Below are 57,671 nucleotides of genomic sequence, written 5' to 3'. Positions count from 1 at the left end.
GTAAGTTTTCTCTAGAAGTAGTTGTAGGTGCAAAGTGAAAATCACTTATTCTACCAGTGACCTGTCTATTTATTTCTTCTGGAAATGGCGACCACTTATCATTGGTACGTAATCCAGCCTCTATGTGACATACTTTAGACTGGTTGTAAAATGCAGCAATACTTGTTGCCATAGTCGTAGAAGTATCTCCGTGAACAAAAACAAAATCAGGATTAAAATCGTCCAGGACGGTTTTCATTCCCATGATTATATCTGCAGTTAAGGAATATAAATTCTGACCTGGTTTCATAAGGTCTAAATCGTAGTCGGGAACAATCTTGAAGAAGTCTAAAACTTGATCTAACATTTCTCTATGTTGTGCTGTTACACAAACTTTAGTATCAAAATGCTGCGCATTTTTGAGAAATTCTTGGACAAGTGGAGCCATTTTAATGGCTTCTGGCCTTGTTCCAAATACGATAAGAATTTTTTTCATGTCACTATTTTTACAGCGTGCAAAGATAAGCTAATCAATAAACAATGATTACTCTTAGACTAACTTATATTCTCAATTGTACTTTTAAATAAGCATGAAAAAAAACTATAATGTTTTATCAACTCTACCTTTATATTTTCCTTTAACATCATAGATCACTGAATTTTTAACGCATAATTGTTCTAAATCAATTCTTAAAAATTGCTCATGGGCCACTGCTATGATTACTGCACTATAATAATTTTCTTTAGGCTCATCTACGAGTTGTATTCCATATTCCTTGTTAACTTCAGTTGGACTTGCTATAGGATCATAAACATCAACCTGAATACCAAATTCTTCTAAATTACTAACAACATCTACAACTTTAGTGTTTCTCACGTCAGGACAATTTTCCTTAAAAGTTATTCCCAGCATTAATACTTTAGATTTATTGACAGATATATCTTTAGACAGCATAAGTTTTACGATCTCACTAGCAACGTAAGATCCCATACTATCATTCATGCGTCTACCAGCTAGAATAATCTCTGGGTGATAACCTACTTCCATAGCCTTCTGCGCTAGATAATAAGGATCTACTCCTATACAATGTCCTCCTACAAGACCTGGAGTGAATGGAAGGAAATTCCATTTAGTTCCAGCAGCCGCGAGAACGGCTTGAGTATCGATATCTAATAAATTAAATATCTTAGATAGTTCATTTACAAAGGCTATGTTTATATCTCTTTGAGAGTTTTCTATAACTTTCGCAGCCTCAGCAACCTTAATAGAAGGTGCAAGATGAGTACCTGCTGTGATGACACTAGCATATAAATCATCTACTTTTTTACCTGTTGCTGGAGTACTTCCTGATGTTACTTTAAGTATTTTTTCAACAGTATGCTTCTTATCTCCTGGATTAATGCGCTCGGGAGAATATCCTACATAAAAATCTGTATTGAATTTCAATCCACTATTTTTCTCAAGAATAGGAACACATTCCTCCTCAGTAGCTCCAGGATACACGGTAGACTCATAAATTACGACATCACCTTTTTTCAATACTCTACCTACAGTTTCACTGGCCTTATGTAATGGCACTAATACGGGCTTATTATTACTATCCACAGGTGTGGGAACGGTAATAATGTAAGTATTTGCGAGTTTTATCTCTTCAATACTTGTTGTACAATAGAGACCGTTTTCATCACTTGCATCAGATTTGAGAACATCTAGCAGGACATCTGTTTCCACTTCTTTAGTTGAATCAATACCATTATTTAATTCTTCTACTCTAGCAGTGTTAATATCAAATCCTATAACATTATACTTGGTTGCAAATAGCCTAGCAAGAGGTAATCCTACATAACCTAGCCCTATAATAGTAATTTTCGTTTTCATTTAATATTATTGTGATGTTACGCTTTCGCGAAAGCGAAATAAATAATCTATAAGTTAGACCAATACCATTCAATAGCCTCATCTATTCCTGTGGCCAGATCAAATCTAGGGTGATAATCTAATATTTTTTTTGCTTTATCAATAGAAGCCAAAGAATGAGGCACATCACCTACTCTTAAGGGACCATATTCAATAGGTATTTCTAATATTTCCTTATTGAATCTAGACAACGATTTTTTTAACAATTCTACTAAATGATTCAAATCAGTCCTATCACCGTAAGCAATATTAAAAACAGAATTTATTGCTTCTGGATGTACTGACAACATGGCTTTTTCGTTTGCTTGAATCACATTGTCTACATAAGTAAAATCTCTTGAATAAGTCCCATCTCCATTAATTCTAGGTGATTGATTATCCATGAGGCGTTTGATAAATAACGGAATTACCGCAGCATATGCACCATTTGGGTCTTGTTTACGACCAAAAACATTAAAATAACGCAGTCCAACCGTGTTTAAACCGTAGGTCTTATAAAACACGTCAGCATATAACTCGTTGACATACTTAGTAATCGCGTAAGGTGATAAGGGCTTACCTATAGCGTCCTCCACTTTAGGCAAGCTAGTAGAATCTCCATAAGTAGATGAACTTGCAGCATACACCATTTTCTTAACACCAGCATCTTTGCAAGCTACAAGCATGTTTAAAAAGCCGTTAACGTTCACCTCATTTGAAGTTATAGGGTCTATTATAGATCTGGGAACGCTACCTAACGCAGCCTGATGAAGCACGTAATCCACGTCAGTCACAGCTTTTCTGCAAGTTTCTAAATCTCTAATATCTCCATGGATAAAACTAAAATTAGAATTATCAGTAACATCATTTAAATTAGCAATGTGGCCTGTAGATAGATTATCGAGCCCTACGACATCATAACCTCTATCAACAAAATAATCACACAGATTACTTCCTATAAATCCAGCCGCACCAGTTATTAATATTTTTGACTTAATAATTTAAAGTTTAATACAATTAATATGTTTTATTTAAGGTTCAAATCAACCTTTACCGATGGTGTAGACGTTAAATCCTATTTCATTAAGTTTATTTTCATCTAATAGCATACGACCATCAAATAAAAATGCTGGTTTAAGCATATGGGAATAGATGGCTTTCCAATCCAATTCAATAAACTCATCCCATTCAGTTAAAACAGCAATCGCATGGGCATTTGCAGCAGCTTGTTGTGGAGATTTATCAACTTTTAATAATTTTCTGTTTTCACTATCAGTTCTAGTTCCTAAATAATTTAAATCACTATAAATCTGTTCTTCAGTAACTTTAGGATCGTAGACCGTAATCTCTGCTTGCTCACTTAATAAATAATCTGCCACATAAATCGCTGCAGATTCTCTAGTATCATTAGTATCTTTTTTAAACGCCCAACCTAATAAAGCGATTTTCTTACCCGAAACGGTATTGAATAAAGTTTTAACTATGTTTTTAGCAAACCTGCGCTTTTGATGGTCATTCATTATAATGACTTGTTCCCAGTAATCTGCTACTTCCTGTAATCCATAAGATTGTGCAATGTACACTAGGTTTAAAATATCTTTTTGAAAACATGAACCACCAAAACCGACTGAAGCTTTTAAAAACTTAGACCCTATACGCGAGTCTGTTCCTATTGCTCTTGCTACTTCATTAACGTCAGCCTCAGTCACTTCACACAACTCAGACATGGCGTTAATACTACTAACTCGTTGAGCGAGAAATGCATTTGCTGTCAACTTAGATAATTCTGACGACCATACGTTTGTGGTAAGAATTCGTTCTTTAGGAACCCAGTTTGCATATACATCCACTAGTGCTTGTTGCGCTTTTTTGCCACGTTCTGTTTGATCACCGCCTATGAGCACTCTATCCGGATTTAATAAATCACTAACTGCTGTACCTTCTGCAAGGAACTCAGGATTTGAAAGAATATCATAATTAACTCCATTACCAGTATTGTCCAGAATACTTCTCAATGCTTCTGCAGTTCTTACAGGTAGAGTTGATTTTTCTACTATAATTTTATCGGTAGTTGCAACCGCTGCTATTTGTCTAGCACATAACTCGATATACTTCAAGTCAGCGGCCATACCTTTACCTACACCATAGGTTTTAGTAGGTGTATTGACAGATATAAAAATCATGTCTGCGGCCTGAATGGCTTCTTCTACATTTGTAGAAAAATGAAGATTTTTTCCTCTAGTTTTACTAACTAAATCAGACAAGCCTGGTTCATATATAGGTATATTATCCACGTTTTCATCATTCCAAGCAGCGATACGCTTTTCATTAATATCAACAACATGAACTTGAATGTGCGGACATTTAGCTGCAATCATAGTCATGGTAGGTCCACCTACATATCCAGCACCTATACAGCATATATTTTTTATTCCCATTAAATTCTTATAAAAATTAAAAGTTGGAATAAATATTAAAATACTACCCTAACTCTTTATTAAAAGTTTTCAGCAAATATAAATTAATGATGTCAATCCATGTTAATAGTTCAAAAGGTACTTTAGAAAATATATTAGGATATCAAATAGACTTATTTAATAACTCAACCATATATCAAAGAACTGACGCAATTGATACAACTATTTCAATAAAAGTATATATTATAAGTATGTTAATATGATAAAATGTAAAAGGAAGTTTATTATCATCACCCTTTGAACAATACAATATCATTGCGGATAAAATAAAATGTAAAAAAAAACTTAAATAGTAAGTTGTTCTTATAATATTTATATCTTTGCCGATTGAAAGCAAGAATAATACTTATGAAAAAATTTATTACATTATCCATCGTATTGTGTAGCCTATTCGGTTTTGCACAAGATACTCAGGAAGAATTAACAACCGATTTTAAAAGATGGTCGATTGATTTAGGCGCTGGTGTGCACAAACCATCGCGTCCATTCTCAACTGGTTACACAGACACTCCAGATTTCTGGCAGGCTGATTTAGGATTAAGGTACAACTTTACTAGATCTTTTGGTTTAGGACTTGAAGTTGGTTATAATAATATCCAATCATCTAAAGATTTATCAACTGAATTTGAAAGCGATTACCTAAGAGTGAGTCTAGAAGGTATTGTTAATTTAGGAAACTTCGTAGGACTAAAAGATGCTTCAAGCAAATTTGGGATTTTAGGTCACGGTGGTTTAGGTGTAGGAATGTTATCCTCGGATTTGTATGATGATACTGATCTTCATTTAAACTTTATGGCTGGTATTACTCCACAATATAGAATCTCAAGTAATTTGGCTGTTTTCACAGACTTAACAGTTATTGGTACTATGCGTAACAACTATGGTTGGGATGGTGCAATTCTTCCAGGTGATGATGTTAGAGGTTTTGAAGGTATGTTAGTGAATGCATCAGTTGGTTTAACCTATTACTTCGGTAAAGGTGATCAACCAGCAGATTTCACTGAAGATCCAGTTGAAGCTAAAGTTGAAGAACTTGCAGCAAGCATGGATAAAATGGCTAAAGAATATGCAGATGACGATAAAGATGGTGTACCTAACTATATCGACAGAGATAACACAACTGAAAGTGGTGTACGTGTAGATAATAAAGGTAGAGCGATTGATGTAAACAAGAATGGTATTCCTGATGATATGGAAAGTGCTCTTGACGGACGCTACGCTTCTAAATCTGATCTTGCAAATGTAAATTCTGGTACTAATGGTGCTGATGGAATGAGCGATAAAGGAATCATCAAGAAATTAATCAATGAAGGTTATGTGAATGTATATTTCCAATTCAACAGTACAAAGCCAGCTCTTTATTCTTTAAGCGCTATTAATACTCTTGTAACTTACATGAAAGATAATCCAAGTGCAACTGCAACTCTAACAGGATATGCAGATGAATTAGGAAGTCCTGAATACAACAAAAACTTATCTGAGCGTCGTGCTAAGATGGTACATGATGTATTAGTTGCTTCTGGAGTTTCTGCTTCTAGATTATCTCATAATGGTAACGGAGAAGATGCATCAGTAGATAAGAATTCATCTGAAGCTAGACAATTAGTAAGAAGAGTTACTTTTAGAGTTAACTAATTCTCAACTACGTATTATATTAAAAAGGACCGCGTTTGCGGTCCTTTTTTTATACGCGCTATTTAGCTTAGGTAGTTAAAAAATTATCCTAGTTTTTTACGCTTTATATTTCATTAGTAAATATGCTGGATGGTTAAGTATTAAAACAAATGGTTAATCAGACAAGACAACTTTAGAAAATCAACTTAATCAATTACCAATAACCTATTTAGATTCAGAGATACGGTTATTATATAAAATACTTCATTATGAATGAATTCAATTATTTAATTGTTTTGAGATAAGATGTCCTGCAGCAAATAGAAGTATATTCAATTTAAATGATTCCATTTAGAGCCTATTTTATTTAGACAAATGCAATGAGCAATTAGATCTACTCTTTAAGGATTCTTTACTTTTATTATTCAGAATAGATAGAACGATTCAGAATCCAACCACTCAATTGTTCTGATCACTAACTATATTGAATTATTTACACTATTGAAAAACAATCTCTATGACGACTAAATAATGTTCTGATACACCTGACGTACTGATTATAGTTTAGATGGTTACAAGCAAAGAAGAATCCATTACTAGCTGATAGCTATAGATGAAGCAAATGACATTCATAACTACGCACATTTTAAAGAACAAATTGATCATAAAAAAAGCGGCCAATGGCCGCTTTTTTTTCCAAAATAGAAACTACTATTTATATTCTTCTACTCCATCATTCAGCCACTTCTCAAACTCTTCGGCATCTGGAGTGTAACCTACTGGCTTGATAAGATCTTTACCATCTGCTCCTATAAGTGCGTAGTAAGGTTGTGCATTAATTTGATAATTCTTAATCTGTAACTCCGACCATTTGTTACCCGTGGTACGTACCATCTTCTCAGTAACTTCACTCATATAGTGTTCTTCTATAGGCAGCTTCTTTTTCTCATCTACGTAAAGCGAAATCATAACCACTTCACCTTTAAGTATAGAAAGAACTCCTTGCTCACCCCAAACTAACTGTTCCATTCTTCTGCAATTTACACAGGCATGACCTGTAAAATCTACAAGAGCTGGTTTACCTATCTTTTTTGCATAAGCAAGACCTTCATCATAATCATGGAATGTTACAATGTCATATTCTCCTAACTCTGCTCCTTCTGGCAATTTAACTGCTTGATCATTACTTGTGAAACCTTGAGACTTAGTATATCCTACTCCATAAGGCGATTCACTATACTTCATCGGTGGCGGGAAACCGCTGATAATCTTAAGTGGTGCGCCCCATATTCCAGGTAATAAATAAATAGCAACACATAAAGAGAAAATCCCCATAAGCAATCTACCTACTGAGATATTTGCTTCTGGTCCATCATGAGGTAACTTAATCTTACCAAATAAGTATAAAGCCATCGTTCCAAAAATAGCTACCCATATTACTAAAAATACCTCTCTAGTAAGAAGTCCCCATTGCATCACTAAATCTGCATTTGAAAGGAATTTAAAAGCAAAAGCCAATTCTAAGAATCCTAAAAACACCTTTACTGTATTCAACCAGCCACCTGACTTAGGCAAACTATTCATCCATCCTGGGAATATTGCAAATAATGCAAACGGTAAAGCGATTGCCGATGAGAAACCTAGCATTCCTATAATAGGCGCTATTCCACCTTTACTGGATGATTCAAATAGTATAGAACCTACTATGGGTCCTGTACAGGAGAACGATATAATCGCTAGTGCAAGTGCCATAAAGAAGATCCCGATGATTCCACCGCGATTAGATTGCTTGTCTGCACTATTTGCCCACGATTGCGGTAAGGTAATTTCAAACGCTCCTAAAAATGATAAAGCAAACACGACTAGTATTACAAAAAAGGCAATGTTAAACGTTACACTTGTGGAAAGCTCATTAAGTGCTTCTATACCAAATATCGCAACTATCGCAGACCCTAGTAATACATATATAGCGATGATAAATACACCATATAGTATAGCATTACGTATTCCTTGAGCTCTGTTCTGACTTTGTTTAGTGAAGAAACTTACTGTTAACGGTATCATAGGGAACATACAAGGCGTCAATAATGCTGCAAATCCTCCTAAAAATGAAAGAAAAAATACAATCCATAAACTCTTGTCCTTTTCTTCATCGTCTTCATCTACGTCCTTCTTCTCGTGTTTATCACCTTTTTTTATGATCGTGCTAGATTCCGGAGCTTTAGCCTTAAGAGGTTCTGCTCCTTCATCATAAAACGCATTAATCACATCATCTGGAACGACGTTTACATTTTCATCAAGTTTAAAAATTAAAGATTCAGGTGATGGTGGTAAGCACTGTGTGTCATCACATACCATAAAGTACGACTCTACAGCAATGTATTGTACATCCGGATTTTTAAGTTTTACTTTTTGCTCAAAATGAGCATAGTTAGCAAAATGATACACATCCATTTCCCATACTTTTTCAAACTCAGCATAAGATCCTTTTTCCTCATTAATTCCTACTAACTCAAAATCATCAGTGCCAAAGAAATTAAACTCTGTAGGAACAGGTCCTTCATCCTTATCACCTTTTGCTTGTGAATAAAGATGCCATCCTGGCTCGATTGAAACATCAGTAACTAAGACATATTCTGTATCAGATAATTTTTTTACGCTTGTGGTCCAGTCTGTTGGATCTTGGACTTGTCCTGTGACATGTAGACTGATGAGGGCTGTTAAAGCTATAAGGAGCTTTCTCATAATGTATAAGATATTTTAATAATTGTTTTGGTTGATGAAGTCACTTTGCAATGATTACTGGCTCGTATTCCTACAATCCACAAAATTTCCTCATTTAATGTCAATACTACCATTTTTTCTTTATCTATGAAAGAAACTTTGCCATCAGTTAATACATCACTTACTAACTTACTACCACTCATCCCTAAAGGATTAATGCGATCGCCATGGTTCCAATTGCGCAATGTCAATGGTAGTCTTATCTGTGCTGCATCGAGATAATGAACATTTCTATGGCTATTATTTTTCACAAAAGAAAGAGGATCATCCACAATGAGATGTTCAATTTGTAAAATACTAGTATTAAACTTATAAATTCCAGGAATATTGTTGATTTCTATGTTTACAGGAAGAGTATCAAATTGTTTCTCAATAACCAGCCATTCTCTATTCTTCAACATTATATAATTCTCAGATTCGATTCTTTTTCCAGTGCTACCGTATAACAAATCCATGGCGCTTTCCATATTTTGAAAACCATATTCATATATAATTTCAAAGAGATAGGCTCTCGGATTACCACACTGAAGGAGTTGAGCACAATTGATTTGGATACCAGAGTTGGTCTTTTTAATTCCGCTTTCGCGAAAGCGTAATACAGCATCCCTAACAAGTTCTTGAGAACCTTTAAGATAATCTAGAGATTGTGCAAAATGAGCTCGTAATTGAGGTAAAGCGTTATGTAATAATGGTAAAATCTCATTACGCAATTGATTGCGCTGGTATTTATTACTGCTGTTGCTAGCGTCTTCTCTCCAGGTAACCTCATTATCCAGCGCGTAGCTATTAATTTGCTCTCTTGTGAAAACCAAAAGAGGTCTAATTATAAGTCCATTATCTTGTGGAATTCCTTGTAAACCATTGAGCCCAGCGCCACGATTAAGGTTTATCAAAAAGGTCTCTAGTTGATCATCTAGGTGATGTGCGGTGCACACATGATTATAACTATATTTTTCACAAATTTCATCAAAGAATTCATATCGCAATTCACGCGCTGCCATCTGTATGGAGATTCCTTTTTGCAATGCATATTGCTCAGTATCAAATTGTTCTATAAAGCATTGAATGTCAAATGACTGAGCTAGATTTTTCACAAATTGCTCGTCTTTATCACTGGCTGCAGCTCGTAATTTAAAATTACAATGCACAAACGCAATCTTATACTCTAGTTTGTGGAGTAAATGTGACAAAACCACACTATCCAGTCCACCACTTATGGCAACGAGGATTCTCTTTTCCTTTAAGTCTGGAAATTGAGTGGCAATGTGTTCTTGAAAAGCAGTCAGCATGTCACAAATTTAATCAAAAGTAATTCCTTGTTGTGCTAAAACTTGAATCATTGCATGAGCTTTTAAAAGACATTCCTCATATTCTTTCTCAGGTTGTGCAGCGGCTGTAATTGCACTACCTACGCTGAATGAGGCGTAACGATTATTTGCATTGTATAATAAGGTACGGATCACTACATTAAAGTCAAAATCACCGTCGGGTTTCACGTATCCTATCGCACCACTGTACAATCCACGTTTAAATGACTCGTTTTTTTCAATAATGTGCATCGCACTTATTTTAGGCGCGCCAGTCATGCTTCCCATAGGAAACGTGGCTTTTATAATATCAGTAAAAGATAAATCGGGCTGTACGGTTGCAGTTATGGTACTTATCATTTGGTGAACTTGCTTGAAACTATAAATCCCATAAAGTTCTTGAACTTGTACAGTTCCGCGAGTAGCAACTTTTGACAGGTCATTGCGCACTAGATCTACAATCATCACATTTTCTGATCGTTCTTTAGGATCATTAAAAAGTACTTTTTTTAAAGTCTCATCCTTAATTAAGTCTGTTGATCGCTTTGCAGTTCCTTTTATAGGTTGAGAAATTAACTGGTTGCCCGTTCTTTTAAGATAACGTTCTGGACTGGCACTCATCACTTGATAAGCATTCATTCTTGCATAAACCGCAAATGGCGGCTCACTAATCTCGTTAAGATCTTGAAATGCTTTTATACTGTCCAGCGCAACGTCTGTGGCATAAAATTCAGTACAAAAGTTTGCCTCATAAATATCTCCTCGATGGATATGATCCAGAAAGGTTTGGGCTTTATAAAGATAACTTTCCTTAGAATCTCTAGCTGTGATATGTGCTGGTTCATAAACCGTTTTGTCAAGGTTTACTTGATGCCTCAAGATTTTTTCTAGTAGTCTAAGAGCACTCTGCTCGCTAGCATGATAGCTATGAATTAATATTTGATTATTAGAAATTTCAAAAACTACTTCTGGAATAAAGAAATACATATCAGGAAATTGAACTCCATCTGGATTATTACTTTCTAGTTCTTCAAGGTCATTCTTTAAATCGTAACCTAAATAACCAAAGGTCCAATCTTTATATTCATTTTTAAACTTTTCTAACTGATCAAACGCACCTTCATAATTAGTACTTAAATGGTCGATACAGCCTACAGCAATGAGATTATCATAGGTATCATGGCCTGTGCCTCCATGATTACTTTCCAGCATCATGAAGTATTTCTCATTCTTATAAAAATCCTGAATTTGTTTTTTAAAAACAACCGAATCTTCTAGATCAAATGAATATGTTATTCTAGACTTTCTCACATGGTAAAAATAACTTGAAGTTACTTACCATTCCATATTTACTCTATGAAAGTATTAAAAAGAGTAAATCAATCTTCCTTTAATGAAAAATGGTGTTCCTGGTGTAAAGTGGATTTCTTCCACACTTGCTGCTTCATTTTGCAATCTTGATTCTGTTGCAAACTGAGTTTCATTCCATTCGACATTAAATAGATTTTCTATCGAAAAGCCTACATTCAGCTTTTTACTAAAGTCATAATTTAAATTGAGTTCATTCACAAAATAACCTTCGGCAATGATGCTGTTGTCTTCATTTGCAGCACGATCTGCGATATAGCGATATCTCATAGAAGCATTCCAGCCTTTATAATCTTTCAAGCTTATTCCACCTGTACTGGTCCATTCTGGAGCTAGTGGTATGTAATCTTCTCCACTTGGTTCATCTATGGCTCTAGCATGAGCATAATTAAGATTAGTATCTAGAAATAAGTAGTCCGTCAACTGATAATTAATTCCTAAGTCAAATCCATAGCGTTCTGTTTTACCACTAGGTTCTACAATTCCAGCGTCTCCTACATAAACAAACTCTTGTTCTAGAAAAAGATACCATAAAGCTCCATTTACTACTAAACGATTACTAGGTTTAAAAATAGTTCCTAGATCTGAACCGTAGGATTTAGGTAGAATCTCATCGGCTTCATTACGTATGACAACTCTAGTGTCGTTACTATGCAATCCTACTCCATTTTTAAAATACAGTTGCCAGTTTTTAGAAGCTTGATAAGCCACATTAAATTTAGGTAATAAAGCAGTTGCGTTTTGAGAAAGCGTATCAAAAGAATCATCTAACGCATCGCGATAAATAAATTTAAAATGCTCTAATCTCAACGCTGCTTCAAGATTCCATTTTCCTTTCTCTAAGGTGACACCAGTCCATAAGGAAGAATTAGTCTCATTAATATCTCCTAATTGGATTTGTTCTAGTGTCGTTCTTCTATTTAAAGTTCTTAATAATGAACTACCGTCTGTTCTATCATTTCTTAATCCTAAACCGCTGTACCAATTCAGTTCATTATCATTCCATTTATATTCTTTATTATAAACACCTTTCATTCCTACCATATCGCGACTTTCTTGTTGCTTGATTTGGTCGCCATTCACTGGGTCTTCTAAGAAAAACGTGAAATTTGAAAAAAGCGTAAAGTCATAATGTGTATAATATACTTGAGTCTTTAATTGCTCTGTATCGCTTAAATTAAAATCATAACTCAAGTTTAAGTTAGTTCTTGATGTAGTACCACCTTCAGTATCATCTATGGCTCCAAAACGCCCTATCAATCCACTTTCTACAGCACGCACTGGAATCTGACCACTAGCGTCCCATTCACTTGTAAAGTATGAAGCGGTTAAGTTCAATTCGTTGCCTTCATCAGTTTTGTGATTTAGTTTTGAAAAAATATTAAATCGATCAAAATTTTGTGGACTATCAAATGCTCCGTCAAATGTGATATACTCGCTCGCCACATAAGCACTTGTATTTGCATTATCTACTACATTAAACATAGTGAGTAACCGCTGGTAGTTAAAATCTCCTATTTCTGTCTGGATAATATTGCGCTGTAAAAATTCTTTAGTATTCAAGTTGACATGACCTGCGGTTGCAAAGTTCCCTACGTTTACATCATAGCTTCCTTTACCATAATCTATAGAATTGATTGTTTCTGGGATTAAAAAGTGCAAGTCTGCATAACCTTGACCATGTGCATGAGAAACCATATTTACCGGCATTCCATCTACTCCTATGGCAACATCAGTTCCATGATCTATGTCAAAACCTCTCAGGAATAATTGCTCTGCTTTTCCTCCACCGGCATGCTGACCGATGAATAATCCAGGCACTGTTTGTAAAATTTCTTGAGATGAGTTTACTGGATTAAGCTGTAAATCAAGTAACGCAAGCGTATTAAAAGTATCTGTTTGATTACTGATTACAATTGCATCTAAATCCACAGAAGTAGATGACATCATTATTTGTAATACTGTATCAACGTTTGTAATTATTACTTCTTGAGATTCATAGCCTACGTGTGTAAATTTTAAAACAGCATTTACATCTACGTTTTCTATGGTGAAAAAACCTTGACTGTTAGTATGTGTATGATTTTCAGTTCCTTTATGGAGAATATATAAGTCTTTGATAGGCCGACCATTCTCATCAGTCACGTAACCAGTTATAGAATGAGCAAAAACTGAAGTACTCAGTAATAGAAATAGAATCGCAAGGAGCGATTTAGGTAGGGAAATTAAATGCATTATAAAGTAAAATAGTTGTTAGTTATCTTATTTACGGATTTGTAGTCCTACACAGATTCAAAAATTATGTTAAAAAAATAACCGACTCTGCAAAAGAGTCGGTTATCAAAAAATTATATAAGTGAATTTTATTAAACGTGCATTGCTCGATCAGCAGTTGCAGCGAGAGCAGCTTCTTTAACAGCTTCAGCATAGGTAGGATGTGCGTGTGACATACGAGCTATATCCTCAGCACTTGCACGGAACTCCATAGCAGTAACAGCCTCAGCAATTAAGTCTGCTACACGAGCTCCTATCATGTGAACTCCTAGAACCTCATCAGTCTTCTCGTCTGCGATGATTTTTATTTGTCCGTCGATATCTCCACTAGCTCTTGCTCTACCCAAAGCTCTCATAGGGAACTGACCTACTTTAATCGCTACGCCAGCTTCTTTTAATTCTTCCTCAGTTTTACCTACACTGGCAACTTCTGGCCATGTGTAAATCACGTTAGGAATTAAGTTATAATTGATATGTGGTTTTTGACCAGCAATAGTCTCTGCTACAAAAACGCCTTCTTCCTCAGCTTTATGAGCAAGCATTGCGCCTTTTATCACATCACCTATCGCATAGATGTTTGAAACATTAGTTTGTAAATGATCGTTTGTCTCAACCTGACCACGCTCATTAATCTTAACTCCAGCAGCAGTCGCATTCAACTTATCAGTATAAGGTCTTCTACCTACAGATACTAGACAGTAATCTCCAGAAAAAGTAACTTCTTCTCCTTTTTTATTTTTGGCAGTAACGGTAACCTCATCACCATTGCGCTCTACTTTATTAACCGCATGAGAGAGATTGAATTTTACACCTTGCTTTTTAAGCACTTTCATTAATTCCTTAGAAAGCATTTTATCCATTAAAGGAGTAATGCGGTCCATATACTCAATTACAGTAACCTCAGCTCCTAGTCTGCGATAAACTTGACCTAGCTCAAGACCTATCACTCCACCACCTATCACAATCATGTGTTTAGGGATTTCTTTAAGTGATAAAGCCTCAGTAGAAGTAATCACTCTTTCTTTATCTAGTGTGATAAAAGGAAGACTACCAGGCTTAGAACCTGTGGCGATGATCGTGTTTTTTGCTTCTATAGTTTGAGTGCCATCTGCTCCGTCAATATTAATATGAGTAGCATCCTTAAAAGAACCCATTCCTGTAAATACATCAATGTTATTCTTCTTCATTAAGAACGATACACCATCACAAGTCATGTCAACAACTTGTTTCTTGCGAGCAATCATTTTTTCAAAGTTAACTTTGATCTCGCCAGGAATTTCTATTCCGTGCTCTTCAAAATGCCTCATCGCATCATCATAATGATGTGAAGAATCCAGCAACGCCTTTGAAGGGATACAACCTACGTTTAAACAAGTTCCACCTAGTGTATTATATTTTTCAATTATTGCAGTTTTCATACCTAGTTGTGCGCAACGTATCGCTGCTACATATCCACCAGGACCTGAACCTATTACTGCTACATCGTATGTACTCATAATGAGAATTTAATGGTTTTATTTAAGTTTCAAAGATAAGAAAGGCTGAATGGATAGACTTAAATTTTAGATAATATTTGGGTTGTTTTGAGTCCGCTTTCGCGAAAGCGTAATAACTATATCATATATTTTCAACTTAATCTGTAACAATAGTAATTTGCATACTACTTATACAGCAACCAAATCAAGAAAAGTGAGTCAACAACTCGAAGCAGAATTTGTTAAACAACTGGAGGAAAACCAGAATATAGTCCACAAAATATGTAGGCTATATACTAATGATAAAGACTCGCACAATGATCTTTTTCAAGAGGTGACTATACAATTGTGGAAGGCGTACCCTAAGTTTAGAGGTGATGCTAAGTTCTCGACATGGATGTATCGCGTGGCACTAAATACAGCCATTACTTTATATCGCAAGTCCACGAGACGCGTGAAAACGACAGACTATGAAAGTGTCCAGTTTAAGGTAACTGACTTACATGAAGATGACGAAAGTGCTGAGCAATTAACACTTTTATATGGTGCTGTAAAACAGCTTAATGATATTGAAAAGGCACTCGTTTTTCTATATCTAGAAGATAGAAACTATCGCGAAATCTCTGAAACACTAGGAATAAGCGAGGTAAATGCAAGAGTGAAAATGAACCGAGTGAAGACAAAATTAACTAACATTATAAATCCATAAAACGATGGATCAACTAGATAAACTTAAAGAGAACTGGAATGCTCAAGAAAAGGAGTATCCTAAAATAAACGCTGATAGCATCAAAAAAATGCTGGCGCAAAAATCAACGAGTATCGTAAAATGGTTGTTGATTATAGCGATACTAGAATTTAGCTTATTGATAGGTATAAATATTCTCTATTCTATTTTCGGTAGTCCAGACCCAGCAACCGAAGCTCTCATGCACACGAACTTTATGATAGGTTCTTATATCGTTCATTATGCTGTGGTGATTTATTTCATTTATCTTTTCTATAAAAATTACAAAAATATATCTGCAAGTCAACCTACTCGTAGTTTGATGAAAAATATTATCAAAACTAGAAAAACCATGAAATGGTACATATGGTACAATATCATAGGTGGATTTATATCTGGTATGGTAGGAACTATTTATATGCTTAATAATCACCCTATGATTATTGAGTTGATGGAAAGTGGTAAAATGGATGGTCATGAAACTAAGTTTTATGTACTTTCATTCTTATTTATGGTTCTGATTTACGCAGTTTTCTTAGGACTATTATACCTTATTTATATGCTTATATATGGAATTCTTTTAAAACGATTAAAAGGAAACTATGAAGAGTTGAAGCGTATGGAAGTTTAATTCAGTAGGCAGGTTTTAAGTAGGCAGTAAGCAGTCATTTTTAGTTGTGGATTTCAGTCGCAGTTCTCAGTCGCAGTGAACAGTATTTTTTGAATATCGAATATCGATTAAGGAATATTGAACCCTGAAAATTTGATTTTTCTAGCTATAAATATCTTCATAGAATTACCCTTTCATAAACTTCAGTGAAGATTGTTTCGTTGCTCTCGCAATGACGTTGTTAGAATTGCGATTTTTAGTCACAGTTTTCAGTAGCGATTTTCAGTCTCAGTTCTCGGTAGCAGTAAACAGTACTTTTTGAATATCAAATATCGTTTAAGGCATACTGAATGTTGAATGCTGAATGCTGGATACGGAAACTTTAAATTCTCAAAGTTCATTCTAATCATTCATCGTAAAACTTCAAACTTTGAGCTTTGCACTTAAAACTTTAAAAACAAAAAAAAGCCTGTTTCTTAGTTGAAACAGGCTTTTCAATATATTGTGATGAACTACTAGAACTTATAACCTAATGATAAGTGACCTGTTCTTGTACGCTCGTCATTTGAGAAATCTACGTTATCAAAAAGATCAGTGATTCCTAAATCAAAAGTTCCTTTGATAAACAATCCGTTTCCAAAATCATAACCCAATCCACCCGTAAGTGCAAATGAGCTATTTACTTTTCCTTCGATTTCTTCACGATCTCCATCTTCTACAAATGATTGCTTTGCATTTAATAAAAATCCTACTTGTGGTCCAGCGTGAACACTAAAACCTTCAGTAATATAATATTTGAAATGTACTGGAACATTGATGAATCTTAAATATACAGTTTGTTCTGCACCATCGCTCTCAAGTCGCTCACCTTCACCAGAATAAAATGCTGCTGCTTCAAATGACCATTTATCACCTTGTGGAAATTCTGCAATAAGTCCTACATGATAATTGATTTTATTATCAGAGAACTCGCCACCTAGTGCATTGTTAACTTTTGAAACGTTAAGTCCTCCCATAATACCATAAGAGAATTCTTGTGCTTGTACTGCTCCTGCAGTAAGAAAAAGTGCTATTAAAGAAATGTAAAATGATTTCATTTGTTAGTTTTTGGTTTGTTCAAAGATATAATAAATATGTAAAAATCACAGCTATCCTTAAAAAGTTAGCTTATGTATTTCCACAACCCTTTTTTAGACTGCAAAAAGTGGAGCACTTTTTTAATTCCGGCGTTTTCTGGTTGCGATAATGCGGCATCTTTTTGCAAGAGTTCTACTGCCGTATTTCTAGCTATAGCTAGTATATCATTATCCTTAACTATATCTGCTACTCGCAAGGTAAGAATACCGCTTTGACGTGTACCCATCATATCTCCTGGACCACGTAATTTTAAATCTACCTCAGCGATTTCAAAACCATCAGTAGTCGCGACCATAGTTTCGAGTCTAGTTTTTGCCTCTGCACTCAATTTATAACTGGTCATAAGGATACAAAAACTCTGGTCCGCGCCACGTCCTACTCTACCACGCAATTGATGCAACTGTGATAAACCAAAACGCTCTGCACTTTCTATGACCATTACACTAGCGTTAGGCACATTAACGCCTACTTCTATTACGGTAGTAGCGACCATGATTTGAGTTTCGCCGTTTACAAAACGATTCATTTCATAATCTTTATCGGCTGGTTTCATGCGACCATGAACTATACTTACCTGATACTGTGGTGCAGGAAAATCTCTTACCACACTTTCATAACCGTCCATTAAATCTTTATAATCCAGCGTTTCAGATTCTTCTATTAATGGATACACCATATATACTTGACGACCTTTTGCTATTTCTTCTTTTAAAAATGAAAAAACAGCAAGTCTATTCTTATCATATCTATGAACTGTTTTAATTTCTTTTCTTCCTGGTGGCAGTTCATCAATAACCGATATATCCAAATCGCCATACAAACTCATGGCAAGTGTGCGCGGTATAGGTGTTGCTGTCATAACGAGCACATGTGGTGGCAAATCATTTTTCTTCCACAACTTAGCTCTTTGTGCCACACCAAAACGATGTTGTTCATCTACAATCGCTACACCTAGATTTTTAAACTTTACTTTATCTTCTATAAGTGCGTGAGTACCTATTAATATATCCAGTGATCCATCTTCTAGCGCTGCATGAATGACACGACGTTCTTTTGTTTTTACAGATCCAGTAAGCAAGGCAACATTAAGTCCCGTTTTTTCAAGCAACTCTGTGACGCCTTGATAATGCTGTTGTGCCAGTATCTCAGTAGGTGCCATAATACAAGCTTGGAATCCATTATCTATCGCAAGTAAACAAGTGAGCACGGCAACAATAGTTTTACCAGATCCTACATCACCTTGCAATAATCTATTCATGTGTGCGCCAGTTCCCATGTCTGCACGTATTTCTTTAACGACTCGCTTTTGAGCACCTGTTAATTCAAATGGTAAATGATTAGCATAAAAATCATTAAACTGTTCTCCTACGACATCAAACACATATCCTTTTATTTTGCTTTTTCTGATTCTGTTTTGAAGCAACAACTCCATTTGAATAAAGAATAATTCTTCAAACTTTAATCTATAAATAGATTGTTGGAGCAAGGCAGCGCTTTTAGGAAAATGCGCATTATACATCGCAGTATTTTTATCTACTAGTTGATGTTGCGCTCTTATAGAATCTGATAGTGTTTCAGTAAATGAATTTTGAATCTCACTGAACAATTGCATCATCATGCGCACCACTAACTTATTTGTCACATTGCGTTTAGATAATTGCTCTGTGGAAGGATAAATAGGAGTCATCGCACTTTGCTGTCGGGATTTATGTTCCTTGAGCAATTCTACATCTGGATGGGCGATGTTGTACTTAGAGCCATATTTTGAAACCTTTCCATAAACCACATAAGGTTCATTGAGCTTTAAACTGTCCTTAAAATATTTTTGCCCTTTAAACCAGACCAGTTCCATGGATCCAGTACCGTCTATAAATGTTGCCACGAGCCTACTGCTGCGTCCTTCTCCCATGGTTTTGAGGTGCGTCACCTTTCCCACGATCTGAACATGAGCACTATCAGGAACAAGCTCGCTGATTTTATAATACTTAGTTTTATCAATATAACGATTAGGGAACAAGTTTGCGAGATCACCATAAGTGGAAATGCCCAGTTCAGCTTTGAGCAATTTTGCTCGCGCTGGTCCTACTCCATTTAGGAATTCTATAGGTGTATGTAGAAAATTAGTAGGCAATCACTTTTATTTTAACTGTGTTTTATTCTTTAAATAATCTTAGTTATTCAATGTCTTTTTCATTTTTTCCTTGATGAAAAAACGAAACAAAAAAATCAAGACTTAAGAGCATTTTACTAAAAATTTCAATCGCTACGGCGCAAAAAGAATGTTAGTCGGCATTCAAACACTTTATGGTATAATCGTGTAATAGCTACCAATTATCATACGTTACTAAACGATTTTTGCTCAACCCTACGCTCTTTTCATTTTTCACGTAAAACTCTCTTAGGTCACTTTAAAAACAAAATCCTTTTTTTAGACCTCTTTAAGTCTGTAATATTTGGATTCAATACAAATGTAAACTTCCTAAAGTAATGCTAAAAACCTTTTGGCATTCAATAAGCACCACAAGCCATCGTTCTTAACTAGAATTTATCAGTTGACAGCACAAAGCTTGGCGTGACTTTTGTAATTTGCTTGCCCTATGAAAACAACTATTATTTGGCTTTTTGCCAGTTTATTATCTGTAATCGTGACTGCTCAAGACAGTCCTTCACAAACGGAATTTGTTGATTTTAAAACTGCTACGGCAGACATTTACGTTAACGCAAATTCTGAAATCATATCTGGAACGATCGATTTTCAAGTTGATATTCTTAAAGATATTCCATCGTTATTTATAGATGCAAAGAACTTGACGCGTTACGATGTAAAACTGGACGGGAAACCTGTTCCAGCAGATTATAATGAGAAGCAGATTGTTGTGGAATCTCGCTTTCGCGAAAGCGGAACTCACACCATCACCGTAGAATTTTCAACGGAAACTAATAAAGCATTATACCACATAGACCGCGATAATGATGGGAAATGGGATCAAATATGGACACAAGGTCAAGGAAAATACACGAGTAACTGGCTGCCGAGTATCGATGATATGAATGAGAAAATGATCTGGGATATCGGTGTTACAGCGCCTTCTCAGTATCGTGCGATATCTAATGGTGTTCTCAAAGAAACTACTGAGATTGACACCAATAAAAAGTGGCAATTTGATATGGATTATCCTATGAGCAGCTACCTAGTTGCACTAGTCGTAGGCGATTATGATGTGCAGATTAAGAAAACCGCTACGCAAAAACCTATCGAATTATACTACTATCCTGAAGATGCTCAAAAGGTAGCCTCTACTTATAAATATACCGTTCAAATGTTTGATTTCCTTGAGCGCGAGATAGGAATCGAGTATCCATGGGAAGTTTATAAACAAATTCCCGTGAAGGACTTTTTATATTCTGGAATGGAAAATACGACGGCGACCATTTTCAATGACGAATTTGTCGTAGATGAAATCGCATTTAACGACGGGAACTATGTTACGGTAAATGCTCATGAGCTGGCACATCAGTGGTTTGGCGATTTAGTGACGGAGACCGAAGGAAAACATCACTGGTTACAAGAAGGTTTTGCGACTTATTATTCCATGCTCGCTGAGCGTGATATCTATGGAGATGATCATTATTACATGACTCTTTTTGAAAATGCAGAATCTTTACTTGCGCAGACTAAATCTGGCAAAGGAACGGCGCTGCTGGATGCTAGCGCGAGTAGCCTTACCTTCTATCAACATGGCGCATGGGCTTTACACGCATTACGAGCTCAAATAGGTGACGCCGATTTTAAACTAAGCGTGAGAGAATATCTTAAAAAATATGCTGGACGTAATGTTACGACTGACGATTTTCTTAATGTAGTTACTGAAATAAGCGGTGAAGATCTTACAGGTTTTAAAAATAGATGGCTCACCAACACGCAATTTCCAAGTGCTGAGGCATTGGTCCTATTGCGTAAAAGCAATTTTATGGAACAATACTTCCAACTGTCTGCTCGTAGTATTTCAACATTTGATGAAGCTTTTAATTCTTATAAAGAAACCTTGAGAGCACCTATCAATGAATTGCTCGTAGAGGAAATGATCAAGCAATTGAGTCTTCATAAAAAGAATGATAGAATCATAGAGCTTTATAAAGAAGCAGCGGCAACGGGCAATCTTAAAGTAAGACAAGCAATAGCTTTAAGTCTTCAAGAATATGACCCAGCACTGGATAAAATATTAAGAACTATGTTGAATGACGAGTCTTATCTTACACGCGAGAGTGCCCTATTCTTATTATGGCAAGGAAATCCTATGGAACGTCATGCCATATTACAAGAAACCAGAGAACTGTGGACGAGTATGAGTCCATCGCTTGAGATGGCTTGGAATGCACTCGCTCTCAACTCAGCCGATTATAAAAATAACGAGAAATATAAGTTCTTACAACGTCTATCTGGTTTTACAAGTCCTGTTTACAGTCCACAAACACGCACGGCGGCATTTGATTACCTCATCAATCTAGATGCAATGAGTGCTCAAAACTATCGAGATTTAATGGATGCTTGTGTGCATCACAGCTGGAGATTTTATAAAAATAGCCGTGATATTTTTGAAGCACTTTATAAAAAGAATGAATCAAGAGTCGTTATAGACCGAGTGATTGCCACTATGCCAGTAGAAGAACAGAAAAGGATAAGAGATTTGTTTAAGGTTTAGAATAAATCCTTTACCTCAGATCTTAAAAAGCTCAATGCAGCAGCGCTAGGCGCACGTTTGTCCATGAGTTCGTTAACGATAGCTTGTCTTAAATCTTCGCCAGAGTTTATCTTGCTACTCATAGCAACCTGACGTATTTGTTGGATGGTTGTGTTTTTTGCAGCACGTATAATGTTCCAGCATTCTTCACTTACATAAATTTGCTGAGCGATATTATGTTCAAATTCTTGATCTATCGCTGCGATCAGCGTTTGCTCATATTGCAACTTAGTCATAGAACCTGCCAATGTACGCACTACTAAGTTATTAGGTTTGATACGTTCTAAAAACAAGGTCATACGCTCATAAGAAGCCATTCTAGTAGGTAGTGTTTTACCTTGAGATTCTCTAACCGTTAAAAACCTACGGCGGCGTTCTTCATTTTTCATAAAAGAGGAAAGGAAATAGTAAACGACTACACCTACTACTATTGCTGGTAAAACAGCTATGAAACCTAAGAGAATTTTATCATTCATAGAATTGTATTTTTCTTATAACGTTAGAATTTCAAAAGTAATGTTTCAATAGAAAAGAATCTTGCGAAATTTCAAATTGTTAAGTTATAGCTTGAAGTTTAAAGTTCAAGGTTTAAATTCAAGTTCAACTTCAAGTTCGATTTCCTACTTTCCTCCTAGATGTAAACAATCTTTAAGACTTTGCATGCTTTCAAACGGCACTGGCGTTTTTTGATATTTATAGGTGTGTTCTAAGGTTTGAGTCATATTCATATCACCTATGCTTACGTCCACGTCACGCATATCAAACTGACATGGATGTTCATATCCAGCAGCATGAGTAATTTCAAGCAGTTCTTTATTGAACTTCTTAAAATAACTCGCTAATCGTCCCGCTTTTTCAGGAACCACAATACCACGTTGCAACCATTTATTTTGAGTAGCAATTCCTGTAGGACAGGTATTATTATGACATGCTTGTGCTTGAATACAACCTATAGAAATCATTGCTTCTCTAGCGACATTGATAACATCTGCTCCCATGGCAAATGCCATCGCAGCTTTTGCAGGAAAACCTAATTTTCCAGAAGCGATGAATACTAAATCCTCCGTCATTTTTCGGGTTTGAAAAACTTGATATAAATCTTTAAAACCATAAACCCATGGCAGGGAAACATGATCTGCAAAACTAGGTGGTGCTGCACCAGTTCCACCTTCTCCACCATCTACCGTTATAAAATCTGGTCCTTTCCCGGTAGCTTTCATAATATCAGCAAGTTCTTCCCATTGCTCTAGTTTTCCTATCGCGGCTTTAATTCCAGTAGGTAAGCCAGTCTGGTTTGCAATTTCTTCTACAAAATCTACTAAACCTTGAATTCCCTCAAATGCACTATGTGTAGGTGGCGACAGTACATCTTCACCCATCGGAACATTGCGTATCTCGCTTATTTCCTTAGTAATTTTTGAACCTGGTAAAACACCACCTTTCCCAGGTTTTGCTCCTTGAGATAATTTTACTTCTATAGCTCTAACCTGTGGATGATCTTTAACCAATTGTTTTAATTTTTCCATTGAAAAATTTCCTTCGTCATCGCGCACTCCAAAATATCCTGTTCCAAAATGAAAAACAACATCGGCTCCACGCTTGTGATAAGGCGATAATCCACCTTCACCAGTATTATGATAAGCATGTACTTGCTTTGCTCCAGTGTTCATAGCATCTATAGCCTTTGCAGACAGACTTCCATAACTCATCGCGCTTATGTTTATGATACTCGCTGGACGGAATGGTCTTTTTCTGCCTTTAGCGGCACCTATCACTTTTGCACATGGTAAAAAGGCAGGTTCTTTAAAAGATAAATGTTCTTTATCAACCTTGTAAGGCATCATCGCATTGTTGATGAAAATATACTGGTGAGAATAGATATCACGGTCTGTACCGAATCCTTCATAATTATTCTCATTTTTTGCACTCGCATAAATCCATCCTCGTTCTATACGATTGAATGGTAATTCCTCGCGATTGTTTGCCACAATATATTGACGTAATTCTGGCCCTATACTTTCTAGAAAGTAACGTATGTGGCCTACCACTGGAAAATTACGTAGTATAATATGTTTCTTATTGAAGATATCATAAATAGCAACAATTACTATAAATGCAACGAGATACCAGTACCAGGCAAGGTTGAGAATAAAATCTATCATTAGGGAAATTTAGAAAGGCAAAAATACGTAAATGTGGTTAGATTCCGCTTTCGCGAAAGCGAACTGAACACAAAAATAGAGCTTACTAATTATCATTTGTACTTTAATTATCATAAAGAAATCCGTGTATAAAAAGTCCACATAATCTACTAAAAAACGACCATCAACTCGTATCTTGTCTTCCCTACAAAAAGAAAAAAGTGCAAGAATATATTTCCCAATTAAACGACGCTCAAAAGGAACCTGTTTTACAAAAAGAAGGTCCTATGATTATCATTGCTGGTGCAGGATCTGGTAAGACTCGCGTGCTTACCATACGTATCGCTTACCTCATGCAACAAGGTGTCGATCCTTTTAATATCCTATCTCTTACGTTTACAAATAAAGCGGCCAAAGAGATGAAAAAACGTATAGGTGACATAGTAGGTGCTAGTGAGGCAAAAAACCTGTGGATGGGAACCTTTCACTCGGTTTTTGCTCGTATTCTACGTGTAGAGGCAGACAAGCTGGGCTATCCTTCAAATTTCACGATTTACGATTCTCAAGACTCGCAACGCCTTACCAGTGCGATTATTAAAGAAATGGGACTGGATAAAGATGTTTATAAATACAAGCAGATTTTCTCTCGCATTTCTTCTATGAAAAATAACCTCATTACAGTAAGAGCTTATTTTGCAAATCCAGATTTACAGGAAGATGATGCTATGGCGCGCAGACCACGTTTTGGAGATATTTATAAAGAATATGTAGAGCGCTGTTTCAAAGCTGGCGCGATGGATTTTGACGATTTATTATTGAAAACTAACGAGCTCATCAATCGTTTTCCAGATGTGCTTGCTAAGTATCAAAATCGTTTCCAATACATACTCGTAGATGAGTACCAAGATACCAACCATTCACAATACCTAATTGTAAAAGCACTCTCTGATAAATTCCAGAATATATGTGTGGTAGGTGATGATGCACAATCCATTTATGCATTCCGTGGTGCAAATATTAATAATATCTTGAATTTTCAGCGCGATTATGAAGGTGTAAAAGCTTACCGACTGGAACAAAATTATCGCTCTACTAAAAATATCGTAGAAGCGGCAAATTCCATTATAGAAAACAACAAAACTAAACTTGATAAAGTAGTATGGACGGCAAATGATGATGGCCCTAAAATTATCGTGCACCGCTTAATGAGTGATGCTGAGGAAGGTCGTTATGTAGCCGGATCCATATTTGAAAATAAAATGCAAAAACAACTGGGCAACGACCAGTTTGCGATTCTCTATAGAACAAATGCACAATCCAGAGCGATGGAAGACGCCTTGCGTAAACGTGATATTCCTTATCGTATTTATGGTGGCTTGAGTTTCTACCAGCGTAAAGAAGTTAAAGATGTCCTCGCCTACTTGCGTGTGGTCGTGAATCCTAAAGATGAAGAATCTCTTAAAAGAATTATCAATTATCCTGCTCGTGGAATAGGTTCTACGACTATGGATCGATTAATCGTAGCTGCAAAACATTATGACCGCAGCATCTTTGAAGTGATTGAAAACATAGATCGTATAGATGCTGGAATCAATAGCAGCACTAAGACTAAGTTGAAGAACTTTATCACAATGATCAAGAGTTTCCAAGCTCTTGAAGAAACACAAACCGTTTTTGAACTTACAGAATATGTGATAAAGAAAAGTTCGCTGATTGTGGAACTTAAAAAAGATGGTTCACAAGAAGGAATTTCTAAAGTGGAAAATATCGAGGAATTGCTCAACGGTATGCGCGACTTTGTAGAAGGACAAAAAGAAGTCGATGAAGCTCGTGGTTCTCTTGCAGAGTTCCTTGAAGATGTCGCTCTAGCAACAGATCTCGATAATGATAAAGATACTGACGATCGTGTTTCATTGATGACTATTCACCTAGCAAAAGGGCTCGAATTCCCATATGTCTATATCGTAGGAATGGAAGAAGATTTATTCCCTAGCGGTATGAGTATGAACACTCGTGAAGAGCTAGAAGAAGAACGCAGGTTATTTTATGTTGCGCTCACTAGAGCTGAGCATCAAGCTTATCTTACTTATACTCTCAGTAGATACCGATGGGGAAAATTAGTAGATGCAGAACCTAGCAGATTCATCACAGAAATTAAAGATGAATATCTAGAATACACTACTCCTATGGATGATTATAGGTATAAAAGCGCCTTAACCGATCATTTATGGGACGAGCCAGATAAATCTAAACTACGTCAGTCTAAACCAGTTAGTGGTAAGCCACCTAGCGTGAGCAGACCAAGCGAAGAACAAATAAGAAAACTGCGTAAAATAAGACCTAGCAGCGCGAGCAGTTCTAGTGCACCATCAGGTTTTGCAGGAACACTGGAACCTGGAATGATGGTGGAGCACGGTCGTTTTGGTCGTGGAACTGTAGTAAACATTGAAGGATCTGGTGGCGAGAAAAAAGCAGAAATCAATTTTCAAGTAGGCGGCTTGAAGAAGTTATTGCTGCGTTTTGCAAAGCTGGAAGTCATTGAATAGTTAAAAATCTAATTAAAAGAAAACAACATTTAATAGGCTTATATCATCAGTTATTATGAAAAAAACTATTTGGTTAATTATAATTGTATTTGTCTCAATTTCAAATTATGGGACTGCCCAGCAAGATGCAACCGAGCCAAAGGTTGATGACACCTATTTCTTCTCAACAAATTTAGTGTTGGGAAATTATATAGGAATCAACATGGACTTTAATTATGTTTTTAAGAATGGTTATTCTGTGTCCTTGGGAACAACTACAGCTGCTAAGGAAACTAAAAATAAACCCGAAAATTATTCAGAAGGTTTCTCAATCTTATATCTAAATACTGCTGCTGATAGATTTACAAACTATTACATTTCCGCCGGGAAGAATTTTAATATAAATCCAAAAAACACAATTCGATTTAGACCCAGTATTGGTCTAGGCTATACAGTTTTAAAATCACCAACAAACTTTCAACCCATTGAAGACCCAGCTTTTCTAAGGGAGAATTACACTTATGATTTTGATACTTATGGTACATTAGGATTGAATATTGAGCCAAAATTGGAGTTCTTAATAACAAGACACTTCGGAATGGCCATTGCTCCTACTGTACAATTTACTAAAGAACGTATACTCTATGGAGGAGGAATTAATTTCATGATAGGAAAGCTTAGATAATAATAGTGATATGTATAACTCGACTTGTGATAGAATTAGATTTGCTCAATAAGCTTTGCAAAGCTCGAAATAATTGAATCGTTGTTTAATTTCTTAAATATTTGAGCAATACGCTTTCGCGAAAGCAAATGAAATAAGCTTAAATTCACAACACAAAACCCAACCCAAATGAATAATTTAGATTACCCTATTAAGTTTAGTTTCAAGGTCACAACCTTGTCAAATGACTTTACTGCCAAAAACTCTCAAGGACAAACTATTGCGTACGTAAAGCAAAAAATGTTCAAGCTTAAAGAAGCTGTAAACGTGTATAGTGACGAGAGTAAAACCAGAGTACTTTTTACAATTGCTGCAAACAAATGGCTGGACTGGAGCGCTGCTTACAGTATGGTGGATGCAAACAATAATGAAATTGGTAAAATTGCTCGTAAAGGATGGCGTAGCATGTGGAAGGCTGAGTATAACATCATAGATCAGAACCAGGAGCTACAATATAATGTAAAGGAAGAAAGTGCTTTTACACGTTTCCTAGACAATCTATTAGGTGAGATTCCTATCTTAGGATTCTTTACAGGTTACTTATTCAATCCTACCTATAATGTAACTAACAATCAAGGACAAGTCGTAGTGAAACTTAAAAAAATGCCATCGTTTCTAGGTAAAGAATTTGAACTCACAAAAACTGCCGACATCGATGATGACGATAAGGAAAGAGTAATGCTAGGCTTGATGATGATGATTCTATTAGAACGTCGTCGTGGTTAAGATTTAAATATTCAACATACATAATAACGCATCAATTGCTTTTAAAAGTTATTGATGCGTTACTTTTGAAATTGTATTACCATAAATAACACTAGTGTACGAACACAACTTTCCACATAAACGATTTAACATCACGCTAGAGTTTCTAGAAAAGCATATTTCTAAAGACTTATCTATTCTCGATTTAGGAGTTGAGAATCCGTTTTCAAAGATTATGAAAGATGCTGGTTATACCGTACAAAATACTAGTGGTAAAGATCTTGATGATGATGTAAGAGAGATTGAAAATTTCAATGGTGATGTAGTTACGGCATTTGAGATTTTTGAACATTTAGTAAGTCCTTATTCTTCTCTTAAAGCAATTCCTTGTAACAAAGCAGTAATAAGCGTACCGTTGAAATTATGGTTTGCGAGTGCTTATCGTAATAAAAACGACATACGCGATCAACACTATCATGAGTTTGAACCGTGGCAGCTGGATTATGTTCTAGAAAAAGCAGGCTGGAAAGTAATGGATAGCGTTAGGTTTACTAATCCAGTAAAGAAGCTAGGTATCAGGCCTATATTGCGTTCTTTCACAGATCGTTATTATCTCGTGTATTGTGAAAAAACAGCTTCATAGAACTCTATGAAAATAGCTGTCATCATACCTACTTATAACGAAGAACGTTTTATTTCAAAAACGCTCGACAGCTTACTAGCCCAAACTTTTCCTATTTCTAACATCATCATAGTTAATGATAATTCTACCGATAAGACCTTAGAAATAGCCAACTCTTACCAAAATCAACACGAATCTATTACGGTTGTCAGTCATCAATCTAGTGATCAAAACATCCCAGGTTCTAAAGTGGTTAACGCTTTTAACTTTGGACTTGCCCAAATTGATATTACAGACTTTGACATCATTTGTAAATATGATGCCGATTTAATTTTCCCTGATAATTACGTGGAGTTGATGGTTTCACGTTTCCGCTTGAGCGATACAAATGGAATGGTGGCTGGACATTGTTCAATAGAAAAAGATGGTGAATGGAAACTTGAAAAAGGAACAAATCCAGATCATATACGTGGTGCTTTAAAAGCTTATCGCACTTCTTGTTTTCAACAAATCGGCGGACTTCAATCTTCTATAGGTTGGGATACGATTGATGAAATGCTGGCTCGTTATCATGGTTGGGAAGTAGTTACCATTCCTCAACTTCATATAAAACATCTCAAACCTACTGGAGCATCTTATAACGCCAAAGCAAAATACCTGCAAGGTGAGGCATTCTATAAAATGCGTTACGGTTGGTGGCTTACGTTTATCACAGCAGCAAAAATGGCGTGGAATAAAAAGAACTTCCAACTCATTCCTGACTATTTAAAAGGCTACAAACTGGCACAAAAAAAGAACCTTGAACCACTGGTGACAGTAGATCAAGGTCGTTTTATAAGATCATACCGATGGAACGGTATTAAATCTAAATTGGGTTTTTAAAGGCATTGTTCATTTTTGCCATTGCCGCAAAAACGAACCAAAAAAGTCTAGGCTGTGGGACACCTGTCTAAAAATTTTAATATAATCGCTAAAGAAAAACTAAGACTTTAACAACCAAAATTATTCAAGCTCAAAAAGGATTCTACCAAAATCAATCAATAGAATTTACTTTTCTTTTTAACGCTCTTGATATTCTCATTTTTTACGACAGACTTCCCAAGGCCATTGTAACAAGAATATTTTCTGCAAAAAAAACCTTGAACCACTGGTGACAGTAGATCAAGGTCGTTTTATAAGATCATACCGTTGGAACGGTATTAAGTCTAAATTGGGATTTTAAATGCTCTTAGAAATTAAAAGACATTCCAAAACTCACCACAAACTGATTGTACAATTCTTCTGCTGGAGTTAGGTTTTCTGTTTTATAAGATGCAAATGGTACTGCCATCTCTGTGTATAGACCAAAACCGTCTGTAAAGAAATAACGTGCTCCTAAGTGACCACCAAAGTTCTTAGTACTGAATCCTAAACCAGGATAGATATCAAGATTTTCATCAACATTGATAACGTTACCTATGTTTGCATTGAAACGTAAACGCAACATCGCTCTTTCATCAAAATTCACACTTACATCTTCATCAATCCCAAGTGCATAAGCTGCTGTAAGACCAAAAGAGATGTTCTCTCCTATTCCATAATCATAAGTCGCTTGAACTCCTGTTGAACCTGATTGAAAATCTGCTCCTACCTGAAATTTTTGATCTCCTTTACCTGTGTAAACTTGTGCAGTTGCTGCTGTAGTTACAATAAGTGCTAGAACTAGTAATATTTTTTTCATGTTGTATTTATTAATTGAAGGTGCAAATATAATTATTATGCCTTCTATATTTTAATTTACTTATTTTAATACTTCTACAATTGGGTTTCCAGTTGCTCCATTTGGAAAACTAATTCCTAGTAAACTAGAAACCGTTGGTGCGATATCTATAATATGAGTACGCTCGACTGTTTTCCCTTGATTGATTCCGGCTCCATAGAATAATAATGGCACATGAGTATCATAACTCTGTGAGCTACCGTGCGTGCTACCGGTTTTAGGATAATCTATAACTCCTGGCTCTAGTACAAAAACAACATCGCCACTACGTTTATGATGAAATCCATTCTGAATCAACGCTCCTACTCCAGTTGTAAAATTAGAATGAGTAAGCGCTTCACGAGTAAACACTTTATCGATTTGCCTATAATTAGTCAAGATTTGAGCTAGGTAGTTTTGCACATAAACAGCCTCTAACTTTGCCGCATCAAGCTTTTCATAATCTAAAAATATCTGACTGTTTGAAATGTTCTTGATGTACGTATCATTTCCTAAATCTTTCTTTAAACGTGCTTTTAAATAAGTCAATAGCTCGTTATCATCAAAGTATCCTGCGTTTATTCCCTGTGATTGTAAATAAGCAGGATTGTTTACCGCTCCATGATCTGCGGTTAGGAAAACAGTATAATTTCCATCACCTACTTGACTGTCCAGTGCAATTAACAATCGCTCGATTTCTAGATCTAGTCTTAAATAAGTGTCTTCTAATTCTACAGAGTTCACTCCATATTGATGACCTACATAGTCTGTACTGGAAAAACTCACGGCTAGAAAATCTGGAATTGCGTCCATTCCCATTTGCTCATTTTTCAAAGCTGCAATGGCAAAATCTGCGACAATGCTGTTACCATAAGGTGTTCCTTTCAATAAATTAAATCCACCATTTTTTTCCTGTAATGCTGGTAAATCATATGGAAAGGTAGCCGTTTGCTTACCACGTGGCGGTTTTTCATATTCATTTAAATCGCTACCACTTGCCGTATAGGAACTCAACGGATGTAATGTATTCCATTCCTTCATATATTTTTGAGATGGATTGCTTGCATTATAATCGCTCACCCATTGTGGCAATTGTTCCATGTAAAACGTAGAAGATATAAAAGTTCCTTCTTCACTACCTCTGTACCAGTATGCGGCGTCTGCAGCGTGACCTGCTGGTAATATGGCACCACGATCCTTTATAGAAACTCCTATCACTTTGGCACGTCCTTGAGTATGTAGTTCTAGCTCATCTGTTACGGTAGTGGTTAACATGCGTCTAGGTGACATTTTTCCATCCTTACTTAACGTTCCTACTGAGTTAACGTTATCATCTCCAGCATTATAAATGACTTTATTCTCATATTTATCAAACCAATTATTCCCTATAATTCCATTATTCATAGGTGATGTTCCTGTATAAATAGAGGCATGACCTGGCGCTGTATAAGTAGGCACATAGTCATAATGATTGTTTGAACAATTGAATCCATCGTTCATTAATCTTTTAAAACCACCTTCACTATAACGAGCGGCAAATCTTGTGAGGTAATCATATCGCATTTGATCCACCACTATTCCTACTACGAGTTTAGGCTTTTGTGCTTCACGTCCAGCCATTTGGGCAGCATGTCTATCGTGATTTCTATGCTCTTGGTGAGCTTGATGATTGTCGTGATCCTGCTTTCGCGAAAGCGTACCACAACTAGCCAACAGGATAAAACAAAGAAATATAGATATGATAGATTTCATAGATTCTAATTTTGTGCAAAAATAAGATATTCAAAAAGGCAAAACTTTAAGATTGCATTAAATCCCTTAATAGTTTTTTATCCTACTTTTACACTTCATGAGATTTTTAAGACATATAGGTAAGTACATGATTATGTTGATGGGCGTTTTTAGGCGACCTACTAAAACGTCTGTACTTAGAGGATTGATTCTTAAGGAAATAGATGATCTTATCATCGGTTCCATAGGAATCACTGCATTTATATCCCTTTTCATGGGTGCGGTTGTGGCGCTGCAAACGGCACTTAATCTAGACAATCCTTTGATTCCTAAAAGTTTGATAGGTTTTGCGACTAGACAATCTATTATCCTAGAATTTGCACCTACTTTTATATCGGTAATTATGGCTGGTAAGGTAGGATCTTACATTACATCGAGTATAGGAACCATGCGTGTTACTGAGCAAATTGATGCGCTGGAAGTAATGGGAATTAACTCCTTAAATTACTTGATTTATCCTAAAATTATTGCGCTCTTATTCTATCCGTTCTTGATTGCTATAATTATGTTCGTTGGGATTTTTGGAGGATTTCTAGCTAGTGTTTACGGTAATTTAGTAAGCATGGAAGACTTTATTGTAGGTCTGCAAGACGCTTTTATTCCGTGGCACGTTGCTTATGCCTTTATAAAAACGATGGTTTTTGGGATATTACTAGCGACTATTCCTAGTTATCATGGTTATTATATGGAAGGTGGCGCACTTGAAGTAGGTAAAGCCTCAACAACCTCATTTGTATGGACTTGTGTGGCAATTATAGTGTCTAACTATATCTTAACCCAAATATTACTTTCCGTATGATAGAGATAAAAGGTTTACGCAAAGGTTTCAGTGGTGAAGATGTTCTTAAAGGTATAGATGCCGTTTTTGAGCAAGGAAAGACTAACATGATTATAGGCGCCAGTGGTTCTGGTAAGTCAGTATTTTTAAAGAATATGCTGGGCTTGTTTGAACCAGACAGTGGTGATATCATCTACTCTGGTGAATCCATCGTTGATATGGACATAGAGCGCAAGAGTGATTTACGTAAGGAAATGGGAATGTTATTCCAGCACAGTGCATTATTTGACTCTATGACTGTAGAGGAAAATATCATGTTTCCGCTGCGCATGTTTTCTAGAATGAAACTAGCAGAACGTCGTGAACGAGCAAACGAAATCCTAAAACGTGTCAACCTGGTCAACCTCAATCATAAAATGCCTAGTGAAATATCTGGTGGACAGCAGAAGCGTGTCGCCCTAGGTCGTGCTATTGCAAATAATCCACAATACCTTTTTTGTGATGAGCCTAATAGTGGACTAGATCCTAAAACAGCCACCATCATCGATCAACTCATTCAGGAAATCACTCATGAGCGCAACATCACCACGGTGATTATTTCTCACGATATGAATTCTGTAATGGAAATAGGTGAAACGATTATCTTCCTTAAAGATGGTAAGATTGCCTGGAAAGGAAGCAACAAAGAGATTTTCAAGACCGATAATGAAGCTGTAACCGACTTTGTCTATAGCTCAGACTTATTCAAGAAAGTGCGCGTTGCGCAGAATCAAGGGTTGTAATCCTCAACTTTTTTCCACTCCATTATTATTAAAAACATAGTTAATATTTAATTAAGCTATCGTTTTAAATCTGACCAAATACTTATTTTTAAGTGTTTCTAAAACATTAAACATGATAAGTAATAAAATCAAATGGTCTATAGGTCTTGTGTTAATTATATTACTCATTCTAGCGACTAACTTTATAGATCGCAATAATTTTAAACGCATTCAGGATTCTGTTTCTACGATTTATGATGATCGTTTAATTGCTAAAGATTTAATCTATAACATGCAGTTAGAAATGCATAAAAAGCAATTATTGCTCGCTAAGCAACAAGATTCAACTCTGGTTTTAAATAGTAACGCTGCTCAAAAACAAATCAATGAATATATTGATTCGTTTTCAAATACGGCTCTTACCCGAGAAGAAGAGCAGGTTTTTACCAAATTACAACAACAGTTCAATCAATTATATACTATTGAAAACGACAACAATCCACTGGATTCTAACAACCTAGAAAACCAAATCGCCTCTATAAAAACCAGCCTAGATAAACTCTCTGACATTCAAATCGAGGAAGGAAACCGCCAAATGTTCATAGGTGAAAAAGCCATGGAGTCCATGGAACTTCTTACCCAAATGGAGATATGGATCGTAATCGTTCTAGGAATCATCGTTCAGTTTGTGATTCTTTATAGTCCTAGGAAAAGTGAGGAGTAGGGATTCGTTTTATGATTTATAAGTACCTCAATTTGATACTTATTGTATGTTGACTGCAATAAGTTAAGGCTGTAATATTGGAGAAATATTTAGATTATGAATCCAACTAGGAAAGGTCAAATAGCAAAATTTCACACACCATTTGAAGATGAAGATCCAGAACAACTTTATGTCATTCTGGAATACATAGAAGATGATTTAAAATCTAGGGTTAAAATACTCGCTTTAGAAACAGGATTGAGCTTTCCTCCTGTTAGTGTGGTTTGGGCAAAGGATTTGATTGTTGATGAGATTAGGAGTTTTGAGTTGGGTTGTTATCTTAAAAATGGAATTTATAATAGAGCATAAATAATTTCATCTAAAAAACAATCTAACACCTTGAGTGATTCCATATTTTTGGACTATTTTTGTCCTAAAATCATTATAAAATTATGACCGCTACATTTGGAGAATTCATAAAACAACGTAGAACTGAGCTTGGATTTCCTCTTAAAAAAGTTGCTGCACATTTAGACATAGATACATCAACGCTTGGTAAAATAGAACGAGAAGAAAGAAATCTATCAGAAAATTTATTATTTCCTCTAGCTGAAATTCTTGAAACTGAACAAAAAAACTTATTGAATCACTTTTATTCTTCAAAGATTACACAAGAAATTAAAGGATACTCAAATTATAAAGAAGTTCTAAATATTGTTGAAGAGCAAATGGAAATTTATTTTTCTGAAAAAGCTCGTAATCCTAATTGGACAGAGAAAGAATTTTCCAATCCTAAAGCAAAAATAAAAGTCGCTACAATGTTCTCAGGTATTGGAGCTATTGAATATTCTTTTAGAAGGCTTAAACTTGATTCAGAAATAATTTTCGCAAGTGATATTGATAAATATGCAAAGCAAAGTTATTTCTCAAATTATAAAATTGAAGAGGCAAATTGGTATGATGATGTTAAGAATATAAATGGAAAGAAATATCGAGGAAAGGTAGATTTATTAGTTGGTGGTAGTCCTTGTCAATCTTTTTCCATGGTAGGTAAAAGAAAAGGATTCAATGACACTAGAGGAACATTGTTTTATGAATTTGCAAGAGTAGTCAAAGAAAGCCAACCCAAAATTTTCATTTTTGAAAATGTGAAAGGTTTAATTAATCATGACAATGGTAATACTTTTGAAACGATTAAAGCGACTTTTGATGAGTTAGGATATAAATACTTTTATCAAGTAATGAATTCTAAAAACTATGGAGTTCCACAACATAGAGAAAGAATATTCGTAATTGGTTTTAAGGATAATACAGTTGAGTTTGAATTTCCAAAACCTATAAAATTAGAGTACAAGATGCAAGATTTTCTCGAAGACTACACGGAGAGTAAATACTATCTTAAAGAGAAAGGAGTAAAATTTGTTACAAGTTCTAAAAATCGCAAAAAACGTTATACTCAAATAAATGGTGATATTGCGATTTGCCAAAAAGCAAATCAGCAATTTAATTGGCATGGAGATTTCGTTTTTGAAAGTAAAGATATTCCTGATTTTAATGAATTAATTTTTGATGTAAACGAAGTAGAAGAAAAATATTATTTACTTGAGAAAACAAAGAAATACGTTCTAACAGAAGGGACAAAAAACTTTAAAACATCAATTAAAACAGATTTAGAGGTTGCACGACCTTTATTACAATCTATGCATAAAATGCATCGAGCAGGTGTTGACAATTACGTTACACATAACAAAGGTAGAATAAGAAAACTGACGCCTAAAGAATGTCTTCGATTAATGGGGTTCAGAGATGATTTCAAACAAAAAGTAAGTGATACACAGATGTATAGACAAGCTGGAAATAGTATAGTTGTAGATGTATTAATTGCTTTATTAAAACAAATGGATATAACAAAATTCGCAGCAAAATAAATTTTTATGGCTGATCCAATTTGCAGATGGCGTAATCCTTATCTAGATAATGTAATAGAGTTAATATCCTACTTGCCAAAAACAGAACTTCCCAAAGCTGTAGCAAGAGAATTTATTAATGAAAAATTTGGAGGTAATTTTTTCCACACTCCATACCAATTGGCTTGTCAATTAGGCTTATATCACGAAAATGATCATTCATTTTTTCCTAAATTCAGACATTCGCCTTCTAAAGAAGAAGTTAGTAATTATTTAATCAATTGGTTAAAACATTATTGCGTTCCTAATCCATATACTAAAAGAGGTTTTAAAAATGTAACACCATTTTCAATTCATGCTGAATTATGTAAAAAACTTCATACTTTACAACGAACTATAGAATGGGACGAAATTGAGATAGAACTTTTTGGAGAAATAATAGGTAATTTTGATATTTTAAAAAATTCAATCAATGAATATTCCAATGTCATTAAAATAGAACAGAAATTAATTTCATTAAAAGATGGTATAAAATATTCTGATATTAAATCACATATATTGGCAGACGTTAGTGATGAAAGAAATAATAAAGAATATTTTTTTGATTTATTCCCTATGCCAAATGAGATTGAAAATGAATCAGATAATTGGGAGGATTTACAAAATTTCGGAGTAAGTGAAGAAGAAATTAATCAATTAAAAGAAATTGATAATAATAATGATTTTACGCAAACAGAAAAAGTCCAATTGGTTAAATCAAGAATTGGACAAGGTATATTTAGAAGAAACTTAATTTCGGATTGTGGTTTTTGCGCAATTACAGGCATAAACGAAAGTCGGTTTTTAATAGCAAGTCATATTAAACCTTGGAGCAAATCAAACAATGACGATAGACTAAATCAAAAAAATGGTCTTTTACTAACTCCTACATATGATAAATTATTCGACCAAGGATTCATTTCATTTAACACAAATAAAACTTTAATAATTTCCAATCAAGTTTCACAAATTAATCGCGACCGATTCTACATATCAAATAATATGAATATACCACTTCTTCCAGTTGAAGGTCGTGAAAGATATTTAGAATATCATAGAGATGAATTGTTTAGAAGATAAAAAGAAATGGAAAATCTACAAAAAATAAAAATCGAAGGTCAAGAGTTTTTTATAATTGATTCTATACAGGACTTTAGAGCTGAAGATAGCTTTATTCATAGGAAAAACAAATTAGCTCAATTTAATGGGAACGGTGAGTCTAAAAAACATGTTGGCACATATAGCGGAGAAAAAGGAGAAAACATGTCTGCCTTTTTTAATTATTCTTCTTGGGGTTTAGAGCATTTAGACAAATTTAAAAAAAGAAAGACTTTTGATTCTGCCAAAGATACTGGAGCATTAATAAGTGAAAACAGATGTTTTTTTAGTAAAACAAATCTTCAAAAATACTTAAGAGACGCAAAAACTGAATATTATTCACAAGAACAGTTCTATCATAATAATATTCAAGAATACTATCAAGATAGATTAGATGAAGTAAATAATTTAAATTCTAATCAACTCTTCTTTAGCATATATGATGCTTCAGATAATATTTCTCAAAAGCAAAATAGAGGATATATTCGTTCTGATGATTCTATTTGGAAACTGTGGAGAGAATTAATACTTCCAGGAATTAGTTACTTATCAATACTTAAACTAATTCCTGTAAATAATAGAAATGCTGAACCTCTATTTTACTTTAGGATTTTATTGGATTACCAATTTAGGTCATTTGTACATCCAAAATCTTTAGAAAACGAGATTATTCAAGATGTTGTAAATACAAAAACAGCAAGGGGAAATAGAGTTGGCGCTGAAAAATATAGACGTGAAGTGATTAACTACATGCCACAATGTCCATTCACTAAAATTACAGATGAACGTTTGCTAATTGCCAGTCACATCAAACCTTATAGTATTTGTATGAAAAATAATGAAAGTACTCAAGCCTTAGATTACTTAAACGGATTAGCTTTATCACCAACATATGACAAATTATTCGATCAAGGATATATCACTTTTACGAATAACGGTGAGCTAGTTTGTGGTACTCAATTAAGCTCATATACCTGGGAGAAGCTTAGTATAAATCCAAATGCGAAAAATAAAATGAGGATTTTTCCTGAAGATAGAGAAATGTATTTAGAGTATCATAGAAGTTATGTATTTCAAGATGACATCAATGATTTAATTTAGATATCTCATCCTCTACTCCACCAAACTACTATCCACCACAGTCACACTAGCGGCGATTTCTTTAACCTGTACTCTATCAGTTTTTAAGCGGTAGCGCAACCAGTTTGCCATACGTGTTTTAAGGTTTGTGCGATCTTGAGTGGTTAAGGTCGTGTCGTTAAATCGTATGTTATATTGCGAAATGGTATCCATTTTTTGAGTGATGAAATCCTTATTCACAGACTCGGCATAGCTTATACTGGCCACTTGAGGATAGTTCAAGCGCACCTCTTCACTTATGATGTCAAAGTTTCTGTCTTGCTCATTAACGCGACGCAACTCATCTTCAAGTGCTGCGATACGCACATCCTTATCTTGGATAAGACGTAGTTTATCAATCAGCTCTTCTTGGACTACTTCTACTCCATCATTATTTGTGGTAGGCATCGTGCTTCCTTGGTAAAAACGCACTTTACTTTCTTCTAAGTTTTCTTGTAAATTGAATTTCTTTTCCCATTCTTTGACGATTGGGTCTGGAACTGGAGCACCTAGCATAACTACGTCGAGCGTTTGTGTTTCTTTGTTCCACTCAGCATTAGGACGCATTCCGTCATATTGCACATATTCTTTTACAAAACTATCTACCGCTATTTGCTTCATCTGATCTTGATACAATTGATAGAACAAGTAAATAGATGGTAATAACACTAGAAAACCTATTAATGAGGCAAGTCTAGAAACGCGTTGTCTTTTGGCTTGGTTCGCATACTTTACCATAGGGAATTTGAGCAGCTTACAAACCAAGAAAGTCGCCAAAGCAATAAATACCGCATTAATACAGAATAAGTACATCGCTCCACCAAAAACCTTCAACTGCCACGTCGCAATTCCATAACCTGCCGTACATAGAGGTGGCATTAATGCTGTAGCAATCGCTACACCTGCGATTGCGTTTGAAATGGTACCTTTTTTAGCTTTGGCAACGATGAGTGCCAATCCACCGAAAATGGCAATGAGCACATCCAATATGGTAGGAAAGGTTCTTGCCTCTAGCTCTGGTGTCATTTCCTTCATAGGTGATATAAAAAAATACAATGATGCTGTAAATAAAGACAGCAATACCATGACTATTAAGTTAATCCACGAGCGACGCAGCATGGTATTATCATTAATAGCCGTGCCTAATCCCATACCTACAATCGGTCCCATAAGTGGAGAGATTAACATGGCTCCTATCACGACTGCCGTAGAGTTTGCATTTAAACCTATAGACGCCACAAAAATGGAGAAAATCAAAATCCATGCATTATGACCTTGAAAAGAAATATCTTTTCTCACAGACTCAATAGTCTCATCACGGTCTGAGTCCTCACGTATATCTAGTAAATCATGAAGAAATGCCATGGTATTTTCCCAAATCCCAGAAATCTTTTGCTGATTTTCATCCAGTAGATTCTCCTCAGCATTATTATAATTATGATCTTCCATTATCCTATTTCTTTGCCATATTTTTCCATGGCCGCATTGCGTATTTCTTTAATTTCTTGTTCGGCCGTTTTAGGAATGATCATTAACACATCATCCTCATCTACAATGATATAATCTTCCATTCCCTGAATAATTACCTTTTTACCGGTTGCGGTTCTTATCATATTACCGCTAGAATCGATGGCTGTAACACTCGAGTTTACTATCGCGTTATCTTCTTCATTCTTATCGAGCTTATCAAATAAAGAACCCCAAGTTCCTAAATCGTTCCATGAGAATCGCGCTGGCAACACATAGACTTCTTTAGAGCCTTCCATAATCGCATAATCTACTGAGATATTCTCTGCTTTTGGATATTCGCTTTCCAGGAAATCTTGCTCTTGTGGCGTGTTTAAAACATCCATGCCGTTAGTGAATAGTTGGGTCATGTTGGGTTGCGCTTTCGCGAAAGCGTGTACCACAGCCTCTACACTCCACACAAATATTCCTGCATTCCACAAGAAATTCCCAGCATCTAGAAATTCCTGCGCTGTTTCCAAGTCTGGTTTTTCTCTAAACTGAGCTACTTTTTTAACATCAGTAGATTCTTTGTTGTATTCTATATAACCATAGCCCGTATTAGGCGACGTAGGTTGAATCCCTAAAGTCATTAGCGCCTGCGGATTTTGCTCACAAAAAGCAAACGTGGTCGTGAGATCTTCATTGAATAAATCCTCGTCGGCAATATAATGATCGCTAGGTGCGACTATCATTTGAGCCGCAGGATTCATTTTCTGAATTTTCAACGCTGCGAGCAAAATACATGGAGCCGTGTTGCGCATAGCAGGCTCAGCTACTATATTTTCCTTAAGTACTGCAGGCAATTGTTCCTGTACGAGATCAACATAAGCCTCATTAGTGAGAATAAGAATATTCTCTGCAGGAATTTGAGTCTGTAAACGGTTGAATGTCATTTGTAACAACGACTTTCCTAATCCAAGCATGTCGTGAAACTGCTTAGGGAAAGATTGTTTACTCACTGGCCAAAATCGGGAACCTACTCCACCGGCCATTATTACTGCATACTTATTACTCATACTTAATTTTTTAAAACTTCTACCTGCACATTGGGCTGAAATAAATAGACTTTTCCAGTCTCCATTTCTAGACATTCATAGCGCTTGCGCAGCTTTTTGCCTTTCTGAAATTTGCGTCCATTATCTGTAGCAAAAATCGCTCCTTGCACTAACTCAAATATAAAGTTTTTATCAGTGGCAGCATCATACTTTTTAAGGGCAATACTCAGCACAGCATCAGTATCACTACTGGCTGTAGGATTCTTAAAATGTCTTGCTAGTACTGGTAAAACGTCATTAGGAAAAATATCTGGACGCAGGAATGGCAGCATCAAATGCTGGAAGGTATGCTTCCACTCTACGCCATGTGGTTTAATCAATCTTCCATACTTTTTGAAAGCTACTAAATGAGCTATCTCATGAACCAGCGTCACTAGAAACCGATACTGATTCAAGTTTGCGTTTATAGTTATGCGATGAGAACCGTCTGGTAATGGTCTGTAATCACCGTGTCTGGTCTTGCGTTCATTTACTATTTTTAAATGAACGGCATTCATTTCTAGTAGCTTAGTGAGCGGCATCACTGCCAGTCGTGGTATGTATTTCTCTAAAACAGCCAATTATTCATTTTTGCTTATACAATAGCTAAGTTACTGATGAAATTTAGGATTAGGAAGTGAAATAGATTCGAGTTATTAAGGGGTTTTTAGGATTTTAAAACATCCGTGTTTCAAACCCTTTTGATATTCAGCAAGCTGAAGTATCTGTTTTCCCTTAATCTGAAGGGAAAGGCTTTTTACATTTCGTTTACTATGAAGATTTTTATCTCAAGACTATCATTTGTGTTTTCAACCTTTCCGACCAAAAGTCGCTTTGCTCTTTTTGCCCACCTTTCCTCATCTGAGGAAAGGAGCTTTTTAAAACACTACTTAGAAAAGGCTCCTCGCCTTAGAAAAGGCGAGGACAGATGATACTTCGCTTGTCGAAGGAGTATCAGGAGTGGTTGAAAATACGCATGATATTTAAAAACTCTCGTGTTTCAAACCCTTTTGATATTCAGCAAGCTGAAGTATCTGTTTTCCCTTCATCTGAAGGGAAAGACTTTTTCTCCAAATAAAAAATAGAATAAATAAAGAAAAGGCTTTCCCCTTTTTCAAAGGGGAAAATTTCGGCCGTGTACGGTCCAAAATAAAGGGTTTGACAGACGTAATGTTTTTTTTAAAACCTCTCGCGTTTTCAAACCCTTTTGATATTCAGCTAGCTGAAGTATCTGTTTTCCCTTTGTCTGAAGGGAACCGCTTTTTACATTTCGTTTACGATGAAGATTTTTATTTAAAGATTATCATTTGTGTTTTCAACCTTTCCGTCTTAGCCTCTATCGAGTCTAAGCCACCTTTCCTTATCTAAGGAAAGGAGCTTTTGTCCATTCTGGTTTAAATTCAAAAATCCCATCTAGTTTACTAGATGGGATTTTTGAGATATTAATTATAAAGTTGAGTAGTAAGAACAGCTCGAGTCTCCTGTACTAGGAGATGCTGAAATGAATTCAGCATGACATCATTAGTTCTAAATTACTTCTTACCTTTTTTCTGCGCTTCTTGTTGTTCTTGTGCTTGTGCCATGATCTCGCCCATCTTTGAGGCAAAGCGTCCTTTTTTCTTCTTAGGAGCTGCTTTAGCTTTCTCGATTTTTGCAAGAACTTTATCTTCTTTGATAACGAAATTCTTGATGACAAGCATGATACCTATGGTAATCAAGTTAGACACAAAGTAATACAATGATAATCCACTCGCATAGTTATTAAAGAATACAAGCATGAACAATGGTGATAGATACATGATAAACTTCATGTTAGGCATACCAGGTTGTTGCGTGTTTTGCATGGTTTGCCCAGTAGTCATTTGCATGTAAAAGAATATCGCTACTGATGCTAGTATAGGGAACAAACTCACGTGATCTCCATAAAACGGAATATTGAATGGAAGTTTAAATATCTCATCATAACTCGATAAATCGTCTGCCCATAGGAAACTCTTCTGTCTTAAATCAAAAGCTGTAGGGAAGAATTTAAAGAGTGCAAAGAAAACAGGCATTTGTAGCAATCCAGGTAAACAACCCGACAGCGGACTGGCGCCTGCCTCGCTCTGAATACGCATGGTTTCCTGCTGCTTTTTCATCGCGTTATCCTTGTATTTCTCAGCTATACGGTTCAACTCTGGACGTAGAATTTTCATCTTTGCCTGAGTCATATAACTCTTATATAATACCGGAGATAATATGATACGTACACATATAGTCAATAAGATGATGGCTATTCCGTAAGGGATTCCAGCAGTCTTAGTCAAGAATGAAAATAATGGTCGGATTACTAATTCATTAATCCATCCAAAAATTCCCCAACCTAAATCTACTACTTCATCAAGGTTACGATCATATTCATCTAGAATGTCATAATCTGTAGGACCAAAATACCAGTCCATATTATAAGCTAGCTCACCACCAGTATATTCTAACTCAATTTGAGAGTTGAACTTTTTAGTATAAGTATCTTGTTCTTCATCTTGCGACTCAATGTTTACAGACATTAATTTTGCCTTCTTAAATGGCGTGTCTGTTAATAATATAGAAGTGAAAAAGTGCTGTTTGTAAGCGATATATGAAATATCTTCTTCCTCTTCTTCGGCTTCAGTTCCTTGACCAGTATAGTCATCACTTCCATCACCGTATTCAAACTTAATCTCTGTATAACGGTTCTCGTTATCCATACCTTTAGAACGCTTATAAGCAAGCATTTCCCAGTTGAGTTGAGGAGTTTCAGACGTATTAAAGGTTTGTGACATCCCTTGAGAACGGATGGTGAAATCCATCATATAATCCTTAGGTTGCAACTCGTATCTAAATTCTAAGAACTGTCCAGTTCCTACGTTTGCTTTAAAAGACAATACTTTATTTGCACCATTCATAGATTGAGATGGTGTAAAAGTCATGTCCTTAGTATGCATTTTGCGTCCATCGCTGGTCACAAATTCAAGATCTAGTTGATGATCTTTCTCGTTAGGCTTTGCGAGATAAACTGGTAATGAGTCATAAGTTTTAAAACTTTTCAATAAAGCTTCTTGAATAAGTGCTCCTTTTGAATCTATTTTAAATTCAATTACCTCATTTTCAAAAGTGATTACCTCACTTGAACCTGCTTGAAAAACACCATTACTAGCAGGTGATGCAACAGCTGTAGAATCATTTGAAGTTAATTGAGGTGTTGTAGAAGTTTCGGTTGTAGTTGTACCTAATTCCGTAGTCGTTTCAGGATTGGTTTCGGCTACTTCTTCTTTGCTTTGGCTCATCCAGAATAGGAAAATAGCGGCTATAAGTCCCATTCCTATTATTGATTTCCAGTCGATTGGTTTTTGTTCCATAAAAATTGCCTCGCAAGGCTTGTACTATGGTTCTACATATAAGAACCTGTTGAGTTATGTTTGATACGCTTCCGCGAAAGCGTGATCTTTAAAATCTTATTGCTTTCTAGCTGCTGCCGCTACAAATGAAGTGAATAAAGGATGTGGATTTGCCACCGTACTCTTATATTCTGGGTGATACTGAACACCTATAAACCATGGGTGATCCTCAATTTCAATGATCTCGACAAGACCCGTTTTAGGGTTAACACCTGTAGATTTCAAACCAGCTTTTTCTAGTTGTTCCTTATATTCATTATTGTACTCATAACGATGTCTGTGGCGTTCAGAAATCATGCCCGAACCATAAATGGCTGACACATTGCCACCACTTAACTCACAATCCCATGCACCTAAACGCATGGTTCCACCCATATTTGTTATGTTTTTTTGCTCTTCCATTAATGAAATTACTGGGTGCGATGTTTTTTCATCCATCTCCACAGAATTTGCATTTGAAAGTCCCAAAACATTTCTACTATATTCTATAACAGCCATTTGCATTCCTAGACATATTCCGAAAAATGGAATTTTATGTTCTCTTGCATAGCGTACAGCTTCTATTTTTCCTTCTATACCACGTTCACCAAAACCTGGAGCAACGAGTAATCCATCGAGATGCGACAATTTGGCGTCCATTTCATCAACCTCGAGAAACTCACTATGGATCGATTCAATATTTACTTTCACCTCATTTGCAGCTCCTGCGTGGATAAAAGCTTCCAATATAGATTTATAAGAATCTTGTAATTCCACATACTTTCCTATCAAACCTATGGTTACTTCGCTTTTAGGATTTTTGTGACGCTGTACAAATTGATTCCAGCTTGTTAAATCTGGTTCATTGTGAGAATCTAAATGTAATTCTTCAAGAACTACGGTATCAAGACCTTCAGCAAGCATTTTATTAGGTACATCATAGATGGTTTCTACATCTATAGATTGTATCACAGCTTCACGACGCACGTTACAAAAACGAGCTAACTTCATTTTAATCTCTTCAGACAGTTCGTGCTCTGTGCGACATACGAGAATATCTGCCTGCACTCCACTTTCCATTAATGTTTTCACACTATGTTGAGTAGGTTTAGTCTTTAACTCACCAGCGGCACTTAAATATGGAATTAATGTTAAGTGAATTACTAGGGAATTATGTTCTCCAAGTTCCCAATTCAATTGACGCACACTTTCTATGTACGGCAAGGATTCGATATCACCTACAGTTCCACCTATTTCAGTAATCACGATATCGTAATCACCCGATTTTCCAAGAATCTGGATGCGGTGTTTTATCTCGTCTGTGATGTGAGGTATTACTTGAACTGTTTTTCCAAGAAATTCACCGCGGCGTTCTTTTTGAATCACGCTTTGATAAATTCTTCCTGTAGTCACATTATTTGCCTGAGAAGTATTTACATTTAAAAAGCGCTCGTAGTGACCTAAGTCCAGGTCTGTTTCTGCTCCATCTTCTGTGACATAACATTCACCATGTTCATAAGGATTGAGCGTTCCCGGATCTACATTAATATATGGATCAAGTTTTTGAATCGTAACTCTAAAACCACGCGCTTGTAGCAGTTTTGCAAGAGATGCGGCTATAATTCCTTTACCTAAAGAAGAGGTAACTCCACCGGTTACAAAAATGTACTTTGCATGTGCCATAATTAGTCAACTGAGCTTTTAAATCAGCTGCAAAAGTAGTCATTTTATGTAGAAATATGGAACGGAAAAGCGAGTGAGTTTTTAAGAATTTTATGGGTTATCAACGTCCATTCATAGAATATACAAACTTCTAGTTTCTCACTAGCCGATACCGCTATGCAGCGGTATGACATAGAGAATAACATAATTTAATCGTAAAATCCAAAACCTCAATGCAGCGGTATGGCGATGACTACATCTAACCCATTTTAAAAAACTCCTGAGAAATGTAGGTTTCCCATTCTCTTTGCTGTGTGAGTAGCAAGCCATGATTTGTTTCACGATCATATCGTTCCTGCATGGATTGACGTGCGGTTTCTACTTTATTAAAAATATGCTGAACTTCTTTTTTATAATGACGAGTAGGTTGATAGTTCTCAAATGCTTTTTTGAGCACTCGTGCATGTAATTCTGAAATATTCCAATGAAGTTGCTCGTGTCTTAATAACTGAGCATCGGTTTCTTTTAAGTTCTTTTTCCAGCTTAATTGAGGATAGAACTCACTGCGTACTTCAAAATCAATGAAAACCTTCTTTCCTTTAAGTTGTGCCGTATAACTGTAAGCAATTCCAGAGTTAACACTAGCGGCATGAGGAGCATTCATAGGTGGAGTTCCCATAAAATCTTCCCAGGCAAGTACTGGTTTCTCTTGAAAGGTAAACTTCTCTACTGGCACCATAGCCGTTGCTATGAATAATGACAATAAAAGAAGTAACGATTTCATTTTTAGGACCAGTTAAATGTGATATTCTTAACGATATCTGGATGCAAACTATTGTGTACTGGGCAGGTGTTTGCAATACGTTCCAAAATCAGTTGGGATCTTTTATCACAATTACCTTTCATATCAAGATTTACATCTATTTGTGAAATACGGCGTGGATTAGACTCCATAGTTTTAGTAACCTGTGCAGTACTACCTGTTAAATCGTTATCTAAATCTTGAGCTTTTATTCCCATTACAGTAAGCATACAACTAGCGAGACCAGTCGCAACGGTATCTGTAGGAGAAAAAGCTTCTCCTTTACCATTGTTATCAGTAGGCGCGTCAGTCATGAAAGTGTTTTCACTTTTGAGGTGTTTACTTTCACATCTTAAATCTCCTAAATATGTTACCGTTGACGTCATTATTTAATTTCTTTAATGCTTAAATCTTCCTTATACTGTAATAAGTAAACAGATTCATTATAATAACCAGCAAGGAATTTTTTAGAATAATTAAATTTATTCTCTACCTGTTCTGTACTACCATTATTCATAGCACTATCATATAAATTGCCTGCACTTGCATTTCTTAAAATAATGTCCATGGCAAGATCAAATCCTCTAGTTGCATAAGAATTAGGTGAAATACGATATTTATTATAATATGTTTTTTCAAAACTATTATTATCACTAGAATTCCTGTTCATACTAGGATACGTATAACTTAAAGAAGCTAATCTTAAATGAGGTAATTCAAATTGATCATAGTTTTCATAACCAAACATTGTTACTTTATACGATTTAGCTTTGGCAGAGTAATGAGACACTGCATCTGTAATAAAACCTTCATTATCTACAGCAAGTATGACCCAATTCTCTTTTTCTGAGTCCAGTGCATTTATGTAAGTCTGCTTATAGATGTAATTATCTTTATTAGGTTTTAATTCTTTAGCATCTGGAAATAAAGCTAGGTATTCATTTTTAAGCTCTGGTTTTTTAGCATCACAAACTAGGATGATGTTTTTACCTTCAGCATTGGCGACTAAATAGTCAACAAGTTTTTGTTTTAAAAGTGCCTCATCTGGTCTTGCTTGAAATAGGTTTTTATGCAACCTTACATCTGTATTAGTAAGTGGAGATATTACAGGAATGTTTTGACTTTTCAACTCCTTTGCAGCTTCTACTACATTCTTTGCAAGTAACGGTCCTACTACCGCATTATATGTATCAAAGTTGTTTGCACTGATGATACTTCTTACTCGAGAAGCACTTTTTTGCGTATCAAATAAATCATAAGTGACATTAATTCCTAAGGACTGAGCAGAATCACGAGCGATGCTCATACCACTGTAAAAATCAAGTGCAATACGTGTCGCCGTTTCTTTAAGCAATAAATCAGAATCTGATGTATCTTCTTCTAGTTTATTAAAAGAAAGCGGTAACATCACACCATATCGTTGAGGATTATAATTTGAAATACTATCTAATAGATTTGCAAAACCACTAATTTTGGAATCCATCACATTTGCTTGAGCTCCTGCAGGATTAGGTATTTTAATATTCATTCCTAGCTTTAAACCATCTTTAATTTGTGGATTAAGCACTAGTAAAGAATCCTCACTGATTCCAGTCAGATTCTCAAGTGAATACATAGTCATTTTAGGCGGCACCTGGTAGTTAATGAATTTTTCAACTGGTACAACAGCACCATCAGGAACTGTTGTAGTGACACCTTCTATAATCGCAGTTGAGCTGGTAGGAACTATAATGACCATACCTGGATGAAGTTCTTTCATCGTTGGGTTCATTTTTTCTAGCTCAGCTAGTTTAATGCCATACTTAGTCGCGATACCAAACTTTGTATCCTTAGGCATCACTCTGTATTCTCCATCTTTAAGCGGCACATCTACTGTTACAGTTTGAACAGGTTGCTCGATAACTGGTATTTTCAATTCTTCAAAAACAGGAATCTGGATGCGGTCACCTTTACGTAATCCTTTAGAATACAACTCTTTATTAGATTCTTTAATATCTAACTCAGTAACGTTATATTTCTTAGCGATACCGTATAGTGTTTCCTTACGACGTACTTTATGCTTTTTATATTTAACGATTTTGCGCTGTGTGAGAACATCATTTCCAACCGGAATTAATAAAATAGAACCTTCCTTCAATCCTGATTTAATATCTGGATTAAGAGTGGTTAATTCTGCTGCATTAATATTGTACTTTCCTACTATGCTGAACACGGTTTCGCCCTTTTGGACTACGTGTTGCTTGTAGTTTTGTAGTGGTGCTGTTGAGTACGCTTTCGCGAAAGCGAAGAAAACAAAAGCTATTAAGATTATATTTTTCATATTATTTTATTCCCATTCTATGGTAGCTGGCGGCTTAGAACTAATGTCATAAACTACTCTATTAACGCCTTTTACCTTATTTATTATCTCATTACTAGTCGCTTGCAAGAATTCATAAGGTAAATTTACCCAGTCTGCAGTCATACCATCTGTACTTTCAACGGCTCTCAAGGCCACACACTTTTCATAAGTGCGCTCGTCACCCATTACTCCTACACTATTGACTGGTAGCAAAATCGCTCCGGCTTGCCACACTTTATCATATAGATCCCATTTCCTCAAGTTATTGATAAAAACGGCGTCCACTTCTTGTAAGATAGCTACTTTCTCTGGTGTGATATCGCCTAAAATACGTATCGCAAGTCCAGGTCCTGGAAATGGATGCCTTCCTAAAAGGTCTGCAGCCATGCCCATAGAAGCTCCTACTCGTCTCACTTCATCTTTAAATAGTGCTTTTAACGGTTCTACTATTTTTAATTTCATAAAATCTGGTAATCCACCTACATTGTGATGCGATTTAATAGTCGCACTTGGTCCACCAGTTGCACTTACACTTTCTATCACATCAGGATAAATAGTTCCTTGCGCTAGCCAAGTTACATTTTGCACTTCCTTAGCCTCATCATCAAATACTTCAATAAAAACGCGACCTATGGCTTTGCGTTTCAATTCTGGATCATCCAGTCCTGCTAGTGCATCCATAAATCGTGCCGAAGCATCTACTCCTTTTACATTCAAGCCCATACCTTCATACTGGTCGAGAACTTGAGTGTACTCATCCTTGCGCAATAAACCGTTATTCACAAAAATACAGTAGAGGTTTTTACCTATTGCCTTATGCAGCAACATCGCTGCTACTGAAGAATCTACACCACCACTCAATCCTAAAACGACTTTATCATCGCCTAGTTGTGCTTGAAGTGCATCTACTGTTTCCCCTACAAATGCGTTAGGTGTCCAGTCTGGATTTACCTTTGCTATTTTAATTAAGAAATTTTCTAGTAACTGCTTCCCATCAGTCGAGTGATATACTTCGGGATGAAATTGTATTGCGTATGTATCTTCTCCTTTAATTTTATATGCTGCATTTTCCACATCATGTGTGCTAGCGAGCAATTCTCCACTTAGTGGGAGCTTTTTAATCGTATCACTGTGACTCATCCACACTTGACTACCGGCAGATATACCGCTCGTGAAAGCTTCGTTCTCTTTAACATATGAAAGGTTTGCACGTCCATATTCCCTTGTGCTAGACGCTCCTACTTCTCCACCATGGAAATGGGCAAGATATTGCGCACCGTAACATACTCCTAGTAAAGGTTTTTTACCTCTTATCTCTGTTAAGTCGATATGAAAAGCGCTCTCAGAACGCACTGACATAGGACTACCTGATAGAATCACTGCTTTATAATCGTCAAGATTTGCAGGAACTTTGTTGAATGGATGAATCTCTGAGTAGATGTTTAATTCTCTAACTCTACGCGCAATAAGCTGTGTGTATTGCGAACCAAAATCTAATATTAAAACCTTATCGTGTTGCATGCGCAAATTTACTTTTTTATGTGTTAAAGTAAATCTGTTGTGCAGTCTTTTGTTAACGTGTTTTAAAGAAAAATTAGAAAACGATAAAGTTGACTCATTAAATTTCTATAATTGAGGAAAGTGTTTTTGATTTTAAATTCAAATTCTCTTTAAAAAGTAATATTCTTTAAAGGACATCGAGAGTGAGAAATAAATTGATTTAACATCCCAACCCAGCCTTCCCTTCAAAGGGAAGGAGTTTGATTTTAGTTATTAAAATACATTAATCACCGAAAACTATCACCGTAAATCTTAAGTCTAAAGGATCTAGATTTTGCTTTATGACAGTAATGAGTTGACTACCATATTCTAGATAAAAACTTGAGAAGTTCTCTTGTCTTTCTTGAAGACTAGAATTAGGAAATAGCTCGCGCTGTATGATCAACGCTCTATCGAGAAAGTCTTTAAGTTTACGTTTTTGAGCTTTTAAAAGTCTTTTTTCAAGGTATTCCAATCCCTTTATTTGTTTACGCTCTTGAGCGGCAACCGCTCCATAAAATGATTGATCTGTCTGTTGAGCGATTTGATAAAGCTCTTTAAACTGCTTACTAAGATGTTCTTTTTGGGATGAAAAGTCTATTTCAATGTTACTTAATTGTCTAGTAAGTTTCTCGTCGAGCTGGTAGTCTTTAAGAAATAAGTCTTGTAATTCTAAACCTAGTTTCTCTGTCTTTTCCAATTGTTTTTGACTCATGAGCAACGCCGAGTTACGCATGAGTAACATAGGAAAAGTAATGTTCTGAGAATCAAAGTATGCTTTGAGTTCTAACCAATAAGCCATCTCGCCGCCACCACCTATATAACATAGATTAGGTAAAATAGCTTCTTGATATAAAGGACGCATGATCACATTAGGTGAAAAACGCTCTGGATGTTGATGCAGTTCAGTTAAGATTTCATCTTTAGTAAAAGAAATATCGGTATCGATGACTTTATAAATTGCATCTTCAAAGAAGATACGTTCTCTTAGATTATCCTTAAGATAAAAAAGGTTGATCTCGCGTGGTGTTACTTGAACTTTATAGTTTGATGGCCATTTTTCAATGGTTTCATTTACTTTATGAAAGCTCATTTGTTGTAATAACTCTTCTTCAAACTGAGGTATGACCAAACTTTTTAAATCAGCATCATCACCATCTACGATTACTAAACCATCGTTGCCGAATAATTGATGTGCGAGAAAACGGGTTGCTACAGCTAGGTTATCGCTTTCTAAATACGCTTTTTTAAAGAGTTGCGAAATTTCTTGAGCGTGATCACTTGTTCCTAATTGTGATTGTAAAGTATGTAATACTTTATCAAGACCATCATTACTCAATCGACCTACTCCACCAGCAGCTTCTCTATCCCAAACTAGCTTCTTTCCTTGAAATTTAAAATATTGTATTTCTTCAAAATCATGATCCTCGGTCGCCATCCAGTATACTGGAACAAAATCAAAAGTTGGATACTTAGCTTTTAACTGTTTACATAGATTGATTACCGAAACAATCTTATACAAGAAGTAAAGTGGTCCTGTAAATAGATTGAGTTGGTGCCCAGTGGTAATAGTGAACGTATTATCGCTTCTTAATAACTCAATATTTACGATAGATTCTTGAGCATTATCGAGACCATGATATTGCTTTAATAAAACATCTGTAAGTACTGTCCTTTTGTTAGTCGCCAGGTTAAATTCGGCTTGCTTTTCTTTAATTTGAGCCTCAAAATTTTCCAAATTAGGGAAACGATGGTACAAGTTTCTTAATTCCTCTTTTTGCTCCAGATAGTCTTCCATTAAAGAGGAAAAGTACTGAGCTTGTGGATAAGTAAGTTTTCTTGCAGTCATAAGGTCAAAGATAGAACTAGAGATGTGAAATAGTTCTTAAAACAGAATTCTATTAAATAATAACTTACCTCCTAAATCGCAGACCCGTTAGCACTTCTTTAATACGTAATTTTAAGTCTTCACCAGCGTCATAAATCATTTGCTCGTTTGAAGGAAACGGAACAGCTTTAGGATTGAGAGTTTGTAAATAATCATTATCCACAGCACGACGATCTCCATTTACACTACCATATAAGTAAGTAAATATAAAAGTGCTTCCTACTGGAAAACGATCTACTAGCTGACCTGAAAGTCTGTTAGTGATTTCAATATTTGCGTCAACAGAGACTTCCTTTTGTTGCGTGCTTTGAAAAACAGTTGCCTTTACTGTAATGAACTTATCCTTTTTAATGTCATTCCCTAAACTGTCCTTTTTCACATTTCCACGTGAGTCCAGTTCATATTCAAAACCGTCTTTAACTTGTTTCTCTCTTTGCAACTCCTTTTGTAAAACTTGCTCTGGAGAAATGTTTATGTTTCTAAAATTAATTCCCATATCATAATCATAATACACACTGGTATTTCTTTTATTATGATAGATGGTCCAATTATCGTTTAAACCATAGGTGGAAAAATTAAGCAATTCTTCCTCTAATCGTTGTGGTATGACTTGCTGAGTATCATTGCGCAAAGTCACCAATACGTAGTCAGTTCCTTTTTCTAACGCTTGTTCAAGTAAAGTATTTGTGTCTTTATAGTTTGGATTTATGTCATTTAAATAACGTAAATCGTCATAAATAGCACGTGCTTGTAAAGTGTTTGCCACGCTAAGTGAATTCTTTGCTTTATTCAATAAATGATCCGATAATTTAGTGCGTGCAGTAATGATTCTTTTAGAATAATCTTGCATTTCAAAATTTGCCGTTTTACCAGAACTATAAATTTTTAAAGGTAGAAGCGGTCTAATTTTCCCTTGACGTAATTCCATTCGTTCAAGAGTTTCATAGATCGACTCGAGCACCTCTGGATTAGGATCAGACTGTAGTCTTTTAAGAACGATTTGGTCTTCTTTTACCGCTTTCGCGAAAGCGTCTTCTAACAAAACTACGTACTCTTGTTTACGCTTTGCGTTTTTATCACTAGTTAAATTACTCAATGCTATGTCTATAGCTTGATCGAAATTACCAGAATTTATAGCGGTTTCAGTTTTTTTAACACCGCCACAACTAGTCACTAATAAGGCTAAAATTAGAACTTTGAAAAAATTATTCATCTAATGTTTCACTTTAGGTTCATAAACTGGTAACAACTGATTTGAAACTTCACCAAATCCTATACGTACTGGCCCATTTTTACAATAACCTCTCATAGTTACTGTGTCAAAATCGTTGATAAATTTGCGCTCTGTACCGTCATTTAATTTTACTGGACGTTCACCGCGCCAGCTTAATTCTAGCATAGAGCCATAAGAATCTTTTTTAGTACCCGATATGGTTCCACTACCCATCATATCACCACTATTTACTCTACAACCATTCACTGTGTGATGAGCTAGCTGCTGAGACATGTTCCAATATAAGTATTTGAAATTTGATTTACAGATTGTGGTAGGTTTTCCTTGTTGAGGAGTAATATCTACCTCGAGATGAATGTCATAAGTCTTATCTCCTTCAGATTTTAAATAATCTAAAACTGGTTTTTCCATTTCAGGACCATTAGTTCTGAATGGTTCTAACGCGTCAAGTGTTACAATCCAAGGAGAAATAGAGCTCGCAAAGTTTTTAGCTAGGAATGGACCTAGTGGCACGTATTCCCATTTTTGAATATCTCTAGCGCTCCAATCATTAAAAACAACCATACCGAAGATATAATCTTCTGCATCCTGAACTGGAATAGGTTGTCCCATGTTGTTAGCATCAGTAGTAATGAACGCCATTTCAAGTTCAAAATCGACCAATTTAGATGGTCCAAAAACAGGTTGATCACTACCAGCTGGTATGGTCTGACCTTTTGGCCTATGAATAGGAATACCTGATGGAATTATGGTACTAGAACGACCATGGTATGCTACTGGCATGTGTAACCAGTTAGGTAACAAAGCATTATCTGGATCTCTGAACATGGTCCCAACATTAGTCGCATGTTCTTTACTACTATAAAAGTCTGTATAATCACCTATAAGAACAGGAAGTTGCATTTCAACTTCGTCCATATTAAATATGATTCTATTTCTATGTTCTTTATTATCTCTTAACAATCCATTTTCAGAATCAAAAATATCGCCGATTCGATTACGTACAAGTCGCCATGTTTTTTTACCGTCAGAGATAAAGTCATTCAAAGTGTCTTGCATGAACATATCATCAGTAAGCGGCACACCATCAAAGTAGCCCATTTCTTGTAGAGCTCCTAGGTCAATAGCCCAGTCACCTATTCTGGTACCTATAGTAATAACATTATCACGAGTAAGAAATACTCCAAATGGTATGTTTTGAATTGGAAAATGTGAATCGCTGCTATAGCCTATCCATGATTTTCTATTTGGGTCATTAGTTTCTAGTGGCATATTTTTGTAATTATATCTTGTTAAGAAATACTAATCAAATATATCATATTCATAACGTTTGCAAAGCGCAATGAATTATTTTTGTTTCAATCTTAACTATAAAAAGACATGAGTTTTAACGATAAAGAAATTTTTGATCTAATTCAAGAAGAACAACAACGACAAATTACTGGTCTAGAATTAATAGCTAGTGAAAATTATGTAAGCGACGATGTACTTGCTGCCGCTGGATCTATACTTACAAATAAATATGCCGAAGGTTACCCAGGCAAAAGGTATTATGGCGGTTGTGAAGTAGTTGACAAAATAGAAAATCTTGCCATAGAAAGAGCTAAGGAACTTTTTAACGCGGAATATGTAAATGTTCAACCACATTCTGGAAGTCAAGCAAATACGGCTGTATTTCACGCTTGTCTAAAGCCAGGTGATAAAATACTGGGATTTGATCTTTCTCATGGTGGGCATTTAACTCATGGATCACCAGTGAACTTCTCTGGTAAACTTTATAAAACATCTTTTTATGGGGTTGAAAAGGAAACAGGTCTTCTAGATTATGATAATATTCAAAAAATCGCTGAAAAAGAACAGCCGAAACTTATTATTGCCGGAGCATCTGCATACAGTCGAGAAATAGATTATGAGAAATTCCGTCAAATAGCTGATAGTGTAGGCGCTATTCTTTTAGCAGATATTGCACATCCAGCAGGATTGATCGCAAAAGGCATTCTTAAAGATGCTGTTCCCCATGCACATATTTGTACCACTACTACGCATAAAACACTCAGAGGTCCTAGAGGTGGATTAATAATAATGGGAAAAGATTTTGAGAATCCGTTTGGCGAAAAGTTAAAAAGCGGAAATCTCAAAAAAATGTCTACACTATTGAATAGTGGAGTTTTTCCAGGTAATCAAGGTGGACCTTTAGAACATATAATTGCAGCCAAAGCTGTTGCTTTTAAAGAAGCGTTATCTGATGAATTCCTTCACTATATGGTTCAAGTAAAGAAAAATGCCGAAGTAATGGCACAAGAATTTGTAAAAAGAGACTACCATCTTATATCCGGAGGAACAGATAATCACATGATGTTAATTGATTTAAGGAATAAGAATATCACTGGAATGCAAGCCGAAGAAGCCTTGGGCAAAGCCCATATTACTTTAAATAAAAACATGGTACCGTTTGATACCCAATCACCATTTGTGACAAGTGGAATTAGAATAGGAACGGCTGCGATCACAACAAGAGGAATGCTAGAGAAAGATATGGAAAAGATTGTGGAAATTATTGATCAAGTTATTAATAATTTTGAAGATGATCAATTATTAGAAAAATTGAAAATTAAAGTGAATGATCTGGTTGCGAATTATCCAATATTTAAAAGATAAGAATATAAATTATTACAATATAAAAACATTACATTATTATTAATATGCATAAAAGCTTAAAGATACACTGGTATCCTTAAGCTTTTTTTTTATAATTAAATATTCAATACTTGATAACCGAACAAAAGAATTCTAATTAAGTATTCCACAATTAAATAATATCCCTAAATAGAATAGAAATCATCACTTCAAAATAGTATTTACAAATGGTTATAATTAACCATAAATAGAAAATAGTAACATTATAAGTTCTAACAATTCCAATAATTTCCAACCACTTAAATTGTAAGAAAAAAGGGAATTCAAAAATATATTAGAATCGATGATTAAACAGCCCTGTTAAATTTACAAACTTCATCAGAGTTGCAATTTCAAGTATGTTATCAATTCATTGACTAAAACTCTTCAGTTCAGCACTTATATTATTTTATCAAACTAGACAGAAGTCTATTCGATAATTAAATGAGTTTTTAGGACAACAAAAAACCCCTACTAAATAAATAGTAAGGGTTTCAAAAGAAGGCGGCGACATACTCTCCCACAATAAAGCAGTACCATCTGCGCAAA

General features: G+C 35.6%; 44 protein-coding genes (1 of these 44 running past the window's edge). 17 read left to right on the top strand and 27 right to left on the bottom strand.

Annotation, left to right across the window (positions count from 1 at the left end):
* From wecB to ACSHWW_RS09045, 4 genes are all read right to left on the bottom strand, one after another.
* Positions 1-475, bottom strand: partial view of a non-hydrolyzing UDP-N-acetylglucosamine 2-epimerase gene (wecB, locus tag ACSHWW_RS09060; protein ID WP_435682124.1) — the 5' portion only. It extends 641 nt beyond the left edge of the window; only the first 475 of its 1,116 coding nucleotides appear in the window; it begins with the start codon at positions 473-475; its stop codon lies beyond the left edge, outside the window.
* Positions 476-580: 105 nt separating this feature from the next.
* Positions 581-1,858, bottom strand: coding sequence for a nucleotide sugar dehydrogenase (locus tag ACSHWW_RS09055; RefSeq protein ID WP_435682123.1), 1,278 nt, complete (start codon positions 1,856-1,858; stop codon positions 581-583).
* Between the two features lie 47 nt (positions 1,859-1,905).
* Positions 1,906-2,874 carry an SDR family oxidoreductase gene (locus ACSHWW_RS09050; RefSeq protein ID WP_435682256.1) on the bottom strand — a complete coding sequence of 323 codons (969 nt, stop codon included), beginning with the start codon at positions 2,872-2,874 and terminating at the stop codon, positions 1,906-1,908.
* A 45-nt stretch (positions 2,875-2,919) separates the two neighbouring features.
* Positions 2,920-4,314, bottom strand: coding sequence for a nucleotide sugar dehydrogenase (locus ACSHWW_RS09045; protein ID WP_435682122.1), 1,395 nt, complete (start codon positions 4,312-4,314; stop codon positions 2,920-2,922).
* Positions 4,315-4,701: 387 nt separating this feature from the next.
* On the opposite strand from ACSHWW_RS09045, the gene ACSHWW_RS09040 reads away from it, so the two are divergent.
* On the top strand, positions 4,702-5,988 hold the full coding sequence (locus tag ACSHWW_RS09040; protein WP_435682121.1) for an OmpA family protein: 1,287 nt from the start codon (positions 4,702-4,704) through the stop codon (positions 5,986-5,988).
* Between the two features lie 690 nt (positions 5,989-6,678).
* On the opposite strand, the gene ACSHWW_RS09035 is transcribed toward ACSHWW_RS09040, so the two are convergent.
* The 5 genes from ACSHWW_RS09035 to lpdA form a co-directional block, all read right to left on the bottom strand.
* Positions 6,679-8,712, bottom strand: coding sequence for a protein-disulfide reductase DsbD family protein (locus ACSHWW_RS09035; protein WP_435682120.1), 2,034 nt, complete (start codon positions 8,710-8,712; stop codon positions 6,679-6,681).
* Positions 8,709-10,040 carry a tRNA lysidine(34) synthetase TilS gene (gene tilS, locus ACSHWW_RS09030; RefSeq protein ID WP_435682119.1) on the bottom strand — a complete coding sequence of 444 codons (1,332 nt, stop codon included), beginning with the start codon at positions 10,038-10,040 and terminating at the stop codon, positions 8,709-8,711. Before tilS ends, ACSHWW_RS09035 begins: the two co-directional genes overlap by 4 nt.
* Positions 10,041-10,049: 9 nt before the next feature.
* Positions 10,050-11,369 (bottom strand): anthranilate synthase component I family protein, encoded by a 1,320-nt coding sequence (locus ACSHWW_RS09025; protein WP_435682118.1) that lies wholly within the window; start codon positions 11,367-11,369, stop codon positions 10,050-10,052.
* Positions 11,370-11,423: 54 nt separating this feature from the next.
* Positions 11,424-13,661, bottom strand: a complete 2,238-nt coding sequence (locus ACSHWW_RS09020) for a TonB-dependent receptor (RefSeq protein ID WP_435682117.1) — start codon at positions 13,659-13,661, stop codon at positions 11,424-11,426.
* A 131-nt stretch (positions 13,662-13,792) separates the two neighbouring features.
* Positions 13,793-15,196, bottom strand: a complete 1,404-nt coding sequence (gene lpdA, locus ACSHWW_RS09015) for a dihydrolipoyl dehydrogenase (RefSeq protein WP_435682116.1) — start codon at positions 15,194-15,196, stop codon at positions 13,793-13,795.
* A 193-nt stretch (positions 15,197-15,389) separates the two neighbouring features.
* On the opposite strand from lpdA, the gene ACSHWW_RS09010 reads away from it, so the two are divergent.
* Both ACSHWW_RS09010 and ACSHWW_RS09005 read left to right on the top strand, forming a co-directional pair.
* Positions 15,390-15,884, top strand: a complete 495-nt coding sequence (locus tag ACSHWW_RS09010; protein WP_435682115.1) for an RNA polymerase sigma factor — start codon at positions 15,390-15,392, stop codon at positions 15,882-15,884.
* Between the two features lie 4 nt (positions 15,885-15,888).
* Positions 15,889-16,533, top strand: coding sequence for a hypothetical protein (locus tag ACSHWW_RS09005; protein ID WP_435682114.1), 645 nt, complete (start codon positions 15,889-15,891; stop codon positions 16,531-16,533).
* Positions 16,534-17,027: 494 nt separating this feature from the next.
* Here the strand turns inward: ACSHWW_RS09005 and ACSHWW_RS09000 are convergent, their stop codons facing one another.
* Positions 17,028-17,609, bottom strand: coding sequence for a porin family protein (locus ACSHWW_RS09000; RefSeq protein WP_435682113.1), 582 nt, complete (start codon positions 17,607-17,609; stop codon positions 17,028-17,030).
* A gap of 65 nt (positions 17,610-17,674) precedes the next feature.
* Positions 17,675-19,780 carry an ATP-dependent DNA helicase RecG gene (gene recG / locus ACSHWW_RS08995; RefSeq protein WP_435682112.1) on the bottom strand — a complete coding sequence of 702 codons (2,106 nt, stop codon included), beginning with the start codon at positions 19,778-19,780 and terminating at the stop codon, positions 17,675-17,677.
* A gap of 466 nt (positions 19,781-20,246) precedes the next feature.
* Between recG and ACSHWW_RS08990 the strand changes: the two genes are divergently transcribed.
* On the top strand, positions 20,247-22,352 hold the full coding sequence (locus tag ACSHWW_RS08990; RefSeq protein ID WP_435682111.1) for a M1 family metallopeptidase: 2,106 nt from the start codon (positions 20,247-20,249) through the stop codon (positions 22,350-22,352).
* Here the strand turns inward: ACSHWW_RS08990 and ACSHWW_RS08985 are convergent.
* Together ACSHWW_RS08985 and ACSHWW_RS08980 are read right to left on the bottom strand one after the other, a co-directional pair.
* Positions 22,349-22,867, bottom strand: coding sequence for a hypothetical protein (locus tag ACSHWW_RS08985; protein WP_435682110.1), 519 nt, complete (start codon positions 22,865-22,867; stop codon positions 22,349-22,351). The two genes, ACSHWW_RS08990 and ACSHWW_RS08985, sit on opposite strands and share 4 nt — an antisense overlap.
* A 144-nt stretch (positions 22,868-23,011) precedes the next feature.
* Positions 23,012-24,553: an FMN-binding glutamate synthase family protein gene (locus ACSHWW_RS08980; RefSeq protein WP_435682109.1), complete on the bottom strand. Its 1,542-nt coding sequence runs from the start codon at positions 24,551-24,553 to the stop codon at positions 23,012-23,014.
* Between the two features lie 200 nt (positions 24,554-24,753).
* On the opposite strand from ACSHWW_RS08980, the gene ACSHWW_RS08975 reads away from it, so the two are divergent.
* The 5 genes from ACSHWW_RS08975 to ACSHWW_RS08955 all read left to right on the top strand — a co-directional run bounded on the left by ACSHWW_RS08975 (position 24,754) and on the right by ACSHWW_RS08955 (position 29,990).
* Positions 24,754-27,078: an ATP-dependent helicase gene (locus ACSHWW_RS08975; RefSeq protein WP_435682108.1), complete on the top strand. Its 2,325-nt coding sequence runs from the start codon at positions 24,754-24,756 to the stop codon at positions 27,076-27,078.
* A 55-nt stretch (positions 27,079-27,133) separates the two neighbouring features.
* Positions 27,134-27,742, top strand: a complete 609-nt coding sequence (locus ACSHWW_RS08970; protein WP_435682107.1) for a hypothetical protein — start codon at positions 27,134-27,136, stop codon at positions 27,740-27,742.
* 168 nt (positions 27,743-27,910) lie between these two features.
* On the top strand, positions 27,911-28,507 hold the full coding sequence (locus ACSHWW_RS08965) for a hypothetical protein (RefSeq protein ID WP_435682106.1): 597 nt from the start codon (positions 27,911-27,913) through the stop codon (positions 28,505-28,507).
* Positions 28,508-28,601: 94 nt separating this feature from the next.
* Complete coding sequence (locus ACSHWW_RS08960) at positions 28,602-29,129, top strand: methyltransferase (RefSeq protein ID WP_435682105.1); 528 nt, start codon at positions 28,602-28,604, stop codon at positions 29,127-29,129.
* 6 nt (positions 29,130-29,135) lie between these two features.
* Positions 29,136-29,990 (top strand): glycosyltransferase family 2 protein, encoded by an 855-nt coding sequence (locus tag ACSHWW_RS08955; protein WP_435682104.1) that lies wholly within the window; start codon positions 29,136-29,138, stop codon positions 29,988-29,990.
* 346 nt (positions 29,991-30,336) lie between these two features.
* On the opposite strand, the gene ACSHWW_RS08950 is transcribed toward ACSHWW_RS08955, so the two are convergent.
* Together ACSHWW_RS08950 and pafA are read right to left on the bottom strand one after the other, a co-directional pair.
* Positions 30,337-30,828: a DUF6646 family protein gene (locus ACSHWW_RS08950; RefSeq protein WP_435682103.1), complete on the bottom strand. Its 492-nt coding sequence runs from the start codon at positions 30,826-30,828 to the stop codon at positions 30,337-30,339.
* 60 nt (positions 30,829-30,888) lie between these two features.
* Positions 30,889-32,598, bottom strand: a complete 1,710-nt coding sequence (pafA, locus tag ACSHWW_RS08945; RefSeq protein WP_435682102.1) for an alkaline phosphatase PafA — start codon at positions 32,596-32,598, stop codon at positions 30,889-30,891.
* 97 nt (positions 32,599-32,695) lie between these two features.
* On the opposite strand from pafA, the gene ACSHWW_RS08940 reads away from it, so the two are divergent.
* The 7 genes from ACSHWW_RS08940 (at position 32,696) to ACSHWW_RS08910 (ending at position 39,024) form a co-directional block, all read left to right on the top strand.
* Positions 32,696-33,436, top strand: a complete 741-nt coding sequence (locus tag ACSHWW_RS08940) for an MlaE family ABC transporter permease (RefSeq protein ID WP_435682101.1) — start codon at positions 32,696-32,698, stop codon at positions 33,434-33,436.
* Positions 33,433-34,197 carry an ABC transporter ATP-binding protein gene (locus ACSHWW_RS08935; protein ID WP_435682100.1) on the top strand — a complete coding sequence of 255 codons (765 nt, stop codon included), beginning with the start codon at positions 33,433-33,435 and terminating at the stop codon, positions 34,195-34,197. The genes ACSHWW_RS08940 and ACSHWW_RS08935 overlap by 4 nt, the downstream gene beginning before the upstream one ends.
* A gap of 112 nt (positions 34,198-34,309) precedes the next feature.
* The gene (locus tag ACSHWW_RS08930) at positions 34,310-34,900 is read left to right on the top strand and encodes an MCP four helix bundle domain-containing protein (RefSeq protein WP_435682099.1); all 591 of its coding nucleotides are present in this window, start codon (positions 34,310-34,312) and stop codon (positions 34,898-34,900) included.
* Positions 34,901-34,996: 96 nt separating this feature from the next.
* Positions 34,997-35,248 carry a hypothetical protein gene (locus tag ACSHWW_RS08925; protein ID WP_435682098.1) on the top strand — a complete coding sequence of 84 codons (252 nt, stop codon included), beginning with the start codon at positions 34,997-34,999 and terminating at the stop codon, positions 35,246-35,248.
* Positions 35,249-35,331: 83 nt separating this feature from the next.
* Positions 35,332-36,807, top strand: coding sequence for a DNA (cytosine-5-)-methyltransferase (gene dcm, locus ACSHWW_RS08920; protein WP_435682097.1), 1,476 nt, complete (start codon positions 35,332-35,334; stop codon positions 36,805-36,807).
* Between the two features lie 6 nt (positions 36,808-36,813).
* A complete protein-coding gene (locus ACSHWW_RS08915; protein WP_435682096.1) occupies positions 36,814-37,905 on the top strand; it encodes an HNH endonuclease in 1,092 nt (363 codons plus the stop codon).
* A gap of 6 nt (positions 37,906-37,911) precedes the next feature.
* Entirely contained in the window at positions 37,912-39,024 is a 1,113-nt protein-coding gene (locus ACSHWW_RS08910; RefSeq protein WP_435682095.1) for an HNH endonuclease, read from the top strand.
* Positions 39,025-39,036: 12 nt separating this feature from the next.
* Here the strand turns inward: ACSHWW_RS08910 and ACSHWW_RS08905 are convergent, their stop codons facing one another.
* The 12 genes from ACSHWW_RS08905 to fahA form a co-directional block, all read right to left on the bottom strand.
* Positions 39,037-40,491 (bottom strand): DUF389 domain-containing protein, encoded by a 1,455-nt coding sequence (locus ACSHWW_RS08905; protein ID WP_435682094.1) that lies wholly within the window; start codon positions 40,489-40,491, stop codon positions 39,037-39,039.
* Positions 40,491-41,567, bottom strand: a complete 1,077-nt coding sequence (locus ACSHWW_RS08900; RefSeq protein ID WP_435682093.1) for a mannose-1-phosphate guanylyltransferase — start codon at positions 41,565-41,567, stop codon at positions 40,491-40,493. The genes ACSHWW_RS08905 and ACSHWW_RS08900 overlap by 1 nt, the downstream gene beginning before the upstream one ends.
* Positions 41,568-41,569: 2 nt before the next feature.
* Positions 41,570-42,127, bottom strand: coding sequence for a SprT-like domain-containing protein (locus tag ACSHWW_RS08895; RefSeq protein ID WP_435682255.1), 558 nt, complete (start codon positions 42,125-42,127; stop codon positions 41,570-41,572).
* Positions 42,128-43,117: 990 nt separating this feature from the next.
* Positions 43,118-44,962 carry a membrane protein insertase YidC gene (gene yidC / locus ACSHWW_RS08890; RefSeq protein WP_435682092.1) on the bottom strand — a complete coding sequence of 615 codons (1,845 nt, stop codon included), beginning with the start codon at positions 44,960-44,962 and terminating at the stop codon, positions 43,118-43,120.
* Between the two features lie 96 nt (positions 44,963-45,058).
* Positions 45,059-46,663 (bottom strand): CTP synthase, encoded by a 1,605-nt coding sequence (locus ACSHWW_RS08885; protein ID WP_435682091.1) that lies wholly within the window; start codon positions 46,661-46,663, stop codon positions 45,059-45,061.
* Between the two features lie 238 nt (positions 46,664-46,901).
* Entirely contained in the window at positions 46,902-47,426 is a 525-nt protein-coding gene (locus tag ACSHWW_RS08880) for a DUF922 domain-containing protein (RefSeq protein ID WP_435682090.1), read from the bottom strand.
* 2 nt (positions 47,427-47,428) lie between these two features.
* Positions 47,429-47,830 carry an OsmC family protein gene (locus ACSHWW_RS08875; RefSeq protein WP_435682089.1) on the bottom strand — a complete coding sequence of 134 codons (402 nt, stop codon included), beginning with the start codon at positions 47,828-47,830 and terminating at the stop codon, positions 47,429-47,431.
* Complete coding sequence (locus ACSHWW_RS08870) at positions 47,830-49,764, bottom strand: LysM peptidoglycan-binding domain-containing protein (RefSeq protein WP_435682088.1); 1,935 nt, start codon at positions 49,762-49,764, stop codon at positions 47,830-47,832. The genes ACSHWW_RS08875 and ACSHWW_RS08870 overlap by 1 nt, the downstream gene beginning before the upstream one ends.
* Before the next feature lie 6 nt (positions 49,765-49,770).
* Positions 49,771-51,306: a glutamine-hydrolyzing GMP synthase gene (guaA, locus tag ACSHWW_RS08865; RefSeq protein ID WP_435682087.1), complete on the bottom strand. Its 1,536-nt coding sequence runs from the start codon at positions 51,304-51,306 to the stop codon at positions 49,771-49,773.
* A gap of 262 nt (positions 51,307-51,568) precedes the next feature.
* Positions 51,569-53,173 carry a bacillithiol biosynthesis cysteine-adding enzyme BshC gene (bshC, locus tag ACSHWW_RS08860; RefSeq protein ID WP_435682086.1) on the bottom strand — a complete coding sequence of 535 codons (1,605 nt, stop codon included), beginning with the start codon at positions 53,171-53,173 and terminating at the stop codon, positions 51,569-51,571.
* Positions 53,174-53,237: 64 nt separating this feature from the next.
* Positions 53,238-54,425, bottom strand: a complete 1,188-nt coding sequence (locus ACSHWW_RS08855; RefSeq protein WP_435682085.1) for a hypothetical protein — start codon at positions 54,423-54,425, stop codon at positions 53,238-53,240.
* The gene (fahA, locus tag ACSHWW_RS08850) at positions 54,426-55,718 is read right to left on the bottom strand and encodes a fumarylacetoacetase (protein WP_435682084.1); all 1,293 of its coding nucleotides are present in this window, start codon (positions 55,716-55,718) and stop codon (positions 54,426-54,428) included.
* A 108-nt stretch (positions 55,719-55,826) separates the two neighbouring features.
* Here fahA and glyA point away from each other — a divergent pair, with 108 nt between their 5' ends.
* Complete coding sequence (gene glyA / locus ACSHWW_RS08845; protein WP_435682083.1) at positions 55,827-57,104, top strand: serine hydroxymethyltransferase; 1,278 nt, start codon at positions 55,827-55,829, stop codon at positions 57,102-57,104.
* The last annotated feature ends 567 nt before the right edge of the window (positions 57,105-57,671 follow it).

This window comes from Nonlabens sp. (assembly GCF_051251825.1).
Lineage (GTDB): Bacteria > Bacteroidota > Bacteroidia > Flavobacteriales > Flavobacteriaceae > Nonlabens.
This window is presented reverse-complemented; position numbering and strand designations above follow the sequence as displayed.

Coding starts and splice junctions, on each gene's coding strand:
- ACSHWW_RS09055 (WP_435682123.1), bottom strand. CDS start 1,858: ATGAAAACGAAAATTACTATTATAGGGCTAGGTTATGTAGGATTACCT.
- ACSHWW_RS09045 (WP_435682122.1), bottom strand. CDS start 4,314: ATGGGAATAAAAAATATATGCTGTATAGGTGCTGGATATGTAGGTGGA.
- ACSHWW_RS09040 (WP_435682121.1), top strand. CDS start 4,702: ATGAAAAAATTTATTACATTATCCATCGTATTGTGTAGCCTATTCGGT.
- ACSHWW_RS09035 (WP_435682120.1), bottom strand. CDS start 8,712: ATGAGAAAGCTCCTTATAGCTTTAACAGCCCTCATCAGTCTACATGTC.
- tilS (WP_435682119.1), bottom strand. CDS start 10,040: ATGCTGACTGCTTTTCAAGAACACATTGCCACTCAATTTCCAGACTTA.
- ACSHWW_RS09020 (WP_435682117.1), bottom strand. CDS start 13,661: ATGCATTTAATTTCCCTACCTAAATCGCTCCTTGCGATTCTATTTCTA.
- lpdA (WP_435682116.1), bottom strand. CDS start 15,196: ATGAGTACATACGATGTAGCAGTAATAGGTTCAGGTCCTGGTGGATAT.
- ACSHWW_RS09005 (WP_435682114.1), top strand. CDS start 15,889: ATGGATCAACTAGATAAACTTAAAGAGAACTGGAATGCTCAAGAAAAG.
- ACSHWW_RS09000 (WP_435682113.1), bottom strand. CDS start 17,609: ATGAAATCATTTTACATTTCTTTAATAGCACTTTTTCTTACTGCAGGA.
- ACSHWW_RS08990 (WP_435682111.1), top strand. CDS start 20,247: ATGAAAACAACTATTATTTGGCTTTTTGCCAGTTTATTATCTGTAATC.
- ACSHWW_RS08985 (WP_435682110.1), bottom strand. CDS start 22,867: ATGAATGATAAAATTCTCTTAGGTTTCATAGCTGTTTTACCAGCAATA.
- ACSHWW_RS08980 (WP_435682109.1), bottom strand. CDS start 24,553: ATGATAGATTTTATTCTCAACCTTGCCTGGTACTGGTATCTCGTTGCA.
- ACSHWW_RS08970 (WP_435682107.1), top strand. CDS start 27,134: ATGAAAAAAACTATTTGGTTAATTATAATTGTATTTGTCTCAATTTCA.
- ACSHWW_RS08965 (WP_435682106.1), top strand. CDS start 27,911: ATGAATAATTTAGATTACCCTATTAAGTTTAGTTTCAAGGTCACAACC.
- ACSHWW_RS08955 (WP_435682104.1), top strand. CDS start 29,136: ATGAAAATAGCTGTCATCATACCTACTTATAACGAAGAACGTTTTATT.
- ACSHWW_RS08950 (WP_435682103.1), bottom strand. CDS start 30,828: ATGAAAAAAATATTACTAGTTCTAGCACTTATTGTAACTACAGCAGCA.
- pafA (WP_435682102.1), bottom strand. CDS start 32,598: ATGAAATCTATCATATCTATATTTCTTTGTTTTATCCTGTTGGCTAGT.
- ACSHWW_RS08940 (WP_435682101.1), top strand. CDS start 32,696: ATGAGATTTTTAAGACATATAGGTAAGTACATGATTATGTTGATGGGC.
- ACSHWW_RS08935 (WP_435682100.1), top strand. CDS start 33,433: ATGATAGAGATAAAAGGTTTACGCAAAGGTTTCAGTGGTGAAGATGTT.
- ACSHWW_RS08930 (WP_435682099.1), top strand. CDS start 34,310: ATGATAAGTAATAAAATCAAATGGTCTATAGGTCTTGTGTTAATTATA.
- ACSHWW_RS08925 (WP_435682098.1), top strand. CDS start 34,997: ATGAATCCAACTAGGAAAGGTCAAATAGCAAAATTTCACACACCATTT.
- dcm (WP_435682097.1), top strand. CDS start 35,332: ATGACCGCTACATTTGGAGAATTCATAAAACAACGTAGAACTGAGCTT.
- ACSHWW_RS08915 (WP_435682096.1), top strand. CDS start 36,814: ATGGCTGATCCAATTTGCAGATGGCGTAATCCTTATCTAGATAATGTA.
- ACSHWW_RS08910 (WP_435682095.1), top strand. CDS start 37,912: ATGGAAAATCTACAAAAAATAAAAATCGAAGGTCAAGAGTTTTTTATA.
- ACSHWW_RS08905 (WP_435682094.1), bottom strand. CDS start 40,491: ATGGAAGATCATAATTATAATAATGCTGAGGAGAATCTACTGGATGAA.
- ACSHWW_RS08900 (WP_435682093.1), bottom strand. CDS start 41,567: ATGAGTAATAAGTATGCAGTAATAATGGCCGGTGGAGTAGGTTCCCGA.
- ACSHWW_RS08895 (WP_435682255.1), bottom strand. CDS start 42,127: ATGCCGCTCACTAAGCTACTAGAAATGAATGCCGTTCATTTAAAAATA.
- yidC (WP_435682092.1), bottom strand. CDS start 44,962: ATGGAACAAAAACCAATCGACTGGAAATCAATAATAGGAATGGGACTT.
- ACSHWW_RS08885 (WP_435682091.1), bottom strand. CDS start 46,663: ATGGCACATGCAAAGTACATTTTTGTAACCGGTGGAGTTACCTCTTCT.
- ACSHWW_RS08880 (WP_435682090.1), bottom strand. CDS start 47,426: ATGAAATCGTTACTTCTTTTATTGTCATTATTCATAGCAACGGCTATG.
- ACSHWW_RS08875 (WP_435682089.1), bottom strand. CDS start 47,830: ATGACGTCAACGGTAACATATTTAGGAGATTTAAGATGTGAAAGTAAA.
- ACSHWW_RS08870 (WP_435682088.1), bottom strand. CDS start 49,764: ATGAAAAATATAATCTTAATAGCTTTTGTTTTCTTCGCTTTCGCGAAA.
- guaA (WP_435682087.1), bottom strand. CDS start 51,306: ATGCAACACGATAAGGTTTTAATATTAGATTTTGGTTCGCAATACACA.
- bshC (WP_435682086.1), bottom strand. CDS start 53,173: ATGACTGCAAGAAAACTTACTTATCCACAAGCTCAGTACTTTTCCTCT.
- ACSHWW_RS08855 (WP_435682085.1), bottom strand. CDS start 54,425: ATGAATAATTTTTTCAAAGTTCTAATTTTAGCCTTATTAGTGACTAGT.
- fahA (WP_435682084.1), bottom strand. CDS start 55,718: ATGCCACTAGAAACTAATGACCCAAATAGAAAATCATGGATAGGCTAT.
- glyA (WP_435682083.1), top strand. CDS start 55,827: ATGAGTTTTAACGATAAAGAAATTTTTGATCTAATTCAAGAAGAACAA.